Source organism: Phycicoccus sp. Soil748 (genome assembly GCF_001428025.1).
Taxonomy (GTDB): Bacteria; Actinomycetota; Actinomycetes; order Actinomycetales; family Dermatophilaceae; genus Pedococcus.
Map to the genome: position 1 here is coordinate 413,416 of NZ_LMSC01000007.1, position 55,835 is coordinate 469,250.

The following is a 55,835-nucleotide window of genomic DNA, read 5'->3' on the forward strand; positions in this document are numbered from 1 at the left end:
GGCAGGGGTCGCCCGCAACGCCGCGGAGATGAGCCACGCCGCGGCCGCCACGCGGCACGGGGCCGTCGCGGTCGCGAGCAAGCAGGCCCTCACCAGTGCCGGGCCCTGCGAGGAGGGGGACGTCCTCGGCGCCGTCGGGGGAGACGTGGTCGTCGTGGGCACCGACCTCGCCGAGGTGGCCCTCGAGGTGGTCGCGCGCCTGCTGTCCAGCGGTGGCGAGCTCGTCACCGTCATCGGCGGCGGGCAGGCGCCCGACGGGCTCGTCGCCGACCTCGGCCAGCGGGTCGAGCGCCACCACCGCGACGTGACCGTCACCCTCATCGACGGCGGCCAGCCGCACTATCCCCTCCTGCTGGGAGTCGAGTAGGCGTGGTCGACGAGGGCACCAAGCTCGACAAGCTCCTGGGGGCGCGCACCGCCGGCACCCTGGCCAAGCACCGCGACCTGCACACCGTGGGCGACCTGCTGGAGTTCTGGCCGCGGCGCTACCTCGAGCACACCTCCGACCTGTCCGACCTGCACGTCGGCAAGTACGTCGTCGCCGTGGCGGAGGTGAAGACAGCCGTCACCCGGCGCATGCAGAAGCGTCGCGGGGAGATGCTCAACGTCACCATCACCGACGGTCGCAACGACGTGGACCTCGCGTTCTTCAAGGCGTGGGGGCACAAGGACGCGCTCGTCCCCGGCGTGCGCGCGGTCTTCGCCGGTGAGGTCGGGATGTACCGCGGCCGCTGGCAGCTGACCCACCCCGCCTACCAGGTCGTCGAGGGCGGCCTCGGCGCTGCGGCGACCGAGCGCGGGCCGATCCCCGTCTACCTCCAGGTGAAGGGGCTGCAGAACTGGTCCGTCGCCGAGTGCGTCCGCATCGTCCTCGACCAGCTCGAGGACGTGCCCGAGCCGGTCCCCGCCACCCTGCGCTCACGACACGGGCTGCCGGGGCGGCTCCAGGCGCTGCGCGGGATCCACGTCCCTGCGGCATACCCCGAGGTGCAGCGGGCCAGGCACCGCCTGCGCTACGAGGAGGCCCTGGTCTTCCAGGTGCTGCTGGCCCGGCAGCGTGCCCGGCGCGCGGCCGACCGCACGACCGGTCGCACGCCGCGGGAGGGTGGGCTGCTCGCGGCGTTCGACGCCCGGCTGCCGTTCGAGCTCACGGCCGGGCAGCGCGAGGTCGGCGAGACGCTCGCCCGGGAGATGGCCCAGGACGTGCCCATGAACCGCCTGCTGCAGGGCGAGGTCGGCTCGGGCAAGACGGTCATCGCGCTGCGGGCCATGCTGGCCGCCGTCGACTCGGGTGGGCAGGCGGCGCTGCTCGCGCCCACCGAGGTCCTCGCGGCCCAGCACCACCGCTCGATCACCACGATGCTCGGCGACCTCGCGGAGAGCGGGATGCTCGGCGGCAGCGCCATCGGCACCCGCGTGGCCCTGCTCACCGGCAGCCAGTCCACCGCGGCCCGCCGCGAGAACCTCCTCGCTGCCGCGAGCGGCGACGCGGGAATCGTGATCGGCACCCATGCCCTCATCCAGGACAAGGTGCAGTTCCAGGACCTCGCCCTGGTCGTCGTCGACGAGCAGCACCGGTTCGGCGTCGAGCAGCGGGATGCGTTGCGCGAGAAGGGATCCCAGCCTCCGCACGTGCTGGTCATGACGGCCACGCCGATCCCGCGCACCGTCACCATGACCGTGTTCGGCGACATGGAGACGTCGACCCTCTCCGAGCTGCCACGGGGCCGCTCGCCGATCACCACCCACGTCGTGCCGGCCGAGCGCGCCGCCTGGGTGCAGCGCACCTGGGAGCGCGTCGCGGAGGAGGTGCGCGCCGGCCGCCAGGCGTACGTCGTGTGCCCCCGGATCGGCGACGACGGCACGGGCTCTGCGGGCAGCGCCGTGTCGGCCGACGACGAGGAGGTCGCCGCCGTGGTGGCCCCCTCCGACGACGACGAGACAGCCCCGGCCGCCGCGCCCAAGGAGCTCGCGAGCGTGTATGCCGTGGAGGCCGTGCTGCGCGACAACCCGGCCCTCGCCGGCCTCACCATCGCCGTCCTGCACGGCCGGATGGCCCCGGAGGACAAGGACGCCGTGATGCTGGCGTTCACCCGCGGCGAGGTCGACGTCCTGGTGTCGACCACGGTCATCGAGGTCGGGGTCGACGTGCCCAACGCCACCGTCATGGTGGTGGTCGACGCCGACCGCTTCGGGGTCTCCCAGCTGCACCAGCTCCGTGGCCGTGTCGGGCGTGGGGAGCACGCAGGGCTCTGCCTGCTCATGACGTCGTCCGACGCCGAGTCGTCGGTGGAGCGGCTCGAGGCGGTCGCCGGCACGAGTGACGGGTTCGAGCTCGCGCGGCTCGACCTCGAGCTGCGGGGGACCGGTGACGTGCTCAGCGGCAGGCAGAGCGGTGGCGGCCGGTCGGGTCGCGCGATGGGCCGGGGCAGCTTCCGGTTCCTGTCGCTCGTGCGCGACGAGGAGGTCATCCTGCAGGCGCGTGACGACGCGGCCGCCCTGGTGGCCGCAGACCCCGAGCTCACCGAGCACCCGGTGCTCGCGGCCGCGGTGGACGAGCGCGTGGACGAGGAGCAGGCCGCCTTCCTCGAGCGCGGCTGACACCGTCACGGCGCCGAGGTTGCCGACCGGCCTGCGCGGGCCGGAAAACGTGGCGACCGGCCGCCGCCGCGGTCCTAGGGTGGGCCGCATGCTGCTCGCCCATGACGACCAGGGGACGGGTCCCGCCGTCCTGCTGCTGCACTCCGGTGTCACCGACCGCCGCATGTGGGACGCGCTCGTGCCCGCCCTGAGCCACAGCTTCCGGGTGGTGCGGCCCGACTTCCGCGGCTACGGCGACTCGCCGCTGCCGTCGGGGGAGTACGCCGACGCCGACGACCTCGACGAGCTACTGGACCACCTCGGCATCGCCGACGCGGCCGTGGTCGGGTCGTCGTTCGGCGGCCGGGTGGCTCTCGAGCTCGCCACGCTCCACCCCGGTCGGGTGTCGTCGCTGGTCCTGCTGTGCTCCGCGCTGCGCGGAGTCGAGCCCACCCCGGACGCTGCGGCGTACGGCGAGGAGGAGGACCGCCTGCTCGAGGGCGGCGACGTCGACGGGGCGGTCGCGCTCAACGTCCGCACCTGGCTGGGCCCGGACGCCGACGACGCGACCCGCGACCGGGTGGCGCAGATGCAGCGGCACGCGTTCGAGGTGCAGCTCGAGGCCGACGCGCGTGAGCCGGGCCCGCAGCCGCGGCGGGTCGAGGTCGACCTGTCGGGCATCGCGGTGCCGACCCTGGTGGTCTCGGGGGCCAAGGACCTCGAGCTCTTCCGTCAGACCGCCGCCGTGATCGCGCAGGAGGTCGCGGGGGCCGAGGCGGTCGAGCTCGGCTGGGCCGGCCACCTCCCGTCGTTGGAGCGGCCGGACGCCGTGCTCGCGCTGCTGCTCGACGTCCTGCGCGACGACCCCGCCGTGCACCAGCCCTGACCCCACTCGCACGGGTGCCGGCCGCGCCCGGGACGCGCACCGTCCAGCCCCTCCGCGCTGCTACGTTGCCGCGGTGACGCGGATCATCAGTGGACGAGCCGGCGGGCTGCGGCTGGCGACACCGCCGGGTGCGGGCACGCGCCCGACCAGCGACCGCGTCCGCGAGGCCCTGTTCTCGCGGCTCGAGCACCTCGAGGTGCTTGCCGGCGTCCGGGTGCTCGACCTCTACGCCGGTTCCGGCGCCCTGGGGCTCGAGGCGCTCAGCCGTGGCGCCACAGACGTCCTGCTCGTCGAGGCCGACCAGGCAGCGGCGAAGGTGACCGAGGCGAACGTCCGCGCCCTCGACCTGCCCGGGGCCGTCGTCCGCCGTGCTCCGGTCGCCAAGGTGCTCGCCACGGCCCCGGCGGCGCCGTACGGGCTGGTGTTCAGCGACCCTCCCTACGCGCTGTCGGAGGACGACCTCGCCGGTGACCTCGCACTGCTCGCCGAGCACCGTTGGCTGACCCCGGACGCGCTCGTGGTCGTGGAGCGGTCGTCGCGCTCGCCGGAGCCGCGCTGGCCGGCGGCGTGGGAGTGCGAGGGGGAGCGGCGTTACGGCGAGACGCGCATCTGGTTCGCTGGGCCGCAGGTCCCGGAGGAGACGGCCTGACGGGCCGACGGCCTTGACCGTCGCCGCAGGAGTCGCTCTGGACGTGCGAGGGCCCGGACCACCGTGGTGGTCCGGGCCCTCGCCGTGCGGTGCCCGCGGGCAGACCCTCGTCCGGGTCTCCACACGGGCCGCGGTCGTCAGGTCGTCGGCGCCGCCGACGGGATGATGCTGAACTGCACCGCCCCTGCCTGGTCCACGCTGGCGTCGAGCACCTGGTCGCTGAGGGCGACGGCGGCGGTCTCGTCGAGGAAGACCTTCGCGCCGTCGTGCTCGACGACGGCGTCTCCCGGCTGGGCCTCCCCGGCCGTGGCGACGGTGAGGGCACCCGCGGACGGGTCCTCCTGGCTGAAGCGCAGACCGGCGTCGTCACCGGGCTCGGTCTGGTCGACCAGGGTCTTGACGATCGTGCTGGCGTTCTCGGTGAGGGTGAGCATTGCTCTCTCTTCCCTAGAGGTCAGGACCCCTCCACCGTCACGCAGCCTGCCGGGACGACGCAAACCGGGCGTCCGGTGGGTGGGACCTGGTCGCGCGCCGCCCCCGGAAGTGTGCAGACACCGCAGGTGAGAGAGGGTGTCGCCATGACGGACTACGAGATCCCCCGCCCCACCTCCGGTGACGTCGTCGAGCTCATCCTCGAGGACCACCGCCTGTTCGAGTCCCTCCTGCGCGACCTGCGCGACGCCACCGCCGACCGCGAGGCCGCCCGCGCAGCGCTGTCCGCCGTGCTCATCGCCCACGGCGAGGCCGAGGAGTCGAAGGTCTACCCGAACCTCGAGCGCAAGGACGCCATCACCGAGCACGAGGCCGAGCACGGCGAGGAGGAGCACGCCGAGGGCAACGAGGCCCTGCTCGCGCTGCTGGAGTGCAAGGGGACCGACACCCAGAAGTTCGACGACGCCGTCGAGGACCTGGCGACGGCGCTCAACCACCACATCGGCGAGGAGGAGCAGACCATCCTCAACCCCGCCCGCACCGACGTCTCGGACGAGGTCCGCGCCGACCTCGGCGAGAAGTGGGCGACCGAGCGCAACCGTCTCCTCGACGCGGATGCCGGCTCGATCGACAACGTCCGCTCCATCGTCGCCAAGGCCCACAAGGAGGGCCTGCTGCCGGCTGACGACGACGAGTGACCCCGGCCTGACCTCGCCGTGAGGTCGCGCGCGAGGTCAGGCCTGAGGTGAGGGAGCCGGGGCTGCGCCGCTGCTAGCGTGCCGCTGTGACCAGACGGTGTGTGTGCCCCGGCTCCTACGACCCGGTGACGCTCGGTCACGTCGACGCCATCCGGCGCGCGGCCTCGCTCTTCGACGAGGTGGTCGTGGCCGTCCTGCACAACCCGGCCAAGCAGGGGGTCTTCACCCCTGACGAGCGCCGGGCGCTCATCGAGGACGCGCTCGGTGACCTGCCCGGGGTGAGCGTCGAGGTGTTCGGCGGCCGGCTGCTCGTCGACGTCTGCCGGGAGGTCGGGGCCGACGTGGTCGTCAAGGGCCTGCGCAGCGACACCGACTTCGCCTACGAGCTCCCCATGGCCCTGATGAACCGGCACCTCACCGGTGTCGAGACGGTGTTCCTGCCTGGTGAGCCCAGCCTCGCCCACGTGTCGAGCTCGCTGGTCAAGGAGGTGGCCCGGTACGGCGGTGACGTCAGCGGCCTGGTCACCGACCGGGTGCGCGACGAGCTGGCCGCCCGCCTCACCCCGCGCTGACCGGCACCGACGCCGTACCCCGCGCATTTGGGGAGTGCGCCGCGCTCCGGTAACCTCGTGCGTCGGTCTACGTCCTCGCCCGAGGTACGGACCGAACCACTCGACTGCGCTGGAGCCATGGAACACCTCAACCCCCGATCGCCGCTGGTCTTCGACACCACGGACCTCGGTCGGCGACCCGGTTCCATGGTGCGGGTCCAGCGCACGGTCGAGGCACCTGCCGACTTCGGCACGGAGGTCATCGCGGTGCCGCAGGGCGCCCCGATGGAGATCGAGCTGCGGCTCGAGTCCGTGGTCGAGGGCGTGCTGGTCACCGGTTCGGTCCACGCCACGGCAACCGGCGCCTGCGTGCGGTGCCTGGACCCGGTCACCCACGAGGTGGACGGGCACTTCCAGGAGCTGTTCGCCTACGCCGACCGTGCCGCCCACCACCGCGAGGTGGGGGCGGACGACGACGAGACCGAGGAGCACACCCTCGAGGGCGACCTGTTCGACCTCGAGCCCGTGCTCCTGGACACGGTGGTGCCAGCACTGCCGTTCCAGCCGGTGTGCCGGGAGGACTGTCCGGGTCTGTGCTCCGAGTGCGGAGCGCGCCTGGCCGACGATCCCGACCACCAGCACGACGTGATCGACCCCCGGTGGTCCGCGCTCTCCGCGCTGTCCGCCGACGCCAGCACCACCACCCCGAGCACCATCGAAGAGAAGAGGAACTGACGTGGCTGTCCCGAAGCGGAAGACGTCGCGCTCCAACACCCGTTCGCGTCGCGCGAACTGGAAGACGACGGCGACCACGCTCACCACGTGCCCCCAGTGCAAGGCCCCGACGCAGCCGCACCTCGCGTGCCCGTCGTGCGGCACCTACAAGGGCCGTCACTACACGACCGCCGAGCGCACCGAGCACCAGGGCTGACCGGTCTGACCACCGCGTGAGCTCCACTCCGACTCCTACCGGGGGCAGCGCGACGCAGCGGCCCGTCGACGAGTTCCTGCAGCACCTCACCGAGGTGGTGCAGGCGCCGATCGACGAGCCGCTGCTCCAGCGTGCCCTGACCCACCGCTCGTACGCGTACGAGAACGGTGGGCTGCCCAACAACGAGCGCCTCGAGTTCCTCGGCGACTCGGTGCTGGGCCTCGTCGTCACCGACACCCTCTACGCCACGCACCCCGACCTGCCCGAGGGCCAGCTGGCCAAGCTGCGGGCTGCGGTCGTCAACATGCGCGCGCTCGCCGAGGTGGCCCGCACCATCGGGCTGGGCGACCAGGTCATGCTCGGCCGGGGCGAGGAGAGCACCGGCGGCCGCGACAAGGCCTCGATCCTCGCCGACACGATGGAGGCGGTCATCGGCACCGTCTACCTCTCGGCCGGCATGGAGGCCGCGGCGACGTTCGTGCACCACCTGCTCGACCCGCTGATGGCCCAGAGCGCCACCCTCGGCGCCGGCCTGGACTGGAAGACGAGCCTGCAGGAGCTGTCCGCGGCCACGTCCTCCGGCGTCCCCGAGTACCAGGTGGACGAGGAGGGCCCGGACCACGAGAAGACGTTCCACGCGCGAGCGGTCGTGGGCGACGAGGTCCTCGGCACCGGCACCGGCCGCTCCAAGAAGGAAGCAGAGCAGAAGGCCGCCGAGCTGGCCTGGCGCGCCCTCACGGCCCGCGCCGCCAGGCTCACCCCGCAGGAGGACGGGGCCGGTACGGCGAGTGCCTGAGCTGCCTGAGGTCGAGGTCGTCCGCCGCGGCCTCGCCGACCACGTCGTCGGGCGCACCATCGAGCGCGCCGAGTTCTTCGGCACCCGGGTCGCGCGACGCCACCTGCCCGGGCCGCAGGACCTCGCCGACCGCCTCGCCGGCAACCACGTCGAGGACGCCCGTCGCCGCGGCAAGTACCTCTGGCTGGTCCTGTCGGCGGCCGACGGCTCCCGCCAGGGGCTCGTGACCCACCTCGGCATGAGCGGGCAGCTCCTCGTCGAGCAGGCGGACGCCCCGCGGGAGAAGCACCTGCACGCGGTGGTGGACTTCGCCGACGACGGGCCGCAGCTGAGGTTCGTCGACCAGCGCACGTTCGGCGGCATGGCCCTGGCCGAGCTGACGCCCGACGACGTCCCCGAGCCGGTGGCCCACATCGCCCCGGACCCGCTCGAGGGCGGCTACGACCAGGCTGCCGTCGTCCGCCGGATGAAGGCCAAGGACGTCGCCGTCAAGCGGGCTCTGCTCGACCAGACGCTGGTCTCGGGCGTCGGCAACATCTACGCCGACGAGGCCCTGTGGCGGGCACAGGTCCACGGCGGCCGGTTGTGCTCCGCCCTGACCCGGCCGACGCTGGCCCGGGTGCTGGACCACGCCCGGGAGGTGATGCTCGAGGCACTGGGGCAGGGCGGCACGAGCTTCGACGCCCTCTACGTCAACGTCAATGGCGCCTCCGGCTACTTCGACCGCTCGCTGCACGCCTACGGGCAGGAGGGGCGTCCCTGCGACCGGTGCGGCACCCCCATCCGCCGCGAGGCGTTCATGAACCGGTCGTCGTACTCGTGCCCGCGCTGCCAGCCCCGCCCGCGGGCCCGTCGCGGCTGACAGCGGCCCCTCCGCGGTTGTACAACAGGAGGGAGAGGGTGGTGCAGATGGATCGAGAAGGACCAGCCAGGGCGGTCGTGTGGGTGCACGGCCGGGTCCAGGGCGTCGGTTTCCGCTGGTGGGTGCGCGCCCGGGCCCTTGAGCGCGGCCTCGTCGGCCACGCCCGCAACGCCACCGACGGCCGCGTGGAGATCGTGGCCCAGGGCGACCCCGACCAGCTGCGCGATTTCGTGGAGCTGCTGGAGGAGAAGCCGAGCCAGCACCTGCGGCCCGGCGACGTCGAGGTCTGCGTCACGGCCTGGGGTGCGCCGCGTGACGGCGTGACGGGGTTCGTGGAGAAGTAGGCGCCGGACCACAGCAGTGACGAGGTGCGTCCATTGACCCGGCGTGGGCTGGATGTCACCCTGAGAGACGGCCCCCTACCGGCATCTCGACGACATCTCACGACCGAGAGTCGTCCCCGAGGAGACATCATGGCCAAGGCCCTCGTCGGCTACCGCGTCGCCTACGACCAGCGACTCATGCACGAAGCCCTGGAGCTGCGCCGCCGCGTCGCCGACCTGGAGCACCTGGTCGACCGCCTCCAACGGGACAACGACCAGCTGCGCGAGGACCTCAGGGAGGACCTGCCCGAGGAGCTCGCGGAGGATCTGAGACGGCCGGACGTCGTCGGCGCGGGCGCGCCTACGATTGCCGGGTGACCCAGCCCGCACAGCCCTTCGCCCAGGAGCCCGGTCCGACCCCACTCACCCGTCCCACCCCGTCGGCCACCCCGTCCGACACCGCGACGGCCGACCTGCAGCGCCTGCGCGCGAGCATCGACAACATCGACGCCGCCCTCATCCACCTGCTCGCCGAGCGCTTCAAGTGCACCCAGCGGGTGGGGGAGCTCAAGGCGCGGGAGGGTATGCCGCCTGCGGACCCGGCGCGCGAGGAGGTCCAGGTCGCGAGGCTGCGTGAGCTCGCCGACGCCGCGGGGCTCGACCCGACGTTCGCGGAGAAGTTCCTCAACTTCGTCATCGCGGAGGTCATCCACCACCACGAGGCCATCGCCCGCGACTGAGGCGGAGCCGACGCGGGGCTCGTCGGTGCTCCTCGATGGCGTTCACCGGCACTGCCGTCACACCAGCCACACCTGTCCCTGATCGCCGGGCCGACCCGGCGTGGCGGCCCGCGCGCACCCCGGGGCGCCACGGGCGCGCCGGTACAGTGAGCGCGATCCGGACCACCCGACGAGAGACGACCTCCAAGGCATGTACGTCAAGAGCCTGACCCTGAAGGGCTTCAAGTCCTTCGCCTCGGCGACCACGATGCGCCTCGAGCCCGGCATCACCTGCATCGTCGGCCCCAACGGCTCCGGCAAGTCCAACGTCGTCGACGCGCTCGCCTGGGTCATGGGGGAGCAGGGCGCCAAGAGCCTGCGCGGCGGCAAGATGGAGGACGTCATCTTCGCCGGCACCGCCGGCCGCGCGCCGCTCGGTCGCGCCGAGGTGGCCCTGACCATCGACAACTCCGACGGTGCGCTGCCGATCGACTACACCGAGGTCACGATCGCGCGGACGATGTTCCGCAACGGTGGCTCCGAGTACGCCATCAACGGCACCTCCTGCCGCCTGCTCGACGTGCAGGAACTGCTCTCGGACTCCGGCATCGGCCGCGAGATGCACGTCATCGTCGGACAGGGCCAGCTCGACGCCGTGCTGCGCGCGACGCCCGAGGAGCGCCGGGGCTTCATCGAGGAGGCCGCCGGGGTCCTCAAGCACCGCAAGCGCAAGGAGAAGGCGCTGCGCAAGCTGGAGTCGATGGAGGCCAACCTCACCCGGGTCAACGACCTCACCGGCGAGATCCGCCGCCAGCTCGGCCCGCTCGGCCGCCAGGCCGAGGCAGCCCGCAGGGCCGCCGTCATCCAGGCCGACGCCCGCGACGCGCGCCTGCGCCTGCTCGCCGACGACCTCGTCCAGCTCACCTCCACCCTCGAGCAGGAGGTCGCCGACGAGTCGGCCCTCATCGCGAAGCGCACCGAGGTCGAGGAGGGGCTGACCACGCTGCGCAGCCGCCTCGCCACCCTCGAGCAGCAGGCGCAGGACGCCGCGCCCGAGCTCACCCGCGCGCAGGAGCGCTGGTTCAGCCTCCAGCAGCTGCGCGACAAGCTGTCCTCCACCGAGTCGCTCGCCGCCGAGCGCGTCCGGCTGCTGAGCCAGGACAGCCAGGACGAGCAGACCACCGGCCGCGACCCCGAGGAGCTCAAGGCGCAGGCCGCCGAGGCTCGACGCCAGGAGGAGTCGCTGCTCGCCGAGGTGCGCGAGGCCTCCGCCCGGCTGGAGGCCGCCGTCGCCGCCCGCACCGAGGCTGAGCAGGCGTATGCCGCGGAGCAGCAGCGCCTCCAGCGCCTCGTGCGCGCCGCGGCCGACCGCCGCGAGGGGCTGGCGAAGCTCGCCGGCCAGGTCGGTGCCCGCCGCAGCCGCATCGAGGCCGGCGAGGCCGAGATCGGCCGCCTGCGGGGCATCGTCGCCCAGTCGCTCGAGCGCGCCGCCGCGGCGGAGCAGGAGTTCACCAGGCTCGAGGCGTCCGTGGCCGTCGACGAGGAGGGCGAGGAGGGCCTCGACAGCGCCTACGAGAAGGCCGCGGCCGTCCTCGAGCAGGCCGAGGCCGAGGTCGAGAAGCACCGCGAGGCCGAGCGATCCGCCGAGCGCGACCGCACCGCCTCCGCCGCCCGGCTCGAGGCGCTCGAGCTCAGCCTGTCTCGCAAGGACGGAGCGGCGACGCTCCTCGCGGCCGCCGACACGCGGCACGGCATCGTCGGCTCGGTCGCCTCGCTGCTGCAGGTCCAGGGCGGTCACGAGGCCGCCATCGCCGCGGCCCTGGGCTGGGCCGGGGACGCGCTCGCGGTGGAGTCCGTCGACCACGCCGCCAGCGCCCTGGTGACGCTGCGCGAGGACGACGCCGGCCGAGCCGCGTTCCTCGTGGGCCAGACCGCGAGCTCGAGCGACCCCGCCGGCTGGCCGCAGCTCGAGGGCTCGGCGGTCTGGGCGCGCGAGGTCGTGCAGGCTCCGGCCACGGTGCGGCCTGCGGTCGAGCAGCTGCTCGACCGCGTCGCCCTGGTGTCCGACCCGGCGCTCGCCGCAGCCCTCGTCGCCCGCGGCGAGGGCATCACCGCCGTCACGGCCGACGGAGACGTCTTCGCCCCCGGGTTCGTGCGCGGTGGCAGCAGCCACGCCCCCAGCCTCATCGAGATCCAGTCCGCGGTCGACGAGACCCGCGACCGCGTCGCCGACGCCACCCGCCGGGGCGAGCAGGCGCGGTTCGCGCTCACCAGCGCGCAGGAGCGCCACCGGGCTGCGACCGAGGAGGTCGAGGCCGCGCTCGAGGCGCTGCACGACTCCGACGCGAAGATGGCAGCGGTCGCCGAGCGGCTCGGGCACCTCGGTGCCACGGTCCGGGCGGCCAAGGCCGAGTCCGAGCGCACGGAGCGCAGCATCGCCGACGCCACGACGGCGCTGGAGGCCGACCGGGCCGAGCTGGCCGCGCTGACCGAGCGCCTCGACGAGGCGAGCGCCGAGCCCACCGAGGCCCAGGACCCGAGCACCGACGAGCGCGACCGCCTCGAGGCCGAGGCCAGCCGCGGCCGGGCGACCGAGACCGAGCTGCGGCTCACGCTGCGTACGAAGGAGGAGCGCGCCCGCGCCCTCAAGGGCCGCGCCGACTCCCTCGAGGGTGCCGCGCGCAACGAGCTGGCCGCACGGCAGCGGCTCGCCGCACGCCAGGAGCGCCGCAAGCGCGAGGCCGCGGTGGCCGAGGCGGTCCGTCGAGGGGCTGCCTACGCGGTCTCGCTCGTGGCGGGGACGCTCGACACCGCCGCCAAGCAGCGGGCGGCGGCGGAGACCGCGCGGACCGAGCGCGACCAGGCGCTGGCGCAGGTCCGGCGCGAGGTCAGCACCCTGCAGGACGAGCTGCGCGAGCTCACCGACACCGTCCACCGCGACGAGGTCGCCCGCACCCAGCAGCGGCTGCGCATCGAGGCCATGCAGGCCAAGGCCGTCGAGGAGCTGGGTATGGACCCGGCCGTCCTCATGGAGGACTACGGCCCGCACCAGCTCGTGCCCCACATCGCAGGCCCGGACGAGGACCCGGACGCCCAGCCGGAGCCGGCGCCGTTTGTGCGCGACGTGCAGGAGAAGCGGCTGCGCAAGGCCGAGCGCGCGCTGAACGCCCTCGGCCGGGTCAACCCGCTGGCGCTGGAGGAGTTCGCGGCGCTGGAGGAGCGGCACAAGTTCCTCACCGAGCAGCTCGAGGACCTCAAGAAGTCCAAGCGCGACCTGCTCGACATCGTCCGCGAGGTCGACGAGCGGGTCGAGCGCGTCTTCACCGAGGCCTACCACGACACGGCGGCCCAGTTCGAGCAGGTCTTCGGCCGGCTCTTCCCCGGTGGCGAGGGGCGGCTCACCCTCACCGACCCGGCCAACATGCTCACCACCGGCATCGAGGTCGAGGCCCGCCCGCCCGGCAAGAAGATCAAGCGGCTCTCGCTCCTGTCCGGCGGCGAGCGGTCGCTGGTGGCCGTGGCGCTGCTGGTCTCGATCTTCAAGGCGCGCCCCAGCCCCTTCTACATCATGGACGAGGTCGAGGCGGCGCTCGACGACGCCAACCTCGGCCGCCTCATCACCCTGTTCGAGGAGCTGCGCGACTCCAGCCAGCTCATCGTCATCACGCACCAGAAGCGCACCATGGAGGTGGCCGACGCGCTGTACGGCGTCTCCATGCGCGGCGACGGCGTCACCACCGTGGTCTCCCAGCGCATTCGCGACGTCGCTGCGCAGAGCGCCTGAGCCCGGCGCACCGGGACGTCCGACCCGGCGCAGCGGGTGTCCACGAGCGGGGTGTCGATTTGGCCAGCCGTGCTCGGCAGGGCACCCTAGACCCATGGTTGCGCTGATCATCGGAATGGTGCTGTGCGTCGGGCTGGCGGTCGCCGTCGTCGCCGTCGTCGCCGTCCCGGCACGTCGGGAGGGCCGCGTGCTGCTCAGCCCCCAGGGCGAGGAGATCGTGGCGTCGGTCAAGGAGAAGACCGAGGCCACCCTCGAGGCCACCGTGGAGAAGACGAACGACGTCATCAGCGCCACCCGCGACAAGGTGGGCGAGACCGTGCAGCGCGACAGTGCGGAGGACGCAGGCCGGCACCGCGCCGGCTGACCCCACGCACGTCAGGGGGCGTTCACTGAACCCCCAACTGAACGCCCCGTGACAAGTGTCATGGGGCGTCCTCATCTGTTCAGCCGATGCTGGGCCGGGCCCGACCGGGCCCGCCCCCGTGTCGGAGGAGACAAACACGATGAGATCCCCCACTGCCCGCACCCGCCGGCTCGTCGCCGGAGGCGTGGGGCTCGCCCTGGTCGTCGGCGGTTCCGCCGGCTTCCTCGGACGCCACGAGCTCAACGAGGCCTGGCTGAAGTACCAGTGGCGCGACCGGCACTACAACGGCGCGGTCATGGAGAAGGCCCTCATGATCGCCGGCGGCAACCCTGGCGAGGCGCAGAAGGAGTCGAAGGAGGCCCTGACCATCGCCGACCAGTTCGCGCAGGCACGGACTGCTCCCGGCATCGTGGCCCCCGGCGCCTACGGCAACGCCTACACCCAGATCCAGGCACTGCCCGCCACCGGAGGCACCTGGCACGAGGTCACCAAGGTGCCCTACAACGCCGACGACCCGCGCTACCGCGACTACTACTCCAACTCCTCCGGCGGCGCCGGCTACGTCACGGGCCGCGTCACTGGCCTGGCGGCCGACACGGCCAACCACGTGTACGCCGCGGGTGCCGACGGCGGCGTGTGGCGCTCCTCCACCGGCGGCGGCGCGTGGACGCCGATCGCCGACGCCCTGCCCTCCCTGAGCGGCGGCGACCTGCAGCTCGCCGGCTCCGACGGGTCGCTGTGGTTCTCCACCGGCGAGGCGAACACCGGCGGCACGTCGTACGTCGGTGCCGGCGTCTACCGCCTCGCCAACCCCGCGACGGGCAGCTTCGCGCCCACCGACCGGGTCGGCGGCAAGGAGCTCGAGTCGACCACCATCGGCCGGCTGCGCTGGGGCGGGGGCTCGACGGTGTTCGCGGCCACCAACCGCGGCATCTGGTACCACGCCGCAGGTGCGGCGAAGGGTGACTGGACGTTCGGCTTCGCGCCGAACATGTCGTGGATGCCGGAGATCAAGGACGACGCGGGCAAGGTCCTCGTACCCGCGGGATCGAACCGGAGCGGCAACACCTCCTCCGGTGCCACCGACGCGGCGTACAAGAACATCGTCAACGACGTCGCGGTGGACCCGAAGAACCCCAAGCACGTCGTCGCGGCCATCGGGTGGCGCTCGGGTGACACCTACAACGGCTTCTACGAGACGAACGACTTCACCCAGGGCCCCTCGAGCTGGCACAAGCTGTCGGTGACCCTCGGCGGCATCACCAACGGCAGCGACGTGGGCTACACGACGTTCGCGTTCAGCAAGACCGGTGACCGCCTCTACGCGATGGTGCAGCAGCCGAGCAAGATCAGCTCTGCGTCCTCGCTGGCCGGCATCTTCGTCTCCAAGACGGGCTCTCCCACCGGCCCGTGGAACAAGATCGCCGACTCGGCCCAGCTGCACAACAGCGGCTCGGCCCTGGACCGCAAGGGGTACGCCGTCGGCGTGCAGGCCTGGTACAACCAGTTCCTGCAGGTCGACCCGGCGAACTCCGACCACGTGTGGGCGGGGCTGGAGGAGGTCTTCGAGACCAAGGACGCCGGTTCGCACTGGGCGGCCGTCTCCCCGTACTGGAACTTCTACTTCCCGTGCTGGAACATCGACAGCGCCAAGAACACCTGCCCCTTGGCCGGGCACCCCGACCAGCACTCGGTGACCGTCGGCACGTCGGGCGGTGAGCCCGTGGTCCTGTTCGGCAACGACGGTGGCGTGTACCGCCGGCCGGTCAACGGCGCGGTCAACGCCAACGGCAACGCCACCGACCTCGAGTCGGTCTCGCGCGACGGCACCCTCGGCGCGCTGCAGTACTACTCCTCGTCGGTCGGCACGGACCCGTCCGGCACCGGCGTGGTCGTCTCCGGGGGCCTGCAGGACAACGGCGTCTCCAACCTGCGCAAGGTCGCCCCGAACGGGACCAACGGCGACACCGAGATGGGATCCAACTTCGGTGGTGACGGTGGTGACGGTGCGGCGGACCCGCGCAACGGCTGCAACCAGCTGCAGGAGTACACCAACCTGTCGGTCTACGTGACCAACAACTGCGCGACGAACCCCGGCGCCACCAGCACGGCGACGGCGACCTCGTGGTCGCTCGACCCGGGTGACCCCAACGCACGCTTCATCGCCCCCATGGGTCTGGACGGCGGCAACCCGGACGACGCCATCTTCGGCGGCCAGTACGTCTACACCGCCTCCAAGGTCTGGGCGGCCCGTGACTCCAGCGCCCTGAAGAAGGTCTTCGACCTCGGGGCGGGGCACTCGGCGACGGCGGTGTCGATGCAGGACGGCACGGCCTACGTCTCGTGGTGCGGCCCGTGCAACAACAGCGGGTTCACCCGGGGCATCGCCACCAACGCCGGCGGCACGTGGCACCAGCTGACCCTGGACTCCGCGTTCCCCAACCGGTTCGTGCAGGGCCTGGCCATCGACCCGACGTCCAAGGGCCAGCACGCGTACGCGGCGATCAACGGCTTCTCGCGCAGGTTCACCGAGGGCCCGGGTGCCGGCGTCGGTCACCTCTACGAGACGACCGACGGTGGCGCGCACTGGACCGACACCAGCGGCAACCTGCCCGACGTGCCGGCGAGCAGCGTCAAGCGGCTCTCCAACGGTGCGCTCGTGCTGGGCACCGACCTCGGCGCCTTCTACCGGGCAGCAGGGTCCACCTCGTGGCAGCGGCTCGGCTCGGGCCTGCCGCTCACGGTGGTGATGGACCTCGAGGTCGCGCCGGACGGCAACCTCTACGCCGCGACCCACGGCCGTGGCATGTGGAGCATCCCGCTCCCGTAGGCATCCACGCTGCAGGGCCACGGTGCCCCGTCGACCACGGTCGGCGGGGCACCGTCGTGTCCGGCGACCCCGGGGCGGGCGCCGTCGTGTCCGGCGCGGATCGGCGCAGGTGAGAGGATGGCGCGCGTGATTGATCAGCTCTGGGAATGGATCGCCATCGCCGTCGGGCTCCTCGTGGTGTTCGGCGCACTCGTCGTCGGCCTCCTGCGCGGGCGCGGGGGGAGGACCCGTCAGGCGCCGCCGTCGGGTCGCACGGGCGGCACCGACGTGCTGCCCGGGGTCGGCGACGACGCCACCCCACCGAGGGACGCGCCCAAGCGCTCGGTCGAGGACGTCGGCAGCGTCGACACCCTGCCCGCGCCCGGCCAGCCGGAGACCCTGCCTGAGCCCGAGCCCACCCCGACGCTCGAGCGGCCGGCCTCGGCCCAGGGCCGTCTGACCCGACTGCGCGCCCGGCTGTCCCGCTCCAACTCGGCCCTCGGCAAGGGCCTGCTCGCGCTGCTGTCCCGCGGGCACCTCGACGAGGCGGCGTGGGAGGAGGTCGAGGACACCCTCATCGGGTCCGACCTCGGCGTCGAGGCCACGACCGAGCTCGTCGACCGCCTGCGCACCCAGGTCGCGGTCGAGGGCACCACCGACGAGGCGACGGTCCGCGGGTGGCTGCGGGAGGACCTGCTGCGCCTGGTCGACCCGTCGATGGACCGCGCCGTGGCGAGCAGCCGCGTCGAGGGCCGACCCGCCGTCGTGCTCGTCGTCGGCGTCAACGGCACCGGCAAGACCACGACCGTGGGCAAGCTCGCGCGGGTCCTCGTCGCCGAGGACAAGGACGTCGTGCTCGGCGCCGCCGACACGTTCCGCGCCGCGGCCGCCGACCAGCTCGAGACCTGGGGCGCCCGTGTCGGCGTGCCCACCGTGCGGTCCGACCGTGACGGCGCCGACCCGGCGGCGGTCGCGTTCGACGCGGTCAAGGCCGGCGCCGAGATGGAGGCCGACGTCGTCATCGTCGACACCGCGGGCCGGCTGCACAACAAGGTCGGCCTCATGGACGAGCTCGGCAAGGTCAAGCGCGTCATCGAGAAGCAGAGCCCCATCGACGAGGTGCTGCTGGTCCTCGACGCCACCACGGGCCAGAACGGCCTGCGCCAGGCCGAGGTGTTCGCCCAGGTCGTCGACGTCACGGGCATCGTGCTCACCAAGCTCGACGGCACCGCCAAGGGCGGCATCGTCGTCTCCGTGCAGCGCAAGCTCGGCGTGCCGGTCAAGCTCGTCGGCCTGGGGGAGGGCCCGGACGACCTGGCCCCCTTCGACCCCGAGGCGTTCGTCGACGCGCTGCTCGACTGAGGGTGCCCTCGGCCACGGCACGCCCTGCGCTCGCCGCAGCCCTGCTCACCACGGGGCTGCTCGGCGTCGGGTGGGGTGCGGCGGCGTCACCAGCCGGTGCGGCCGGTGGCGACTTCCAGCTGCTCGACGCCCGGGTCGCCGAGTCGTCCGGCCTGGCGCTGAGCCGGCGCCACCCGCACACCGTCTGGACCACCAACGACTCGGGCGACAGCGCACGGCTCTTCGCCGTCGACACCCGCACCGGGCGGACCACGGGCGTGCACCAGTACGGCGCCCCGGTGCGTGACGTCGAGGCGCTCGCCATCACGCCGCAGGGACGGGTCCTGGTGGGCGACCTCGGCGACAACACGACCAGCCGCAGCGTGGTGCGGGTCTTCTGGTTCGACGAGCCCGACCTCGGTGACACCGCGGGTGGCTGGGCGTCCTGGGAGCTCGAGTACCCCGACGGCCCGCACGACGCTGAGTCGCTGGCCGTCGACCCGCGCAGCGGGCGCGTCTACGTCGTGACCAAGGGCGCGAGCGGCGCCGTCTACGCCCTGCCCCGCGTCCCGAGCCGGCGCGGGGTCAACCGGCTCGTCCGTGTCGCCACGGCCCCCGCGGTCGCGACCGACGCGGTGTACCTGGCCGACGGGTCCGCCCTCCTGGTGCGCACCTACACCCAGGTCGTCCGGCTCGACGCCACCACCTTCGACGAGGTCGGCTCGGCCTTCCTGCCCCTGCAGCGGCAGGGCGAGACGATCGCCCTGGCGCCGGGTGGCAGCCGGCTGCTGGTCGGCAGCGAGGGGGTGCGCTCGTCGGTCCGCGTCGTCGACGTCCCGTCGGCCCTCGCCGCGCCGACCACGCGGGCGACCGCACCCGCCACGGGCACGGTGACGTCGCCCCCTGCCGCCACGTCCACAGCGCCACCCACGGCTGCGTCGGCAACCACCGCGCCGAGCACCTCGGCACGCCCTGGTTCGCCGCCGGTCAGCGCGCGGCAGGTCGTCTGGGGCGCCTCCGCGTCGGTGGGGCTGGTGGCCTTCGCCCTTCTCAGCACCTGGCTCGCCCGGCGGGCAGCGGGCGGGCACCGCTGACGCGGATCGACCGGCTCAGCGTCGGGGACCGACCCGCTCAGCGCCGACGGCCGGCCAGGGTCTGCGGCGGCCCGAACCGGCTCACGGCCTCGCGGTGCCACCAGGCGCCGGTCCCGCGTCGCTCGGCGCGGCTCGTGAACCGGTACTGGTAGAGCATCGCCCGGACGACCACGGGTGGCTGGTCCGGGAAGGGGTTGTGCCGCAGCAGCCGCAGGGTCGACCGGTCTCCCTCGAGCAGACGCTGCAGCAGCCGCGGGAACCACGGCTCGGCATACCGGGGCGAGATGGCGGCGAACCACAGCAGCCAGTCGAGCCGCAGGTGGTACGGCGCCCACTGCGGCGGCATCCGCCCGACCGCGCCCGGCTTGCCCTTGAACTCGTACTCCAGCCACGGCGACCCGGGCTCGCCCGCGGCGCCCTCCACCACGACCTCGTACCGGGTCCGGGTCACGCTGCCGAACGCGCCGTAGGTGTTGACGAGGTGGAGGACGTCGAACGAGGCGTTCATCGCCTGCTGCGAGGAGATGAGGTTGAGCACCGGCCGCCGGCTGAGCACCACCACCAGCAGCACCACCGCCAGGCAGGCGACCTCCCACCACAGCGGCGTGGCCGTCACGCCGGTGTCGGGGTGGAGCGGGAGCACGCGCGTCCAGAACGCGTCGGGCACGACGGCCACCCCGAGGACGATGGCGCTCCAGTTGAGCCAGGCGAAGTTGCCGCTGAGCACGAGCCACAGCTGGGTCACCACCATGACGACGGCGCAGCCGCCGGCGACCGGTTGCGGCAGGAACAGCCCGAACGGCAGGACGAGCTGGGTGACGTGGTTGGCCGCCACCTCGACCCGGTGCAGCGGCCTCGGCAGGTGGTGGAACCACCACGACAGCGGCCCCGGCATGGGCTGGGTCTCGTGGTGGAAGTAGAGGCAGGTCAGGTCGCGCCAGCACGGGTCGCCCCGCCACTTGATCAGGCCCGCGCCGAACTCGAGCCGGAAGAGCACCCACCGCAGGGCCAGCAGGACTGGCAGCGGTGGGGCCGTCGCAGCGTTGCCGAGGAAGACAGCGAGGAACCCCATCTCGAGCAGCAGCGACTCCCAGCCGAACCCGTACCAGCGCTGCCCCACGTTGACGATCGACAGGTACAGGCCCCACAGGACCAGCCACACCGCCATCGAGAGGGGCAGCGGCAGCCGCTCCGTGACGCCCCCGACCGTCAGCCCGGCCAGCCCGACCCCGGCCCACGCCACGGTGGCGAACAGCCCGTCGGTGTAGCGCCAGTGGAACAGGCTGGGGGAGCGGCGGAACGGCACGCGGGCGACGAACTCCGGCACCGGCAGGAGTCCGCGGCTGCCGAGCAGAGCCCGGAACTGCAGTGCCGCGGCGAGGAACGCCACGAGGTAGAGGCCACCCAGCCCCCGCTGGAACAGCAGGCGCGAGACCCGGTAGCCCTCGGCGGCGAACCAGTCCATGACGTCCCCCGGGTCACCCGCCGCGCGCGCGGGTCGGCCACCCTGACCTGCGGTTCCCGGCCATGGCCCCATCATGGCCTACCCTGACCGCGTGGCCGCCGGCGAGAACGAGCGGGTCGGGGCGCAGGAGGAGGTCCTGCACGGCGGCAACACCGGCCACGTGGTCCGTGTGGCCGACACCGTGCGGCGACGGGCGGGCCACTGGACCCCGGCTGTGCACGCCCTCCTCGAGCACCTCGCCGAGGCGGGCTTCGACGCCGTACCGAGGCCGCTGGGCACCGACGAGCAGGGCCGCGAGGTGCTCACCTACGTCGAGGGGGTCGCGGGCGCACTGGGACCGCAGCGGCTCCCGGCAGCGTTCCAGACCCTCGACGCGTGCCGCGCCATCGGCGCCTGGCTCCGGGGGTTCCACGACGCGCAGGAGGGGTTCCTCCCCGATCCCGCCCTGCCGTGGCGGGTCTCGCCCGGGCGTCCCCTCCGGCCGGGGGAGGTCGTCGTCCACCACGACGTGGGCACCTACAACACGGTGCTGCGCCCGGACGGGTCGTTCGCGGTGATCGACTTCGACTTCGCCTCGCCGGGCGACCCGCTCGAGGACCTCGCCTACATCCTGTGGTCGTGGACGCCGCTGTGGCACGACCCCCGCGCCGTCCGCCGCGAGATGGGCGAGGTCACGATGGCCGACCGGCTCCACAAGTTCGCCGCCCTCGTCGACGGGTACGGCGCCGACGCCGGCCAGCGCGCCCGCGTCATCGACGCCGTGCCCGAGTGCATGGAGGGCCATGCCCGGACCGTCGAGGAGCTGGCTGCCGAGGGCGACCCGGCCTTCGTGCGCATGCACGCGGAGGGGCACGCGGACCGGCCGCGGCGTGACGCCGCCTGGTTCGTCCGTCGACGCGACCTGTTCGCTGCGGCCGCGGCGCCCGACGCCACCCGCTGAGCACCTGCTGGGCCACGCGCCGAGCCACCCGCTGGACCACGCGCCGAGCCACCCGCTGGGCCACCCGTTCGGCCGGCCGCCATGGCCTACCCTGTGGGCGTGGAGACCGGGGCGGGGCAGCTGGGCGCCGCGGCGAAGGCCTGGCGTGTCGCCGTGGTCCTGGGGCTCACGGTCCTGTTCTGCGCGGGCTCCCTCGTCGGCCAGGACGACTGGTGGCCGTTCAGCCCGTGGCGGATGTTCTCGACCTCGCAGGCCTCGACGGGCTCGGTGATCTCCACCGGCATCGAGGTGCAGACCGCCGGCGACCCAGGCCGCTGGGTCCCCGCGCCGCTCACGCCCGAGAACACCGGCCTCAACCGCGCCGAGATCGAGGGCCGCATACCGCAGATCGCCGCCGACCCCGAGCGGCTCGGCACGCTCGCGCGCAGCCACGCGCGCCTACGCCCCGAGGCCCCCGCCTGGACCGCCTTGCGGGTCGTCCGGCGCCAGATCGTCGTCGTGGACCGCAGGCCCACGGGCGAGGTCCGCACCCAGGTCCTCGCCGAGTGGGGGGCGCGGTGAACCGGCTGGCGGCCTGGCTGTTCGCCCCGATGCCGCTGGCCCGGGTGGCCGTGCTCCGCCTGCTCGTCTTCGCCTTCGTGGTCGTTGACGTGCTGCTCCTGCACACGTCCGGCTGGTACCACGGCTATGCGGACCCCGTCTGGTACGAGCCGCTGGTCATGGGCCGCGTCCTGCACCTGCCCGCCGCGACGGTGCTGCTCGTCGAGACCCTGAAGTGGGGGTGCGTCGCGGCCGCGGTGGCCGCGATGACCGGCCGCGCGCCGCGGCTGCTCGGCTGGGCCGTGGCCGTGGGGTGGACCTGGTACCAGTACGTCGCCTTCAGCTACGGCAAGGTCGACCACGACCGGGCCGACTTCGTCGTCGCCCTGGTCCTGCTGCCGACCGTCGGACTGGCCCACCTGTCCGACCAGCGACGCAGCGAGGCAGCCGGGTTCGCGCTGCGCGCGGTCCAGCTGGCCGCGGTCGCCACCTACTTCCTGTCGGCGTGGGCCAAGGTCCGGTTCGGCGGCTGGGAGTGGGTCAACTCGGCCACCATGGTCCGCGCGGTCGTCCGCCGGGGCACCCCGTGGGCGCAGTGGCTGCTGGAGGTGCCGTGGACCCTGCACTGGTTCCAGTGGGTGCTGTTCACCGCCGAGCTCACCTCCCCGGTGATCTTCCTGCTGTCCGAGCGGTGGAGGCGACGGGTCGTGGCCGGCTGGTTCGTCTTCCACGCCATGACGTACGCAGCCATCACCATCGCCTTCTGGCCGCACCTGGTGATGATGCTCGCCTTCCTGCCGCTCGAGCAGTACGCCGCCCGGTTGCGTGCACGCCGAGAGCCTCTGGGTAGCCCTCGACCCCGGGTCTTTGAGCGGTTGACCCGGTCCTGACCGGGTCAACCGCTCAAAGACCTGCCGGACCGCAGCGCACGTGAGCCGGAGGCGGCGGTGCGGGGTGCTGGCTAGCATCGCGGGATGAGCCGTGCCGACCACGTCGCCGCCTTCCTCGCCGCCGTCGACCTCACCTGGGAGCTCGCCACCACGCCGCAGGTGCGTGACGCCTGGGCGCAGGAGAGCAGCTGCGCCGGGATGACCGTGGGTGGGCTGACCCACCACCTGCTCAACCAGGCGGGCCACACCGCCAAGGGCCTGGCCGCAGATCCGCGGACCGATGAGCCGATCCCGCTGCTGGCCCACTACGAGAGCGCGGCGTGGGTGCGCGCCGACCCGGACGACGAGGTCAACGTCGGCATCCGGGAAGCCGACAACGAGCAGGCCCTGGCGGGCCCGGACGCGGTGCTGGCGGCCGCCCGAAAGGGCATCGACGCACTCCCGGACCTGCTGACCCGCCCCCGCGACCCCGACACCATCTACATCCCGTGGCAGGGCTGGGCCCTCACGACCGACGACTTCCTGACCACGCGGATGATGGAGATGGTCGTGCACGGCGACGACCTGGCGAGCAGCGTGGGGCTGGACACGCCGACCTACCCCGAGGGCGTCATCGCCCCGGTGCTCGGGCTGCTCACCGGGGTCGCGGTGCGTCGGCACGGCCAGGCTGCGGTGGTCCGGGCGCTCAGCCGTCCCCAGCGGGCGCCTGCGGTCGTCTCCGCCTTCTGAGGTGGTGGTCCCACCATCCGGGACGCAGACGCCCCCTTTACCTGATGCTTACGGTCCCGCTGATCCGCTAACACGCCCGTAACACGCGCCGCGCACTCCGGAAACGCGCCGTCGGCACAGTTCTGGCATGGAGATCAACACCGGCGACACCGCTTGGGTCCTGGCCAGTGCCGCGTTGGTGCTGTTCATGACCCCCGGTCTGGCCCTTTTCTACGGCGGCATGGTCAGGAGCAAGAGCGTCCTGAACATGATGATGATGAGCTTCATCGCACTCGGCACCATCTCGGTGTCCTGGGTGCTGTGGGGCTACAGCGAGGCGTTCGGCGAGTCGTGGAACGGCCTCATCGGCAACCCCTTCCAGCACTTCGGCCTCGACGGCCTGCTGGGGGAGCGCGTCTTCGGCACCATCCCGGCAGCGGCATTCGTCGCCTTCCAGTCGGTCTTCGCGATCATCGCGGTGGCGCTGGTGAGCGGCGCGATCGCGGACCGGGCGAAGTTCACCGCGTGGACCGTGTTCACCGTGGTGTGGGCGACCATCGTCTACTTCCCGGTCGCGCACTGGGTGTTCGCGTTCGACGGCTTCGCGGCGGACAAGGGTGGCTGGATCGCCAACCAGCTCAAGGCGATCGACTTCGCCGGCGGCACCGCCATCCACATCAACGCGGGTGCAGCAGGCCTGGCCCTCGCCTTCGTCCTCGGCAAGCGCGTCGGGTTCGGCAAGGACCCGATGCGGCCCCACAACCTCACCCTGGTGATGATCGGCGCGGGCATCCTGTGGTTCGGCTGGTTCGGCTTCAACGCCGGCTCGGCGCTGGGCGCCAACGGCACCGCGGCCGTCGCCTGGGTCAACACCCTCGCGGCCACCGGTGCGGCGATGCTCGGCTGGCTCGTGGTGGAGAAGTCGCGTGACGGCCACCCGACCTCGCTCGGTGCTGCCTCCGGCGTCGTCGCCGGCCTGGTCGCCATCACCCCGGCCTGCTCGGCCCTGACCCCGGTCGGCTCGGTCGTCCTCGGCGTCGTCGCCGGTGCGGCGTGTGCGTACGCCGTGGGCCTGAAGTTCCGGTTCGGGTTCGACGACAGCCTCGACGTCGTGGGCGTCCACCTCGTCGGTGGCCTCATCGGCACCATCGGCGTCGGCTTCCTGGGCAGCGCGAGCGCCCCGGCCGGTGTCGACGGCCTCTTCTACGGCGGCGGCGTCGACCAGCTGTGGCGCCAGGTCGTGGGTGCACTGGCCGTGCTCGTCTTCTCGTTCGTGGTGACCTACGTCATCGGCACGGTGATCCAGCGGACGATCGGGTTCCGCCTGGAGACCGAGGCCGAGGTCGCCGGCATCGACCTCGAGGAGCACGCTGAGACCAGCTACGACATCAACGGCCTCGCGAGCGGGCGGTTCGGCACCGGATCCGGTGCGGCCGTCCCGACCGCGGCGACCAAGACCCACGAGGGAGCGTCCGCATGAAGCTCGTGACCGCCATCATCAAGCCCCACCAGCTCGACGAGGTCAAGGAGGCCCTGGAGGCCTACGGCATCTCCGGCATGACCGTGAGCGAGGCGTCCGGCTACGGCCGGCAGCGCGGCCACAGCGAGGTCTACCGCGGCGCCGAGTACACCGTCGACTTCGTGCCGAAGGTACGGGTCGAGGTCCTCGTCGACGACATCGACGCAGGCTCGGTGGCCGACGTCATCCTCAAGTCGGCCCAGACGGGCCGGATCGGCGACGGCAAGATCTGGACCGTCCCGGTCGAGGACGTCGTCCGTGTCCGCACCGGCGAGCGCGGCGTCGACGCGCTCTGACCGACCACACCCACCCACCCATCGGGCCGGCGCCCGGGACCACGTCCCGGACGCCGGCCCTCCTGCCGCCGACGCGCTAACACGGACGTAACACGCGTGCGCACTGCGCGAAACGCCATACGGGCACAGTGAACCCATGACAGTCGAGCAGACCGACCTGGCGGCCCGTCGCCTCGACCTGGCGGGGGCGCGCGGATTCGACGCACCGGGGGCCGGGCAGGCGCGCCGCGCCGCGATCGCGGCCCTGACGCGCGACTGGCTGGGGCAGGCGTGGGAGCACGCGCTCGACGGCCGCAGCAGCGAGGGCATCGCGCTCGCCGCCGTCGGCAGCCTCGCGCGGGGCGACGCGGGACCCCTCAGCGACGTCGACCTGGTCCTGCTGCACTTCGGGCGCTCCCTGAGTGGGGAGGACCTGCGCGGGCTCGCCGACCGGATCTGGTACCCGGTGTGGGACGCGGGCATCCGCCTCGACCACGCGGTCCGGACCGTCAACCAGTGCCGCACCGTCGCCTCGGGCGACCTCGCTGCCGCGGTCGGCCTGCTCGACCTGACGTGCGTGGCCGGGGACCCCGAGGTCGTCACCGCTGCACGCTCCACCGTGGCCCACGACTGGCGGGCCAACGCGCGCAAGCGGCTGCCGCAGCTCGTCGAGGGCCTGCGGGCCCGGCACGCCCGCCACGGTGACCTCGCCCAGAGCCTCGAGGCCGACCTCAAGGAGGCGCACGGGGGGCTGCGCGACATGACGGTGCTGAACGCTCTCGTGGCGGCGTGGCTCACCGACCGGCCCCACGGTGGCGTCGACGAGGCCCACCGCACCCTGCTCGACGTGCGCGACGCCGTGCACGTCGTCACCGGCAAGGGCCGCGACCGCCTCACCCGCGAGGACCACGACGCGGTCGCGGCCCTGCTGGGCCACCAAGACGCCGACGAGCTCCTCACCGGGGTCGCGACCGCCGGCCGCACCATCGCCTACGCCCTCGACGGCACGGTACGGCGCGCGGGCCAGTCCCAGCGTGCCCGCACCCTGCGGGTGGGTCCGCGCCGACCGCAGCTGAACCCACTGGGGTTCGGCATGTTCGAGCACGACGGGGAGGTGGTCCTCGGGCCGCGCAGCACGCTGTCGAGCGACCCCCTGCTGCCACTGCGGGCCGCTGTCGTCGCCGCGCGCCACAACCTGCCGATCGCACCCACGACGCTGGCCAACCTCGCCGGCCAGCCGCCGTCGCTGCAGGAGCCGTGGCCGGAGATCGCCCGCGACCTGTTCGCCGACCTGCTGGCCACCGGTCCGGGGCTCATCGGGGTGTGGGAGGGCCTGGACCAGGCCGGCATCGTCGACCGCTGGCTGCCGGAGTGGGCCGCGGTGCGCTCGCGGCCCCAGCGCAGCCCGGTGCACCGGCACACCGTCGACCGCCACCTCGTCGAGACCGTGGTCATCGCCGGGGGACTGGTCCGCGGCGTCAGCCGGGCCGACCTGCTGCTGCTCGCGGCCCTGCTGCACGACATCGGGAAGGTGGCCGGTGCCCACGACCACAGTGCGACAGGGGCGCCGCTGGCCACGGCCATCGCCACCCGGCTCGGCTACCCGGCGGCCGACGTGGAGGTCGTGACGACCCTGGTGCGCGAGCACCTCACCCTCATCGACCTCGCCACCCGGCGCGACCACCAGGACCCCGGCACCGTCACGGCCGCCCGGGCGTGCGTCGGCGGGTCGCGCGAGGTGTTCGACCTGCTCGTGGCCCTCACCGAGGCCGACGCCTCCGCCGCGGGCCCGCAGGCCTGGACCGACTGGCGCGCCACCCTGCTGCGCCAGCTCGCCGACGCCGCCCGCACCGGGTGGGAGGAGGGCAGCGTGCCGCCACCGGCCGAGCCCACCGCGGTCGACCCGGCCGACCTGGAGTCCGTCGCCGCGGGGGAGCCGCGCGTGGTGGTGCGCCCGCAGGGCGGGTCCTACCGGATCGACGTCTTCGACCGCGACCGGCTGGGACTGTTCGCCGACACGGCCGGCCTGCTCGCGGCGTACGGGCTGGTCGTGCGGACCGCCATCCTGCGCACCGTCGACGGCGTCGCGGCCAACGAGTGGCACGTGGAGAGCCCGAGCACCGAGGCCCCGGACGAGGAGCGCATCGTGCGCGGGCTGGAGCGCCTCGCGCAGGGTGACCGGGGCCCGCTGGGCCTGCTCGACCGCCGGCGGCAGTTCGCCTCGCGACCGAGCGGGCAGGCCGGCACCGGGTCCCCCGGGCAGGCAAGGGCGCTGGTGGTGCCGCACGCCTCGCAGGAGGCGACAGTGATCGAGGTGCGCGCCCAGGACCGCCCGGGGCTGCTCCACGAGCTCGGTATGGGGTTCGCGAAGGCGGGCCTGTCGGTGCGCTCTGCACACATCGCGACGTATGCAGGGCAGACCCTCGACACGTTCTACGTCACCGAGTTCGGCGGCCGGCTGCTGTCGCCGGCCAAGGTGGCGCAGACCGTGGCCATGGTCATCGACACCTGCGACGGCGCGGCGGGCCCGTGAACGCCCCCCCCNTCTCTCCGACCGCCTGACCGCCACCTTCAAGAACCTCCGGGGCAAGGGGCGGCTGTCCGAGTCCGATGTCAACGCCACCGTGCGCGACATCCGCCTCGCCCTGCTCGACGCCGACGTCTCCCTGCCCGTGGTGAAGCATTTCACCTCGGCGGTGCGCGAGCGCGCGCTCGGTGCCGAGGTCTCGGGAGCCCTGAACCCGGGTCAGCAGGTCGTGAAGATCGTCAACGAGGAGCTCGTCGGCATCCTCGGCGGCGCGACGCGCACCATCCAGTTCGCCAAGAACCCGCCGACCGTGATCATGCTCGCCGGCCTCCAGGGCGCCGGCAAGACCACCCTGGCCGGCAAGCTCGCCCGCTGGCTCAAGGAGCAGGGCCACACCCCGATCCTCGTCGCCGCCGACCTGCAGCGCCCCAACGCAGTCACCCAGCTCGAGGTCGTCGGGGAGCGGGCCGGTGTCCCGGTCTACGCGCCGGAGCGCGGCAACATCGGCGGGCACGACGCCGTGGGCCCGACGGGGGAGGGGACCCACTCGTTCGGTGACCCGGTCGGGGTGTCCCGGGCCGGTATCGAGCACGCCCGCCGCAACCAGCACGACGTGGTCATCGTCGACACCGCCGGTCGCCTCGCGGTCGACGCCGACCTCATGCAGCAGGCCGCCGACATTCGCACCGCCATCTCGCCCGACGAGGTCCTGTTCGTCATCGACGCGATGATCGGCCAGGCGGCCGTCGAGACGGCCCAGGCCTTCCAGGAGGGCGTCGACTTCACCGGTGTCGTCCTGTCCAAGCTCGACGGCGACGCCCGCGGTGGCGCGGCCCTGTCGGTGGCCTCGGTCACCGGGCGGCCGATCATGTTCGCCAGCACCGGCGAGGGCGTGAAGGACTTCGAGGTCTTCCACCCCGACCGGATGGCCTCGCGCATCCTCGACATGGGTGACGTGCTGACCCTCATCGAGCAGGCGGAGAAGGCGTTCGACGCCCGCCAGGCCGAGGAGATGCAGCGCAAGTTCCTCGCCGAGGAGGACTTCACCTTCGACGACTTCCTCGACCAGATGTCGGCCCTGAAGAAGATGGGCGGCCTGAAGTCGATGCTCGGCATGATGCCGGGCATGGGCCAGATGAAGGCCCAGCTCGACAACCTCGACCCCCGCGAGTTCGACCGCATCGAGGCCATGGTGCGCTCGATGACGCCGTTCGAGCGCACGCACTCCAAGCAGATCAACGGCTCGCGCCGCCTGCGTATCGCCAAGGGTGCGGGCGTGCAGGTCTCCGAGGTCAACGGCCTGCTCGAGCGGTTCACCGAGGCGCAGAAGATGATGAAGCAGCTCGCGCGTGGCGGCGGCATCCCCGGGATGCCGGGCATGCCGGGCCTGGGTGGTGGCAAGCGCGGGAAGCAGCAGCCGCAGCGCAAGAAGTCCAAGTCCGGCAACCCTGCCAAGCGGGCGGCCGAGGAGCGGGCTGCGGCCGAGAAGGCCCAGGCCGCCAAGACCGGCGGCGGCGGTTCCGCCTTCGGGTCGGGCTCCGCCACCGCGCCGGACCTCGACCCTGCCAAGCTGCCGGCAGGCTTCGAGAAGTTCCTCGGCCGGTGACGGCCGGCGCCGTGCCGCCCGCCCCGCTCGACACCCCGTCGACACCCCTCAACACCCTCTCGGTCGGCACCGGCGGCCCGCGGGTCGCCTTCCTGCACGGGCTCTTCGGCCAGGGCCGCAACTGGACGCAGATCGCCAAGGCGCTCGCGGGGCCTGACGGGACGGGGGCGCGCTCGACCCTGGTCGACCTGCCGGACCACGGACGGTCGCCGTGGAGCACCGAGTTCTCCTTCACCGCCTACGCCGACGCCGTCGCGGCCACCCTGCGCGCCGTCGACCCCGAGGCGCGCTGGATGGTCGTCGGCCACTCCCTGGGCGGCAAGACGGCCATGCTGCTGGCGCTGCAGCACCCCGAGCTCGTGGCCAGGCTCGTCGTCGTCGACATCGCGCCGAAGTCCTACGGCAGCCTCGACCGCTTCAGCGGCTACATCGCCGAGATGGAGCGGCTCCCGCTGGGGTCGCTGGCCACCCGGGCCGACGCGGAGGCCCGTTTCGACGAGCCGAACCCCGGGGTCAAGGCGTTCCTCCTGCAGAACCTGCGCCGCGACGGCGACGCGTGGCGCTGGCAGGCCAACCTCGACCTGTTCTCCGCCGACGCGGCCAAGGGCACCGGCTCGCGCATCGCGGACTGGCCGTCCACGGCCGGTGAGCTCGCGCCGTACGAGGGGCCGGTCCTGTGGGTCGCGGGGTCGGAGTCGGCCTACGTCGCCGACGAGGACCTCCCGGCGATGCAGGCGCTGTTCCCCAAGGTTCGCTCGCTCACCGTCAAGGGTGCCTCGCACTGGGTGCACACCGACGCCCCGGACGTCGTCGTGGAGGCCCTTCGTCGTTTCGTGCGACCGCTCGCCGACCAGTCCTGAGGGGTGGGGGAAGCCTCCCGCGCCCGCCGCTGCCGGCCTCGCTAGGGTCGGCGCATGGCAACGGTGCTGCACCTGCAGGGTGAGATCCTCGTCGGCCCGCAGGACGTGCGGCCGGAGGCCTGGGTCGTCGGCGGGCAGCTGACGTTCGAACGGCCGAGCGCCCCGGGCGCGGACGTGCAGACGCTGCGCGGCTGGGTGCTGCCCGGACTGGTGGACGCCCACTGCCACGTGGGCCTCGACGCCCACGGCGCGGTCGACGACGCGACCTCGGAGAAGCAGGCCCTCGCCGACCGTGACGCCGGCACCCTGCTCATCCGCGACGCCGGCTCGCCCGCGGACACGCGGTGGGTCGACGAGCGCGACGACCTGCCCAAGATCATCCGCGCAGGGAGGCACATCGCCCGCACCCGCCGCTACATCCGCAACTTCGCCCACGAGGTCGAGCCGGACCAGCTCGTCGAGCGCGTGCGCCTCGAGGCCCGGGCCGGCGACGGGTGGGTCAAGCTCGTCGGCGACTGGATCGACCGCGACACCGGTGACCTCGCGACCTGCTGGCCCGTCGACGTCCTCACGGACGCCATCGCCGCGGCCCACGAGGAGGGTGCGCGCGTCACGGCCCACTGCTTCGGCGAGGCCTCGCTCTACGACTTCGCCGCCGCGGGGACCGACTGCATCGAGCACGCCACAGGGCTGGAGCCCGAGACCATCGCCCAGTTCGCCGAGCAGCAGATCGCCATCGTCCCGACCCTGGTCAACATCGCGACGTTCCCGGCGATCGCCGAGCCGGCGCGGGAGAAGTTCCCCGACTACCACCGGCGGATGATCGCACTGCACGACCGGCGCTACGCCACGGTCGCCGCAGCCCGGGAGGCGGGCATCCCCATCTACCTCGGCACCGACGCCGGTGGCTCGCTGCGCCACGGCCTCGTCGCCGACGAGGCACACGAGCTGACCAAGGCCGGCATGAGCGCGAGCGAAGCCCTGTGGGCGGCCACCTGGGGGGCTCGCGAGTGGCTCGGCCGACCCGGGCTGGAGGAGGGGGCGGACGCCGACCTCGTGGTGTACGCCGCCGACCCCCGCGAGGAGATCCGAGCCCTGGCCGCTCCCGAGCACGTCGTGCTCCGCGGCGCCGAGGTCTGACGCGCAGTACCACCCCGCACGCGGGGGCTGTGCCTGTGATCCACCAGGTGGCGTAGTCACGCCACCATCCGAGATGGCCCGCTCGGGCGGTTGACCCTCCCTGCCACGCTCCCGGAAACTCCTACTTAACTCATAGGACTAAGGGGTTCTGGCCAAGGCCGGGAGAGGGAGAGACAGATGAGACGAAGGAATGCCGTTGCGGTGACGGGGGCGCTGTCCGCCGGGGTGCTGGCGCTGAGCGCCTGCGCCGGGGGATCGAGCGACACGGTGGGCGCCGCCGCCGACGCCGGTGGGGCGGCCAAGACCACGCTGCAGCTCTACGCCTACTCGGCCCCGAAGGTGGGCTACGACAAGGTCATCCCTGCCTTCACCAGGACCGCCGCGGGCAAGGGGGTGCAGTTCGAGCAGTCCTACGGCCCTTCGGGGGACCAGTCACGCAAGGTCGAGGCGGGTGCGCCGGCCGACTTCGTGAACTTCTCCGTCGAGCCGGACATCACCCGCCTGGTGGACGCCGGCCTGGTCGCGAAGGACTGGAACGCCAACCAGTACAAGGGGATCCCGTTCGGCTCGGTCGTCACCATCGTCGTCCGCAAGGGCAACCCCAAGGGCATCAGGGACTGGGACGACCTGCTCGAGCCGGGCGTCGAGGTGGTCACGCCCAACCCGTTCAGCTCCGGCAGCGCCAAGTGGAACCTCCTCGCCCCGTACTCCGCGAAGAGCAACGGCGGCAAGGACCAGGCCGCGGGCCTCGCATACATCGACAAGCTCGTCACCGGTCACGTCAAGGTCCAGCCCAAGTCCGCACGAGAGGCGACCGAGACGTTCCTGCAGGGGACCGGTGACGTCCTGCTCAGCTACGAGAACGAGGCGCTGTTCGCGGAACGCAGCGGCGACCCCGTGCAGCACGTGACGCCGCCGACGACGTTCAAGATCGAGAACCCCGTCGCGGTGCTGTCCAAGAGCAAGAACCTCGCCAAGGCCAAGGCCTTCGACGACTACCTGTTCACGCCGGAGGCACAGAAGCTGTTCGCCGAGGCCGGGTTCCGTCCCGTGGACCAGACCGTGGCCACGGAGTTCGCCACCGACTTCCCGGCGCCGCAGAAGCTCTGGACGATCGACGACCTCGGGGGGTGGAAGACCGTCGACGGGACGCTGTTCAAGAAGGAGACGGGCTCGATCGCCCTCATCTACGACAAGGCGACGCAGTAGCCATGACCGCCACCCTGTTCCGCAGGGCCGACGTCCCGGCCCTCCCCACGCCGACCGACCCCTCGGCGCCCCCCACCGCGGGGGCGCCCAGGGCGCGTCCCGGTCTCGGCCGGCCGCTCGGCGTCGGGCTCGTCGGCCTCTGGCTCAGCCTCATCGTCCTGCTGCCGCTGGCCGCCCTGACGGTGACCTCGTTCGACGAGGGCTGGTCGGGCTTCTGGGACGCCGTCACGGCCCCGGTCGCGCTCGCCTCGCTGCGCGTCACGGTGGGGGTGTCGGTCGTCGTGGCCCTGGTCAACGCGGTCTTGGGCACCCTCATCGCCTGGGTGCTGGTGCGTGACGACTTCCGCGGCAAGCGGTTCGTCGACGCCCTGATCGACCTGCCGTTCGCGCTGCCGACCATCGTCGCCAGCATCGTGCTGCTCTCGCTCTACGGCCCCAGCAGCCCCCTCGGGATCCACCTCAACGCCACCAGGCCCGGCCTGCTCGTCGCCCTCGCCTTCGTCACCCTGCCGTTCGTGGTGCGCTCGGTGCAGCCGGTCCTCATCGAGGCCGACCGCGAGGTCGAGGAGGCGGCTGCCTCGCTCGGCGCCTCCGGCTGGACCACCTTCCGCCGCATCGTGCTGCCGACCCTCGCGCCGGCCGTCATCAGCGGAACCGGCCTGTCCTTCGCCCGCGCGATCGGCGAGTACGGCTCCGTGGTCCTCATCGGCGGCAACATCCCGCGCCAGACGCAGGTGGCCTCGCAGTACATCCAGCAGCAGATCGAGATCGACCGCCCGGTCAACGCGGCGGCGGTGTCCGTGGCGCTGCTGGCGATCGCCTTCGCCACCCTTTTCGTCCTGCGCCTGGCGGCCAGCCGCAGCCAGCGCCGTGAGGAGGCCTCGGCATGAGGACCTCGACCGGCACCCGGCTGACGCTGCGCACCGTCGCGCTGGGCTACCTGTTCGCCCTCCTCGCCGTCCCGATCGGGCTCATCCTGTGGCGGACCTTCGGGGACGGCGTGGGCGCCTTCATCGACTCCATCCGCACCCCTGCGGCCATCTCGGCGCTCAACCTTTCGCTGCTCATCGTCGCGATCGTCGTGCCGCTCAACGTCGTGTTCGGTGTCGCCACCGCCCTCGCCCTCGTGCGCGGGAGCTTCCCGGGACGCGGGCTGCTGCAGGCCGTCGTCGACCTGCCCTTCGCCGTCTCGCCCATCGTCGTCGGCGTCTCGCTGATCCTGCTGTGGGGCACGAGCGGGTGGTTCGGGGGCGTCGAGAACAACTTCGGCATCCGCGTCATCTTCGGCCTGCCCGGCATGGTGCTCGCGACCATCTTCGTGACCCTGCCCTTCGTCGTCCGAGAGGTGGAGCCGGTGCTGCACGAGATCGGCACCGACCAGGAGCAGGCAGCTGCCACCCTCGGGGCCTCCTCGGCGCAGACGCTGTGGCGCATCACCCTCCCCGCGATCCGCTGGGGGCTCACGTACGGCGTGGTGCTCACCATCGCCCGCGCCCTCGGCGAGTTCGGGGCGGTGATCATGGTGAGCTCGGGCTTCCCCGGGGTGTCGCAGACGCTGACCCTGCTCGTCCACTCCCGCTACATCGACGACCACAACACCTACGGCGCGTACGCCGCCGCCACCCTGCTCATGGGTCTGGCCGTGCTCACGCTGCTGCTGATGACCGTTCTGGACCGCAAGAGGAGCACGACATGATCACCGTGACCGGCGCCCGCAAGAGCTACGGCGACTTCGCCGCGCTCGACGACGTCAGCCTGGACATCCCGGCGGGCACGCTCACTGCGCTGCTCGGCCCGAGCGGCTCGGGCAAGTCGACCCTGCTTCGCTCGATCGCCGGGCTCGAGCGGCTCGATGCCGGCACCGTCGTCATCGGCGGCCGCGACCTGACCCACGTCGCCCCGCAGAAGCGCGGGATCGGGTTCGTGTTCCAGCACTACGCGGCGTTCAAGCACATGACGGTGCGGGACAACGTCGCGTTCGGGCTCAGCATCCGCAAGCGGCAGAAGGCCGAGATCGCCAGGAAGGTCGACGACCTCCTCGAGATCGTCGGGCTCGACGGCTTCCAGCACCGCTACCCCGCCCAGCTCTCCGGTGGCCAGCGCCAGCGCATGGCCCTCGCCCGGGCGCTCGCCGTCGACCCCGAGGTGCTGCTGCTCGACGAGCCCTTCGGCGCCCTCGACGCCAAGGTGCGCGCCGACCTGCGCCAGTGGCTGCGGCGGCTGCACGACGAGGTCCACGTGACGACCGTCCTGGTGACCCACGACCAGGAGGAGGCGCTCGACGTCGCCGACCGCATCGCGGTGCTCAACAAGGGACGCATCGAGCAGGTGGGTGACCCGGTGTCGCTCTACGAGCGCCCGGCCAACGACTTCGTCATGTCGTTCCTCGGCTCGGTCGCCACGCTCAACGGCGTCCTGGTGCGCCCCCACGACATCGAGCTCGAGCGCGAGGCCCCGGTGGAGCTCGTCGCCCCGGGACACTCGGTGCCCGCACGGGTCCGGGCGCGGGTGGAGCGGATCGTCCGCCTCGGCTTCGAGGTGCGGGTCGACCTGGGGACCGACGCGGGGGAGCGGTTCGCGGTGCAGATGACGCGCTCGCAGGCCGCCGACCTCGACCTGCGGGTCGGGGAGACGGTGTTCGCCCGCGCCGCCAGGGGACAGGACCCCGAGCTCGTGGGGGCCGGCGCCGCGATCTGAGGCCATGAGGGCTCGCCACCCGGGGCGTGGTTTCCGATCTCCCCCGGGCATGGGGGAGGATGCCGCCCGTGGACATCTCGGCACGCACGGAGTACGCGGTCCGGGCCATGCTCATCCTCGCCGAGGCGTCGGCCACCGCGAGCGGCCCGGTCAGCGTGGAGAGCCTGGCGCTGCGCCAGTCGCTGCCCCGCAAGTTCCTCGAGACCATCGCCGCCGACCTCAAGAACGCGGGCCTGCTGCGCAGCACGCGAGGCGCCCGCGGCGGCTACGCGCTGACCCGCGAGCCGCGCGACATCAGCCTCGGCGACGTCTTCCGCGCGGTCGACGGCCCGCTCGCGGAGGTGCGCGGCCTGCGCCCCCACGAGACCCAGTACGAAGGCGTGGCCGAGCACCTGCCCACCGTGTGGGTCGCCGTCCGCGCCAGCCTGCGCTCGGTGCTCGACGAGACCTCCCTCGCGGACGTCCTGTCCGGCGACCTCCCCGAGCGCGTCGCCGCCCTGGCCGCGGACCCCGACGCGTGGCGGAATCGATGACCGGCACCGCGGGCGAGTCCTCGGTGCCGGAGCCGCAGCCCACGGACGCGCCCCTGGACCGGATCGACCCCGACGACCTGGCCACCGCCCTGCGGGTGCTCGAGCAGCTGCCCGACCTCGACGCCGGCCACCCCGACATCGAGGCGGTCAAGCGGGCGACGGGCCGGATGTACAAGCGCGTCCGCAAGTCGCGCCGTCGCGCTGCCCTCCAGCCCCAGGTCGAGCACGACGAGGCGGTCATCGCCCTCACCGCGACGGGCTCGCCCATGCGCATCGACGACGAGACCAAGGGCATCCCGTTGGTGTCCAGCGTCCGTGGCGCGCACGCGGGGGAGCTCATCAAGCCGCGCGGCTGCTACATCTGCAAGGCCGAGTACACCCTCGTCGACGCGTTCTACCACTGGCTGTGCCCCGACTGCGCCGAGCTGAGCCACGCCAAGCGCGACCAGCGCACCGACCTCACCGGTCGTCGCGCCCTGCTCACCGGTGGCCGCGCCAAGATCGGGATGTACATCGCCCTGCGCCTCCTGCGCGACGGCGCGCACCTCACCATCACCACACGTTTCCCGCGCGACGCCGCGAGACGCTTTGCGGCACAGGAGGACTCGGCCGACTGGATCCACCGGCTCAAGGTCGTCGGCATCGACCTGCGCGACCCCACCCAGGTCGTCGCGCTCGCCGACGAGGTCGCCGCAGCCGGTCCGCTCGACATCCTCATCAACAACGCGGCGCAGACGGTGCGGCGCTCGCCCGGGTCCTACGGCCACCTCGTCGACGGCGAGAACGCCCCGCTGCCGCAGGGGGTCGACCTGCCCGAGCTCGTGACCTTCGACCGGATCAGCGAGGCGCACCCGGCCAACCTCATCGGCACCCTGCGCGAGCACCAGGTGGCCCACCACGAGGGCGAGTCGGCCGAGCACGCCGAGCAGGTGCTGGCCGAGCGCACCGCTGCCTCGATGACGGCGATGGCGCTCTCCGCCGGCCACGCCAGCCTCGACGCCCACCTCGCCGGCACGGCGCTCGACGCGGGCGGCCTCCTGCCCGACACCCAGGTCAACAACTCCTGGACCCAGAAGGTCGAGGAGGTCGACCCGCTCGAGCTGCTCGAGGTGCAGCTCTGCAACGCCACGGCACCGTTCATCCTCGTGTCCCGGCTGCGGCCGGCGATGCGGGCCGCGGTCGCCGCGGGGGCGCGGCGCGCCTACGTCGTCAACGTCTCCGCGATGGAGGGCCAGTTCTCGCGCCGCTACAAGGGCGCCGGCCACCCGCACACCAACATGGCCAAGGCCGCCCTCAACATGCTCACGCGCACCAGTGCAGGGGAGATGTTCGAGACCGACCGCATCCTCATGACCGCCGTCGACACCGGCTGGATCACCGACGAGCGCCCCCACCACGAGAAGCTGCGGATCGCCGCCGAGGGCTGGCACGCCCCGCTCGACCTCGTCGACGGCGCCGCGCGCGTCTACGACCCGATCGTGCGTGGCGAGGCCGGCGAGGACGTGTACGGCTGCTTCGTGAAGGACTACGCCCCCAGCCCCTGGTGAGCGGGCCCAGCCGGGAGCAGGGTCTTCGCGTGGTCGGGGGCACCCCCGGCCATCTGGCAGAATGGGCGGCTGTACCCGTCCAGGCACGGGCCCCTCGTACGGCGCGGAGCACGTCTCCCCGCCCGCACCGGGCCTCCTGGCTCTGGAACGCCTACACCGGGTTCCGGCACCCCGCGCGAACCGTGCGCGGTCTCGCCGTGCCCACAACACGAACAAGGAGACACCACCACCGTGGCCGTCAAGATCCGTCTGAAGCGCATGGGCAAGATCCGTGCACCGTTCTACCGCGTCGTCGTCATGGACTCGCGCGCCAAGCGCGATGGCCGGGCCATCGAGGAGATCGGCAAGTACCACCCCACCGAGGAGCCCTCGCTCATCGACATCGACTCCGACCGCGCGCAGTACTGGCTGGGCCAGGGCGCACAGCCCACCGAGGCCGTCGCCGCGCTGCTCAAGGTCACCGGTGACTGGCAGAAGTACAAGGGCGAGCCCGGCGCCGAGGGCACCCTGAAGGTGAAGGCCCCGAAGACGTCCAAGAAGGACCTCTACGAGGCTGCCATCGCCGCCGCCGGCAAGTCCGACGCCGGCACCGACTCGGCCACCACGCCGAAGAAGAAGGCTGCCAAGAAGGCCGAGGAGACCCCCGCCGAGGAGCCGAAGGCCGAGGCCAAGGCTGACGAGGCTGCGACCACGGAGGCCCCGGCCGCCGAGGCCGCGGACCAGGCCTGACCGTGCTGGAGGAGGCGCTCGAGCACCTCGTCAAGGGCATCGTCGACCACAAGGACGAGGTTGCCGTTCGACGCAAGGAGCTCCGCCGCGGTGAGGTGCTCGAGGTCCGGGTCCACCCCGACGACCTCGGGCGCGTGATCGGCCGCTCCGGCCGCACCGCCAGCGCCCTGCGCACCGTCATGGGCGCGCTGGCCGGTGGCCACACCGTCCGGGTCGACATCGTCGACACCGACAAGGTCCGCTGACCGGCGCCACCTGACAACCGGTCGTACCGAGGGCCGCTGGGACCACCGTCCCGGCGGCCCTCGGCATGCCCCCACCCACCCTGAGAGGATCGTGGCCATGCCTGCCACCGACCAGCTGCTCGTCGCCCGCATCGGCAAGCCGCACGGCCTGCGCGGTGAGGTCACCGTGCAGACCCACACCGACGACCCCGAGCGCCGCTTCGTCCCCGGCGTGGTCTTCACGACCGAGGCGCCGGCCGGGTCCGGGGTGCCGCGCGCGCTGACCCTGGCGACCGCCCGCCTGCACCGGGAGATCTGGCTGCTCGGCTTCGAGGAGGTCCCGGACCGCACCGGGGCGGAGGGCCTGCGGGGCACGCGGCTGTTCGTGACCCTCGGTGACGTCATCGACGACGCTGACGACGACGAGGACGGCTGGTACGAGGACGAGCTGGTCGGGCTGGCCGTGGTCGACACCACCGGTGCCGTCGTGGGTGAGGTGGCCGGCCTCGAGACCGGCCCTGCCCAGGACCTGCTGGTCGTCACGCTCGCGACCGGTGGGCGCGCGCTCGTCCCGTTCGTCGAGGCGATCGTCCCCGAGGTCGACCTCGAGGCCGGCCGCGTCGTGATCGACCCGCCACCGGGCCTGCTCGAGCTCGCCGGCGAGTGACCCCCTGACCATGCGCCTCGACGTCGTCTCGATCTTCCCCGACTACCTCGCGCCGCTCGACCTGTCGCTCATCGGCAAGGCGCGCCGCGACGGCCTGCTCGACGTGCGGGTCCACGACCTGCGCGACTTCGCCCACGACCGGCACCGGAGCGTGGACGACACCCCGTACGGCGGCGGTGCGGGCATGGTCATGAAGCCGCAGCCGTGGGCCGAGGCGCTCGCGGCAGTCGCCGGCTCCGGCGTCGAGGGAGCACGGCCCAGGCTCGTCGTCCCCGGCCCGGGCGGTGCACCGTTCACCCAGACGATGGCGCGCGAGCTCGCGGCGGAGCCGTGGCTCGCCTTCGCCTGCGGCCGCTACGAGGGCATCGACGAGCGGGTCTACGAGTTCGCCGCGCAGGACCTCGGCCTCGAGGTGTCCGTCGTGTCGCTCGGCGACTACGTCCTCAACGGGGGAGAGGTGGCGGTCCTGGCGATCGTCGAGGCCGTCGCGCGCCTGCTGCCCGGCGTCATCGGCAACGCCGAGTCCCTCGTCGAGGAGTCGCACGAGGACGGGCTGCTGGAGTACCCCGTCTACACCAAGCCCGCCTCCTGGGAGTCCGCCCCCGGCGTCACCCGCGACGTCCCGCCGGTGCTGCTGTCCGGCGACCACGGCGCCATCGCGCGCTGGCGTCACCAGCAGCGGCTCGAGCGGACCGCCGCCCGCCGCCCCGACCTGCTGCACGCGTCCCAGGCAGTGGCGGGCACGAGCGACGACGTCCTGACCGGCTTCGACGTGGCCACCGCCACGGCAGCCGACGCCCCCGAGCTGCTCACCCTCGCGCGGGCCTGCTGGGTCACCGAGGGACGCGACAACGCCTCGTTCGACATCCCGCCGCTGGTGGAGTCGCTGGACGACGTGGTCGAGGGCCTCGGGCAGTGGCAGACGTGGACCGTGCGCGCGGCCGGACGGCTCGTGGGCTCGGTGCGCGGCCGCCGGGACCCGGAGGACCCCGCCACGTGGCAGGTGGGCCGCCTCATGGTCGCCCCCGACCTCCAGGGTCGTGGCCTGGGCCGCGCCCTGCTCGCCCACGCCGAGGCCGCGGCACCCGCGGACGTCACCACGTACTGGATCAACACCGGGCGGGGCAGCGAGCGCAACCAGCGGACCTACCGAAGGGCCGGGTACCGCGCCGTGCCCGGCGAGGGCTCGCACCCCGGCACCGTCGACCTCACCAAACGGCGGCGCGCCGCCTCGTCCTGACGGCTAGTCGACCAGGGCGGTCCGCAGGTCCGGGGTGACCAGGCGGCGGGCGGCGATCAGCCGCTCCGCCACACCGACGGTCACGGTCTGCGCGGCCATGATCCCGAACAGGACCAGTACCTGCGCGGTCGCGGCCTGCACGGGCGAACCGCCGCCGAGCATGACGCCGATGAACGCGCCCGGAAGCGTCACGACACCGGTGGTCTTCACCTGGTCGAGCCCGGGCAGCAGGGCCTCGGGGGCGCGGCGGTGGATGATCTCGGTGATCGCCTGGTCGGGCAGCAGGCCCAGGGACAGCAGCGCCTCGTACTGCGCGTGCTCCTCCCGCAGTGCCGCGAAGGCACGCCTGCCCACGAGCGTGTGGGCGGTCATCGCGTTGCCGACGATGATCCCGGCGACGGGGATGAGCGCGATGCCCTTCAACGGGATGGTGCCGGTGCCCAGCACCACCACGAGCACCGGCAGGATCCCGGCCGCCATGGACGCGGCCGCCGGCGCCCACGCCGCAGGGGCCTCGACGCGGCGGGTCGTGGTGGCCACCCCCATCGAGAACATGGCCAGGACGAGCAGCACCGAGAGCCAGAGGTTCTCGATCACGGCCGTGATGAGCAGGGCGGCGACACCGAGCTGGGCGACGGCCCGGACCGCCGCGACGAGGGAGGGCCGCTCGAGGCCGTAGCCGCTGACCCGGTGCGCGGCCAGGGCTACGGCGAGGAGCACGACGAGGGCCACTCCGACGGGCCAGCCCGGGTTGATGGTCACGCGCCCACGCTAGTGGGGCGCGATTTCGGGGCGGGGCCCCCGTCGTGGCAGAATGACTCCTTGCGTCTGCTCGACACACGCCCCTGCCACAGGGGGAGTGCAACGGCCCCGGTTCTCCGGGTGCCGGGCCCACCAGCCACGCACGCGGCGCAGGCAGCACGCACCACCACACCACGCACGACTACACCCTGGGCGACCTGTGGCGCCGAGAAGAAAGCGAATCCGCCATGCAGCGTTTCGACGAGATCGACAAGGCGTCCCTGCGCGACGACGTCCCCGCCTTCCGCGCCGGTGACACCATCAACGTCCACGTCAAGGTCGTCGAGGGCACCCGCTCCCGCGTCCAGGTCTTCAAGGGCGTCGTGATCCGCCGCCACGGTGGTGGGGTCGGCGAGACCTTCACCGTCCGCAAGGTCTCCTTCGGTGTCGGCGTGGAGCGCACGTTCCCGCTGCACACCCCGATCATCGAGAAGATCGAGGTCGTCACCCGCGGTGACGTCCGTCGCGCCAAGCTCTACTACCTGCGCGACCTGCGCGGCAAGGCCGCCAAGATCAAGGAGAAGCGCGAGACGACCCCCGCCAAGTAGGGCGACGTCATCTCGGCCCTCGGGTGCCCCGGCACGTCCGACCCAGACTCGAGGGCTAGGCTCCGGAAGCGATGAACCCCGGACCCGGAACACCCCAGCAGGACCCGGCCGCCGCGTCAGCTCGCGCTGACGCGGCGGCGGTGTCCGTGCCCGTCGACCCCGCCTCGCAGCGGGCGGTCGACGCGAGCGCCGACGACCGGCGGCAGGGCCCCTCGTGGCTCGTGCTCGCCGTCATCGCCGTGGTGGTCATGCTCCTGGTCCGGGGTTTCCTCGTGCAGTCGTTCTACGTGCCGTCCGGGTCGATGGAGCCCACGATCGAGCCCGGCGACCGCATCCTGGTCAACAAGCTGGTCTCCGGCGGCGACCTGTCCCGGGGCGACGTGGTCGTGTTCGACGGGACGACCACCTTCGCGGCCGCCGACCGCAGCCCGCACCAGGCCGACGGCCTCATCGGGCGCACCCTCGCGGGCGCCGCGTCGGCCGTGGGCATCGACCTCGGGGAGCAGGACTTCGTCAAGCGCGTGGTCGGCCTCCCCGGTGACCACGTCGTCTGCTGCGACACCGACGGTCGCCTCACGGTCAACGGCAAGGCCGTCCAGGAGGACTACCTGCACCCCGGCGACAAGCCCAGCGACCTCACCTTCGACGTGACCGTCCCGGCCGGGCGGCTCTGGGTCATGGGCGACCACCGCAGCGACAGCGCCGACTCCCGGGCCCACCTCGGCGACCCCGGCGGCGGCATGGTCCGCGAGAAGGACGTCGTGGGCCGAGCCGGCGTGACGTTCTGGCCCCTGGGTCGGTTGGGTGGCTTCCCGAGCCCCGCCGCGCTCGCCGACATCCCCCGGGCGGGGCAGCGGTGACCCGCGCTCCCGGCGGGGAGGACCGCGGCTGGCTCGGCTTCGACCGCGAGCAGGCGTCCGCCCCGGCCGACCCCCAGGGCAACGGGGCGCAGGGCAACGGTGCGCAGGAGGTTCCCGGGAGCCCGTGGCTGCGCCACGACCTGGCTGCGGACGAAGGCGCCGACGCCGACCCTGCCGCTGCCCCTGGTTCCGCGCCCTCCGACGCGCGCGACCCCGCCTGGCTCGAGCCGGAGCTCGAGGTCCCCACCGCCGACCACGACCCGCAGGAGGACCAGGTGCCCGCGCACCGTACGGGTCGCGCCGACGACACCCACGCGGCCGACCACACCCACGACGCCGTCACCACGAAGGACGCCGCGGACGAGCGCCACGACACCGGTGTGCCCCCGACCCTGGGCGCCGGCGCGGCCGCAGGCGCGGCCTCGACCGTGGGCGCGGGGTCCGGCGATGACGACGCCACCCGACCGCGTACGGGGTCCGACGAGGACGGTGCCGACGACGCACCGCAGGACGCGAGCCCGCTGGCGGTGGTCGGGGCGGCCGTCAAGGAGTTCGCCATCGTCGTGGGCATGGCGCTGGTGCTCTCGTTCATCGTCAAGACCTGGCTGCTGCAGGCCTTCTACATCCCCTCCGGGTCGATGGAGGACACCCTCGTCCTCAACGACCGGGTCATCGTCAGCAAGCTCACGCCCGGGCCGATCGACCTCAAGCGCGGCGACATCGTCGTGTTCGCCGACCCCGGCAACTGGCTCGAGGAGACGCCGGCCGTGCCGCACGGCAAGGTCGTCACCGCCATCCGCGAGACCATGACGTTCGTCGGCCTGCTGCCGGACAACTCCGAGAACCACCTCATCAAGCGCGTCATCGGCCTGCCCGGCGACCACGTCGTCTGCTGCGACGAGGGTGGTCGGATCACCATCAACGGCACCGCCATCAAGGAGCCCTACCTCAAGCCCGGCGACGCGGCGAGCGAGCAGGACTTCGACATCACCGTGCCCCGCGGGCGCGTCTGGGTGATGGGCGACCACCGCTCCAACTCCGCCGACTCCCGAGCCCACGACGGCCCCGAGGACAACGGCAGCCAGGGCTCTGTGGACGAGCGGCTCATCGTCGGTCGCGCCGTCGCCCTCGTCTGGCCGCTGGACCACATGACGTGGCTGTCCAACCCGCGCGAGGTCTTCGCCAAGGTCCCCGCACCGAGCTCAGACAGCCCTGCCGTCGGGCAGCAGACGCCGTCCGGCCCCGGCACCCCCGGCAGCGGTGGCACCGAGGTGCCCGGCAACGACACCGGCAGCGAGTCCGGCACCGAGTCCGGCACCGACGGGAACTCCGCGACCGGCAGCGGGACGACGGACGGCGGGGGCTGAGCAGTGGCCACCACTGCCACCACGGCCGCCCGCACCGGCTCGCGCAAGCCGAGCCTCCGGGTCGAGCGCGCCCTGCAGCGCGACGGGCACCGCGTGCTCGCCGGGATGGACGAGGTGGGCCGCGGCGCCCTCGCCGGTCCCGTCAGCGTCGGGGTCGTGATGATAGACGAGACCTGCCGCAGCGCCCCGACCGGCGTCAAGGACTCCAAGCTGCTGACCCCCGCTGCCCGGGTCGCCATGGTGCCGAAGATCCAGCGCTGGTGCCTGGCCCACGCCGTCGGCCACGCCTCACCGGCGGAGATCGACGAGATCGGCATCATCGCTGCGCTGCGGCTGGCCGGGTGCCGGGCGCTGGCCGCCGTGGGGGTCGTTCCCGACATGGTGATCCTCGACGGCAACCACGACTGGCTGACCGCGCCCGACGAGGTGGGGCTGTTCGCGTTCACGGGGGAGGAGCCGCCGGCCACGCCGCCGGTGACGACGATGACCAAGGCCGACCTCAAGTGCTCCTCCGTCGCGGCTGCCTCGGTGCTGGCCAAGGTCGAGCGCGACGCCATGATGACGGCATACGCGCCGCAGCACCCGGTCTACGGCTGGGAGGTCAACAAGGGGTACGCAGCACCTGAGCACATGACGGCCCTCGAGCTGCACGGCGCCACGGAGCTGCACCGCCGGTCGTGGCGGCTGCCCGGGCTCCCGGGGCAGGATGAGAGGGTCGACGAGAAGGCCCACGAGGTCGGGGACGGTGTCGACCAGCCCACGACCGCCGCGAACGAACCGGAGATGAGCAGGCCATGAGTTCCGAGGACCTCGAGAAGTACGAGAGCGAGATGGAGCTCGCGCTCTACCGCGAGTACCGCGACGTGGTCGGGCTGTTCTCCCACGTGGTCGAGACCGAGCGCCGTTTCTACCTGTGCAACTCCGTCGACGTGAAGGTGCGCAGCGACGGGGGAGAGGTCTACTTCGACGTCACCATGCAGGACGCCTGGGTCTGGGACATCTACCGCCCGGCGCGGTTCGCCAAGCAGGTGCGCGTGGTGACGTTCAAGGACGTCAACGTCGAGGAGCTCGCGAAGTCCGAGCTCGAGCTGCCGAAGGACTCCGGCTTCTAGGACGCCGCCCCCCACCCGCAGTCCACAGGCCGGGCGCGCGGGCGGGACCGTCCACAGGCCCAGGCCTGGTGGTGGTCCCGAGCTGCTCGTCCCCGCTTGTCTGGGGGCATGCAACCAGCGACTGGGCGACCGGCTCCGGACCGACGGCGAGAGCTCGGCGCGTACGGCGAGCAGCTCGCCGCGCGCTACCTGCAGGACCAGGGGATGGTGGTCGTCGACCGCAACTGGCGCTGCGCCCGCGGCGAGATCGACCTCGTCGCCCGCGACGGCGACTGCCTGGTGTTCTGCGAGGTCAAGACGCGGCGCACCTCCCGCTTCGGCTCGGCCGTCGAGGCGGTCGACGGGCGCAAGGCGGTCCGGCTGCGCACGTTGGCAGCTGCGTGGCTGCAGGCCCACGACGACCGGGCCCCGCGGGTGCGGATCGACGTCATCGGGATCCTGAGGCCTCACCGGGGCCCGGCCCGCCTCAGCCACCTGGTGGGGGTCGGCGCATGAGCTTCGGTCGCACGCGGTCGGTGACCCTGGAGGGCCTCGACGGCGCCGTCGTGGAGGTGGAGGCCCACCTCTCCGGTGGGCTGCCCGCGTTCATGCTCGGCGGGCTGCCCGACACGGCCTGCGCCCAGTCGCCCAACCGGGTGAAGGCGGCCACGGCCAGCATCGGGCGCTCGCTGGCCCAGGACCGGCTCACCGTCAACCTCTCGCCGGCCTCGATCCCCAAGAACGGCAGCGGGTTCGACCTGCCGATCGCGGTGGCCGTCCTGGCCGCCATCGACCTCGTGCCCGCAGCGAGGGTGGCCGACACCGTCCACCTCGGCGAGCTCGGGCTCAACGGCGAGGTACGGCGCGTGCGCGGCGTCCTGCCCGCGGTCCTGTGCGCCGCCCGGGCCGGCTGCACCGACGTGGTCGTGCCCGAGGACAACGCCGCCGAGGCCGCCCTGGTCCCGGGGATCCGGGTCCACGCCGTGCGCCACCTCAACGACCTCGTCGCCGCCTACCGCCTCGGTGGCGACCGCCTCGACCTCGGGGTGCCGGAGTCGGCGACGCGTCCGACGGCCCTGTCCAGCCCCACCCATGACCTCGCCGACGTGGTGGGGCAACCCGAGGCCCGGACCGCCCTCGAGCTGGCCGCCGCCGGTGGCCACCACCTCTTCCTGCTAGGCCCACCAGGCTCGGGGAAGACGATGCTGGCCGAGCGGCTCGTCTCCGTGCTGCCCCGCCTGACCCGCGAGCAGTCCATCGACGTCCTGGCGGTGAAGTCCCTGCTGGGCGTGACCGCTGCCGAGCTCGACGTCGAGGGGGTTCCACCGTTCGTCGCGCCGCACCACAGCGCGACCCAGGCGGCGATCATCGGCGGCGGCAGCAGCGCGGTCCGACCGGGGGCGATCTCGCAGGCGCACCACGGCGTGCTGTTCCTCGACGAGGCGCCTGAGTTCAAGACCGGCGCCCTGCAGGCGCTGCGGCAGCCGCTGGAGTCCGGCGAGGTGGTCGTGGCCAGGGCGCGGACCGCCGTGCGGTTCCCGGCCCGTTTCCAGCTCGTGATGGCCGCCAACCCGTGTCCCTGCGGGCTCGGGTTCGGCAAGGGGGTCGGCTGCGCGTGCAGCCCGATGGCCAAGCGCAACTACGTCGGGCGCCTGTCGGGTCCGCTGCTGGACCGGGTCGACCTGCAGGTCCACGTCCCGGCGGTGAGCCTGTCGTCGCTGGGCGGTGAGCTCGGGGAGTCCAGCGAGTGCGTGGCTGCCCGCGTCGCCGAGGCGCGGGCGGTCCAGGCCGAGCGGTGGAGCGGGTTGCCGTGGCAGCTCAACAGCCACGTGCCGGGTGCCTTCCTGCGCAGGGGAACGCGTCGGCTCGGGAGGGCGGTGACGACCGACATCGACCGGGCCCTCGACCGCGGCCAGCTGACGCTGCGCGGCTACGACCGCGTGCTGCGCCTGGGCTGGACCGTGGCCGACCTCGCCGGCAGGACCGGGCCGTCCCGCGACGACCTCGGCACGGCCCTGACCCTGCGCAACCAGGGCCCGGTGGCCGCATGACCGCCCTACCACGCCTGCGGGTGCCCGAGGGTGACCGCGCCGCACGGGTGGCCTGGGCGCGGCTGGTCGAGCCCGGTGACCCCGCCGCGGCCAAGCTCGTCGGCGCGGTCGGTGCCGAACAGGCGCTGCACGGGCTCGACCCCGCCAGCGCCCTGGCGCAGCGGCTGCTGCCACGGCTGGAGACCCTCGACGTGGTGCGCGACCTCGAGATCGCCCGGGCGCTCGGGGCCCGCTTGGTCGTCCCGGGTGACGAGGAGTGGCCTGCCGGGCTCGACGGCCTGGCCGCGCCACCGTTCTGCCTCTGGGTGAAGGGCCCGCTCGAGCTGGGGGAGGCCTGCGCGCGCAGCGTGGCGGTGGTGGGGGCGAGGGCCGCGACCGGCTACGGCGTCCACCAGGCGCGGGAGCTCGCTGCCGGCCTCGCCGAACGCCGGTTCACCGTCGTCTCCGGCGCGGCGTACGGCATCGACGGGGCTGCGCACGAGGGCGCCCTCGCGGTCGACGGCGCCACCGTGGCCGTGGTCGCCGGTGGCCTGGACCGTCCTTACCCCGCGGGACACGCGGGGTTGCTTGGCCGCATCACCGCGGTGGGCGCCGTGGTGAGCGAGGTCCCGCCCGGCTCGTCGCCCACCCGGTGGCGCTTCCTCAGCCGCAACCGGCTCATCGCGACGATGACCCAGGGGACCGTGGTCGTCGAGGCCGGCCTGCGGTCGGGCTCGCGCAACACGGCCACGACGGCGCGCGACCACCACCGCGTGGTCTGCGCCGTGCCCGGACCGGTGAGCTCGGCCGCGTCGGCAGGCTGCCACGTGCTCATCCGTGACGGCGCCATCCTGGTCACCGACGCGGCGGAGGTCGCACAGGAGGTCGGGCCCATCGGCGAGCTGGCACCCCACAAGGAAGGCCCGTACACACCGGAGGACGACCTCGAGCCCGTGCACAGGGCAGTCCTGGGTGTCCTGCGGGTCCACGCCTCCACCACGGCGGAGGACGTCGCCCGGCAGTGCGGCACCAGCACCGCGGAGGCGGTCAGCGCGCTGGGCATCCTGGTCGCCAACGACCTCGCGGCTCGCGACCAGGACGGCTACCGCCGAGCGCGCAGGCCATCGCCGACATAGACGCCACGGTCGGGGTCCGCGGGGTGGCGGCTTGTGCCCGGGCGGCCGGTGGGCGACGGTGACCCGTGTGGAGACGAGCGAGAAGGGCTGGGGCGAGGTCCTGGCTGCCTTCGAGCGGTACCTGCACAGTGAGCGCGGTCGGTCGGAGCACACGACCCGCGCGTACCTCGGCGACGTGCGGAGCCTCGTGTCGTTCCTGGACGAGACCGGGGTCGGCGGGCTCCGCGACGTCCGGCTCCAGGACCTGAGGGCCTGGCTCGCGCAGCAGGCCCAGTCCGGTGCCGCGCGGTCCACGATCGCCAGGAGGTCGGCCGCGGTACGCACGTTCCTGGGCTGGGCCACGCAGACCGGGCGCCTCGACAGCGACCCCTCCCTGCGGCTCGTGGCGCCGAAGCGCGGCCGTCACCTGCCCGAGGTGCTGCGCCAGGCCGATGCCACGGCCCTGCTCGACGTCGCCGCGGTCGCCAGCGACGACCAGGACCCGATCCACCTGCGCGACCGGGCGGCGCTGGAGCTGCTCTACGCCAGCGGCATCCGCGTCGGTGAGCTCGCAGCGCTCGACATCGACGACGTCGACCTCGACCGGTGCGTCGTCCGGGTCATGGGCAAGGGCAGCAAGGAGCGCACCGTGCCCTTCGGAACGCCCGCGCATGAGGCCGTCATCGCCTGGGTGGAGCTCGGACGGCCCCAGGTCGCAGGTCCCGCCAGCGGTCCGGCCCTGCTGCTGGGGCGCCGGGGACGCCGAGCCGACCCGCGCCAGATCCGGTCGGCCCTGCACGACCTGCTCAGCCACGTGCCCGACGCCCCAGACATCGGGCCGCACGGCTTGCGCCACAGCGCCGCGACGCACCTGCTCGAAGGGGGTGCCGACCTCCGCCTCGTCCAGGAGCTGCTCGGCCACGCCTCGCTGGCGACGACGCAGATCTACACCCACGTGTCCGTCGACCGCCTCAAGCAGTCCTACCGTCAGGCCCACCCGCGCGCCTGACGGCGTGCCGCTCACCGTGATGGGCCGGCCTGGTGGAGAATGGGGCACCCGCGAGGACCCGTCCCGCACCGCAGCGGCACCACACGAGAGGTTCGGAGCCAGCACGTGAGCGCCCCGCGCACGACCGCCAAGCGGTTCGCACACCCCCGCACGAGCCGGCAGGTGCGCCTGCGGCGCACCCTCGCGGTGACGCTGGCCCTCGTCCTGCTCGCTGCGCTCGGGGTCCGCCACCTCCTGCAGGACGACACCCCCGCGCCGGTCAAGGCTGTGCCGGCGGGCGGCTCCACGACGACCACGGCGCCCACCGCTTCCCGGACGACGGCCACGCCCAACCCGGAGGACGGCTCGTCCGCCACGGAGACCCCTGCGGTCGACGAGGCCTCGGTACCTGAGCACGGCAACGGCAAGATCTCGGTCGTCGCGGTGCCCGATGCCAAGGAGGCCACCTCGGGTCGGGCCGTCCGCTACACCGTCGAGGTCGAGGGGGGCCTCGGTGTCGACACCACCCAGGTCGCCGGCACGGTGCAAGCCGTGCTCCTGGACTCCCGCGGCTGGCAGGGCGTCGACGGCATCCACTTCGTCAACGTGAGCCCGGCCGAGGCCGCCAAGGGCGCCCCGGTCGACATCCGGGTCACCCTCGCCAGCCCCAGCCTCACGGACAAGCTGTGCGCGCCCATGCAGACCCTCTCGCAGGTGTCCTGCTGGAACGGCGAACGCTCCGTCCTCAACCTGCGCCGCTGGATGCTCGGCGACGACAGCTACGGCACCGACGTCGCGCGCTACCGGATGTACCAGGTCAACCACGAGGTCGGCCACGGCCTGGGCCACCAGCACCGCCAGTGCCCGCAGAAGGGCAAGCGCGCACCCGTCATGGTGCAGCAGACCCTGAGCCTCGGCGGCTGCAGCCCCTGGCCCTTCCCCAGCGGAGCCTGACTCCGGCGGAGCCTGACTCCGGCGGAGCCTGACCCCACCGGAGCCGCCCCACCCGAGCCCGTCAGCGCAGGGGCAGCAGTCGCACCCTCGCGCCGCCGAGGAGCGTGAGCGGGTCGAGGTAGTCGGCGTCGCGGATCGCGCCGAGGTGCAGGCAGGCCAGCGCCCCGCAGTGCGAACCCACCTCGGAGAGCGACCCCAGGGGACTGCCCCTGACGACGAGGTCCCCGCGTCGCACCCCGGCGTCCACAGGCTCGTACGTCGACCGCAGACCCGAGGTGTGGACCACGGTCACGGTGCCCCGCCCGGCGATGACCCCGACGTGGCTGACCACGCCGTCGTCCACCGCGAGCACCGGCTGACCTGGCTGCCCGGCGAGGTCGACCCCGCGGTGGCCGACGCCGTAGCGGCTGGCGGGGCGCAGGAACGGCCGCACGACCTCCGGGCGTGGCGTCAGCGGCCACGACCACCGGCCGCGCAGCACCGTGCCGCCGGCACCGGGAGACGGGACGGCCACGGGAACCTGCCTCGACGGTGCCGACGCCCGCGCAGGCGTCGATGTCGCGGGGCTCGTTCGCGGCGGCACGGCTCCGGCCGTCAGGACCCGGGCGAGCGCGACACCACGGGACGACGCCGTCCTGCTGGACGGGGGCGCCGGCATCCAGGTGGCAGGGGGTGCTGGTGCCGTGGGCGCCGACACCGACGCGCCGGCGAGGGCGGCCGCGGAGGCAACGAGCAGCGTCGACACGAGGAGTGATCTCACCTGTCGACCGTGCCCGGCGGCGGGACACCCGGCCAGCACTGCGCAGCCGGGCTGTGGACGCACCACCGCCGGGACGCCTCCTGTGGAGGCGCTCCCACCAGGGAGCGGAAGAACGCAGCCGTCTATGGCCGCAGGGCGGCCAGCCGCTCGACCGCCTCGTGCAGCACCTCGTCGCGCTTGCAGAACGCGAACCGCACGAGCGTCCTGGCCGCCTCGACGTCGTCGTGGAACACCGACACCGGCACGCCGACCACCCCGGCGCGGAGGGGCAGCTCACGGCAGAACTCCAGGGCGTCGGTGGCCCCGAGGGCGGCGGCATCGGCGATCACGAAGTAGGTGCCGTCCGGCACCGACACCTCCAGCCCGGCACCGCGCAGCCCCGACACGAGCAGGTCGCGCTTGGCCTGCAGCGACGAGGCAAGACCGGCATACACGTCGTCGCCGAGCCCGAGCGCCACCGCCACGGCCGGCTGGAACGGGCCCGAGCCGACGAAGGTGAGGAACTGCTTGACGGTGCGCACGGCCGCAACGACCTCCGCGGGTCCGGCCACCCAGCCGACCTTCCAGCCCGTGGCGGAGAACGTCTTGCCGGCCGAGGAGATCGTCAGCGTCCGCTCACGCATCGCCGGCAGGGTCGCGACCGGGACGTGCACCGCGTCCCCGAAGACCAGGTGCTCGTAGACCTCGTCGGTGACGACCCACGCGTCGAACTCCTTGGCGAGGGAGCAGATCAGCTCGAGCTCCGCGCGTGTGAAGACCTTGCCCGTCGGGTTGTGCGGGGTGTTGAGCAGCACCAGCCGGGTCCGCGGCGAGAACGCAGCACGCAGCGACGCCTCGTCGACGGCGAAGTCGGGAAACCTCAGCACCGACGTGCGCCGCACCGCGCCGGCGAGGGCGATCGAGGCGGCGTACGAGTCGTAGTAGGGCTCGAAGGTGACCACCTCGTCGCCGACCTCGCACAGAGCGAGGATGGTCGCGGCGATCGCCTCGGTCGCGCCCACGGTGACCAGGACCTCCGAGCGGGGGTCGAGGTCGATGCCGTAGAACCGGGACTGGTGGGCGGCCACCGCCTCGAGCAGCTCGGGCACCCCGGGGCCCGGTGGGTACTGGTTGCGACCGCCGTCGATCGCCGCCTTGGCGGCGTCGAGCATCTCCTGCGGACCGTCGGTGTCGGGGAAGCCCTGCCCGAGGTTGACCGCGCCGTGCTGGGTGGCGAGTCCGGTCATCTCGGCGAAGATCGTGGTGCCGAAGCCGTGCATGCGGGAGACGAGCGGGGTGGCCATGCGCCGACGGTATGCGGTCCACGCCGGTTTCGACCCCGAACCGGGGCGCGCCGTCCTAGGGTGACCGCCATGTCGTCAGGGCCGTCCGAGGGGGGAGCGCCGGCTGCTGCTCCGCACGACGCGCCGGTCCCGCCCTCGACCCTGGCGGAGACGTTGCAGCGCAGCTACACCCGGATCGTGCTTTCGCTGGTCGTCGGTGCCGGCGCCGCCATGGCTGTCTTCCCACTGGGCCTGGCTGCGGGGGCGGACCCGCTGGCGGCCTTCGTCGTGGGCCTGCTCGTCTTCGGCGCCTCGGTGCTGGTCGCCACGGCGTGGGTGGGGACGGCGCTCTGGCGCGGGCAGCGCCGGTCCGGCCCGGTCTTCGTCGTCGCCGTGGCGCTCGTCGTCCTGGTGGTCTCCACGTTCGAGACGACGGGGCTCATCTGGGTCATCGGGCTCCTCGTGCCGCTCCTCGCCGCGCTGGTCGGACGGTGGTCGCTCGTCTCCGGGCGCAGGGCGCTCCCGGCCGTCACCGCGATCGGCGTCCTCGCGGCCATGCTCTCGCTCGATGTGTGGCTGGGGGAGCGGGTGGAGGTGGAGCACGTCCTCCGGGACGTGCGAACGGCTGGGGTCACGGTCTGGGTGCCGACGGGCGACGACCCGAGCTGCGAGCCGCGCTACGTCACCAGCACCGGGCCGGGCGTCCTGCGCTACTCGTGGTGGTGCGACGGGATCCGCGGCGGGTACGTCGACATGTCGCTCACCAACGACCCGTCGAAGCCGGACTCGCCGGTGCCGTCGGTCCGCCGACAGCCGGAGGGCAGCTCGAGCTTCTCGATGGTGGCGACCACGGTCCGTTCCGGCGTCGTGCTCGAGGTCCGTCACGTGGGCATCGGGCGGGAGGACCGCGCCGAGGGGCTCGCCGGGTCCATGGCGGAGGTGTCGCCCACGTGGCTGGCCAGCCGCGGCCTGCCCCTGCACCTTCTCGCGCTGCGTACCGGGCTCTGGGGTCCGCCGCACCGCGGCGCGCGTAGCCTGCCGCCATGGCCACCGAGCGACGTGCCTCAGCGATCGCCGGGAACGGGGTGTTCACGGACGCCGCCATCCGGCGTGGGGCGACCGTGGACGTCGACCCGGGCACCCTCAACCACTCGTGCGACCCCTCGCTCGCGTGGGCGCCTGACGACACGGGGGTCGTCGCGTTCCGCGACATCGGCGCGGGGGAGGAGCTGACGGTCGACTACGCGACGGGAAGCACCGACCCCGACCTGCTCGTGCGCTGCCACTGCGAGACCTACCGGTGCCGCCAGCTCGTGACCGGCGACGACTGGCGCATCCCGCAGCTCCAGCAGCGCTACGCCGGCCACCTGGCGCGGGAGGTCCAGCGCGCCGTGGACGGCGTCGACCCCGACGGCCCCGACTGACCCTCAGCGGTCCTCGACGCCCTTGGCCTCTGAGGAAGCCCCGGACGACTCCTCGGCCTCCTCGGGCGCCTCGGCCTCCTCGGACGCCTCGGCCTCCTCGGACGCCTCGGCCTCCTCGGGCGCCTCGGCGTGCGAGATCAGGTCGAGCTGGCGCCACACCGCGAGCAGCGTGACCCCGGCGCCCACGAACGCGAACCAGAACGGCGCCGCCGCCCCGAAGTGCCGGGCGATGAGGCCCCCGAGCAGCTGGCCGACCAGCAGTCCCACGATCAGCCCGAGCCAGTAGACGCTGCCGACGCGCCCCTGGTACTCGTTCGGCGTGGCCCGCTGGCGGACCGCCGACGACAGCGAGCCCCACACGAACGCATACCCCCCGAACACGACCATGATCGCCATGGCGACCCACGGCACGGTGGTCAGTGCCAGGGCGAGGTGGGTGAGCACCTCGAGGGTCAGGCAGGCCTTCATGAGCCGGTCCAGCGGCACCCGGGCCTCGAGGCGGTCGTACAGCAGCACGGAGGTGACGCCCCCGATGGCCGAGCAGGTGGTGAGCAGGCCGAACCCGATCGCCCCCACACCGAGCCGCTCCTGCGCCCAGTAGACGAGGACGCCCCAGGGCGCCCCCCAAGTGATGTTGAAGATGAAGATCACGAGGGTGAGGGTGCGGATGGGCGCGTTGCCGGCGATCCAGCGCAGCCCGTCGAGGATGTCGTGGCCGATGTGCTGCTCCGGGCGCGAGGAGGACTCCTCGCGGGGGAGCCGGACCCTGGCGAAGAGCACCGCCGCCAGCAGCAGGGCGGTGGCCTGCACCCCGAACGGCACCGCCGAGCCCAGGGCGAACAGGCTGGCGCCGACGGCCGGCCCGATGAACTGGTTCGCGACGAGGAAGCCGGACATCTGCCGGGCGTTGCCGATGCCGAGGTCGGCCTTGGGCACGATCATCGGCAGCACCGCGCGCCAGCCCGTGTCGGCGAACAGCTCCGCAACCCCCACCGCGAACAGCGTCACGAGCAGCAGCGCGATCGACACCGTGCCGGTGGCGATGGTGACGACGAGGACGGCCAGCACGGCCACCCGCACGAGGTTTGCCGTGAGCACGAGCCGCCGCCGGTCCACCCGGTCGGCGAGCGCGCCGGCATACAGGCCCAGCAGGAGGGTGGGCAGGTTCTGCACCATCGCCGCGGCGGCGATCAGGGCGGGGTCCCGCGTCAGCGAGGCGACGAGCAGCGGGCCCGCCGCGAGGGCGATCCCGTCGCCGAGCTGGCCCACCCACGACGAGGCGAGGTTCCAGCGGAACGGCACCCCCATCCGCGCAGGGGCCACCCACTCACCGAGGCGGGACAGGACGGGGGCCACAAGAGCGCGACCCTACCCCGGCCGGTATGGCGTGGTCGTCCCGGTTTCGGTGCGGCGCCCGCGCCTGCCCGGATTTCCCGATCACGCCGCCCTGCACGTACGATGGACGACGGTCATCGTGTGCTCGCACGCGGCGACCCAATTCGCGCGTCTTCCCACCTGTGACGAGGAACCTCCGAACAGGGGCGCACCACAGCAGTCCGGCCGCCAACGGCAGCCGGCGGGGTGCGTGCAGGCGCCAGGCAGGACCACGCCCCCATGGCGGGTCCGACGAAACTGACAACGACACATAGGAGACACGGCATGGCCGTCGTTACCATGCGCCAGCTCCTCGAGAGCGGCGTCCACTTCGGGCACCAGACCCGTCGCTGGAACCCCAAGATGAAGCGCTTCATCATGACCGAGCGCAACGGCATCTACATCATCGACCTGCAGCAGTCGCTGACCTACATCAACAACGCGTACGAGTTCGTCCGCGAGACCGTCGCCCACGGCGGCTCCATCCTCTTCGTCGGCACGAAGAAGCAGGCCCAGGAGCCCATCGCCGAGCAGGCGACCCGCGTCGGCATGCCGTACGTCAACCACCGCTGGCTCGGTGGCATGCTCACCAACTTCAACACGATCTCCAAGCGCCTCACGCGCCTCAAGGAGCTCGAGGAGCTCGACTACGACAACGTCGCGGGCTCGGGCTACACCAAGAAGGAGCTCCTGATCTTCAAGCGGGAGCGCGACAAGCTCGAGAAGACCCTCGGCGGCATCCGCAACATGGCCAAGGTCCCCTCGGCCGTGTGGATCGTCGACACCAAGAAGGAGCACCTCGCCGTCGACGAGGCGCGCAAGCTCGGCCTGCCGGTCATCGCGATCCTCGACACCAACTGCGACCCCGACGAGGTCGACTACAAGATCCCCGGCAACGACGACGCGATCCGCTCCGTCACGCTACTCACCCGCGTGATCGCGGACGCCGTGGCCGACGGCCTCATCTCCCGCTCCGCCGGCAAGAACGGCGAGCAGGCCGAGGGTGTCGTCGCCGGTGACGAGCCCCTCGCCGAGTGGGAGCGCGAGCTGCTCGGTGGCGACGCCGCCAAGACCGCGGAGACCGTGGCCCCCGAGGCCGGCGAGACCGCTGCTGCCGACGCCCCCG

Annotated in this window: 56 protein-coding genes and 1 pseudogene (2 of these 57 only partly in view); 51 read left to right on the top strand and 6 right to left on the bottom strand. The window is 73.0% G+C overall.

What is annotated here, in order from left to right:
- From ASG70_RS09690 to rsmD, 4 genes are all read left to right on the top strand, one after another.
- Positions 1-367, top strand: the 3' end of a protein-coding gene (locus ASG70_RS09690) for a DAK2 domain-containing protein (protein ID WP_056883613.1). Its footprint begins 1,322 nt before the window's first position; only the last 367 of its 1,689 coding nucleotides appear in the window; its start codon lies off the left edge, out of view; its stop codon occupies positions 365-367.
- A 2-nt stretch (positions 368-369) separates the two neighbouring features.
- Positions 370-2,601, top strand: a complete 2,232-nt coding sequence (locus tag ASG70_RS09695) for an ATP-dependent DNA helicase RecG (RefSeq protein ID WP_056883614.1) — start codon at positions 370-372, stop codon at positions 2,599-2,601.
- A gap of 88 nt (positions 2,602-2,689) precedes the next feature.
- Positions 2,690-3,466, top strand: coding sequence for an alpha/beta fold hydrolase (locus ASG70_RS09700; RefSeq protein WP_056883615.1), 777 nt, complete (start codon positions 2,690-2,692; stop codon positions 3,464-3,466).
- Between the two features lie 73 nt (positions 3,467-3,539).
- Entirely contained in the window at positions 3,540-4,115 is a 576-nt protein-coding gene (gene rsmD, locus ASG70_RS09705; protein WP_056883616.1) for a 16S rRNA (guanine(966)-N(2))-methyltransferase RsmD, read from the top strand.
- A 137-nt stretch (positions 4,116-4,252) separates the two neighbouring features.
- On the opposite strand, the gene ASG70_RS09710 is transcribed toward rsmD, so the two are convergent.
- Entirely contained in the window at positions 4,253-4,549 is a 297-nt protein-coding gene (locus ASG70_RS09710) for a hypothetical protein (RefSeq protein WP_056883617.1), read from the bottom strand.
- A gap of 144 nt (positions 4,550-4,693) precedes the next feature.
- On the opposite strand from ASG70_RS09710, the gene ASG70_RS09715 reads away from it, so the two are divergent.
- The 14 genes from ASG70_RS09715 (at position 4,694) to ASG70_RS09780 (ending at position 18,819) form a co-directional block, all read left to right on the top strand.
- A complete protein-coding gene (locus tag ASG70_RS09715) occupies positions 4,694-5,245 on the top strand; it encodes a hemerythrin domain-containing protein (RefSeq protein WP_056883618.1) in 552 nt (183 codons plus the stop codon).
- 86 nt (positions 5,246-5,331) lie between these two features.
- On the top strand, positions 5,332-5,817 hold the full coding sequence (gene coaD, locus ASG70_RS09720; protein WP_056883619.1) for a pantetheine-phosphate adenylyltransferase: 486 nt from the start codon (positions 5,332-5,334) through the stop codon (positions 5,815-5,817).
- Positions 5,818-5,934: 117 nt separating this feature from the next.
- Positions 5,935-6,531 (top strand): DUF177 domain-containing protein, encoded by a 597-nt coding sequence (locus ASG70_RS09725; protein WP_056883620.1) that lies wholly within the window; start codon positions 5,935-5,937, stop codon positions 6,529-6,531.
- Between the two features lies 1 nt (position 6,532).
- Positions 6,533-6,727, top strand: coding sequence for a 50S ribosomal protein L32 (rpmF, locus tag ASG70_RS09730; protein ID WP_056883621.1), 195 nt, complete (start codon positions 6,533-6,535; stop codon positions 6,725-6,727).
- Between the two features lie 76 nt (positions 6,728-6,803).
- Complete coding sequence (gene rnc / locus ASG70_RS09735) at positions 6,804-7,523, top strand: ribonuclease III (RefSeq protein ID WP_200949264.1); 720 nt, start codon at positions 6,804-6,806, stop codon at positions 7,521-7,523.
- Positions 7,516-8,385, top strand: coding sequence for a bifunctional DNA-formamidopyrimidine glycosylase/DNA-(apurinic or apyrimidinic site) lyase (mutM, locus tag ASG70_RS09740; RefSeq protein ID WP_056883623.1), 870 nt, complete (start codon positions 7,516-7,518; stop codon positions 8,383-8,385). Before rnc ends, mutM begins: the two co-directional genes overlap by 8 nt.
- A 47-nt stretch (positions 8,386-8,432) precedes the next feature.
- A complete protein-coding gene (locus tag ASG70_RS09745; RefSeq protein WP_056884116.1) occupies positions 8,433-8,729 on the top strand; it encodes an acylphosphatase in 297 nt (98 codons plus the stop codon).
- 129 nt (positions 8,730-8,858) lie between these two features.
- Positions 8,859-9,086 (top strand): hypothetical protein, encoded by a 228-nt coding sequence (locus ASG70_RS09750; protein WP_056883624.1) that lies wholly within the window; start codon positions 8,859-8,861, stop codon positions 9,084-9,086.
- Entirely contained in the window at positions 9,083-9,448 is a 366-nt protein-coding gene (locus ASG70_RS09755) for a chorismate mutase (RefSeq protein WP_082590426.1), read from the top strand. Before ASG70_RS09750 ends, ASG70_RS09755 begins: the two co-directional genes overlap by 4 nt.
- A 190-nt stretch (positions 9,449-9,638) precedes the next feature.
- Positions 9,639-13,211 carry a chromosome segregation protein SMC gene (gene smc / locus ASG70_RS09760; protein WP_056883625.1) on the top strand — a complete coding sequence of 1,191 codons (3,573 nt, stop codon included), beginning with the start codon at positions 9,639-9,641 and terminating at the stop codon, positions 13,209-13,211.
- Positions 13,212-13,305: 94 nt separating this feature from the next.
- Entirely contained in the window at positions 13,306-13,575 is a 270-nt protein-coding gene (locus ASG70_RS09765) for a hypothetical protein (protein WP_056883626.1), read from the top strand.
- A 139-nt stretch (positions 13,576-13,714) separates the two neighbouring features.
- Positions 13,715-16,405, top strand: a complete 2,691-nt coding sequence (locus ASG70_RS09770) for a hypothetical protein (protein WP_082590428.1) — start codon at positions 13,715-13,717, stop codon at positions 16,403-16,405.
- A 117-nt stretch (positions 16,406-16,522) separates the two neighbouring features.
- The gene (ftsY, locus tag ASG70_RS09775) at positions 16,523-17,746 is read left to right on the top strand and encodes a signal recognition particle-docking protein FtsY (protein ID WP_056883628.1); all 1,224 of its coding nucleotides are present in this window, start codon (positions 16,523-16,525) and stop codon (positions 17,744-17,746) included.
- 2 nt (positions 17,747-17,748) lie between these two features.
- Positions 17,749-18,819, top strand: coding sequence for a hypothetical protein (locus ASG70_RS09780; RefSeq protein WP_056883629.1), 1,071 nt, complete (start codon positions 17,749-17,751; stop codon positions 18,817-18,819).
- A 37-nt stretch (positions 18,820-18,856) separates the two neighbouring features.
- Here the strand turns inward: ASG70_RS09780 and ASG70_RS09785 are convergent, their stop codons facing one another.
- Positions 18,857-20,284 carry a lipase maturation factor family protein gene (locus ASG70_RS09785; RefSeq protein ID WP_056883630.1) on the bottom strand — a complete coding sequence of 476 codons (1,428 nt, stop codon included), beginning with the start codon at positions 20,282-20,284 and terminating at the stop codon, positions 18,857-18,859.
- Between the two features lie 91 nt (positions 20,285-20,375).
- Between ASG70_RS09785 and ASG70_RS09790 the strand changes: the two genes are divergently transcribed.
- From ASG70_RS09790 to trmD, 20 genes and pseudogenes are all read left to right on the top strand, one after another.
- Positions 20,376-21,224, top strand: coding sequence for an aminoglycoside phosphotransferase family protein (locus tag ASG70_RS09790; RefSeq protein WP_162253900.1), 849 nt, complete (start codon positions 20,376-20,378; stop codon positions 21,222-21,224).
- A gap of 99 nt (positions 21,225-21,323) precedes the next feature.
- Positions 21,324-21,785, top strand: a complete 462-nt coding sequence (locus tag ASG70_RS09795) for a hypothetical protein (protein WP_156399917.1) — start codon at positions 21,324-21,326, stop codon at positions 21,783-21,785.
- On the top strand, positions 21,782-22,654 hold the full coding sequence (locus tag ASG70_RS09800) for an MFS transporter permease (RefSeq protein ID WP_156399918.1): 873 nt from the start codon (positions 21,782-21,784) through the stop codon (positions 22,652-22,654). The genes ASG70_RS09795 and ASG70_RS09800 overlap by 4 nt, the downstream gene beginning before the upstream one ends.
- Positions 22,655-22,738: 84 nt before the next feature.
- Positions 22,739-23,383, top strand: coding sequence for a maleylpyruvate isomerase N-terminal domain-containing protein (locus ASG70_RS09805; RefSeq protein ID WP_056883634.1), 645 nt, complete (start codon positions 22,739-22,741; stop codon positions 23,381-23,383).
- Positions 23,384-23,510: 127 nt separating this feature from the next.
- Complete coding sequence (locus ASG70_RS09810) at positions 23,511-24,842, top strand: ammonium transporter (RefSeq protein ID WP_200949235.1); 1,332 nt, start codon at positions 23,511-23,513, stop codon at positions 24,840-24,842.
- Positions 24,839-25,177, top strand: a complete 339-nt coding sequence (locus tag ASG70_RS09815) for a P-II family nitrogen regulator (protein ID WP_056883635.1) — start codon at positions 24,839-24,841, stop codon at positions 25,175-25,177. The genes ASG70_RS09810 and ASG70_RS09815 overlap by 4 nt, the downstream gene beginning before the upstream one ends.
- Before the next feature lie 136 nt (positions 25,178-25,313).
- Positions 25,314-27,689 (top strand): [protein-PII] uridylyltransferase, encoded by a 2,376-nt coding sequence (locus ASG70_RS09820; RefSeq protein ID WP_056883636.1) that lies wholly within the window; start codon positions 25,314-25,316, stop codon positions 27,687-27,689.
- Between the two features lie 12 nt (positions 27,690-27,701).
- Positions 27,702-29,289 (top strand): annotated as a pseudogene (ffh, locus tag ASG70_RS09825) (signal recognition particle protein); the annotation flags it as partial.
- The gene (locus ASG70_RS09830; RefSeq protein WP_235531428.1) at positions 29,286-30,149 is read left to right on the top strand and encodes an alpha/beta fold hydrolase; all 864 of its coding nucleotides are present in this window, start codon (positions 29,286-29,288) and stop codon (positions 30,147-30,149) included. The pseudogene ffh and the gene ASG70_RS09830, both read left to right, overlap by 4 nt.
- A 54-nt stretch (positions 30,150-30,203) precedes the next feature.
- Positions 30,204-31,289 carry an amidohydrolase family protein gene (locus ASG70_RS09835; protein ID WP_056883637.1) on the top strand — a complete coding sequence of 362 codons (1,086 nt, stop codon included), beginning with the start codon at positions 30,204-30,206 and terminating at the stop codon, positions 31,287-31,289.
- 177 nt (positions 31,290-31,466) lie between these two features.
- A complete protein-coding gene (locus tag ASG70_RS09840; RefSeq protein ID WP_056883638.1) occupies positions 31,467-32,498 on the top strand; it encodes a sulfate ABC transporter substrate-binding protein in 1,032 nt (343 codons plus the stop codon).
- A gap of 2 nt (positions 32,499-32,500) precedes the next feature.
- Entirely contained in the window at positions 32,501-33,388 is an 888-nt protein-coding gene (cysT, locus tag ASG70_RS09845; RefSeq protein WP_056883639.1) for a sulfate ABC transporter permease subunit CysT, read from the top strand.
- The gene (gene cysW, locus ASG70_RS09850; protein ID WP_056883640.1) at positions 33,385-34,194 is read left to right on the top strand and encodes a sulfate ABC transporter permease subunit CysW; all 810 of its coding nucleotides are present in this window, start codon (positions 33,385-33,387) and stop codon (positions 34,192-34,194) included. Before cysT ends, cysW begins: the two co-directional genes overlap by 4 nt.
- Entirely contained in the window at positions 34,191-35,195 is a 1,005-nt protein-coding gene (locus ASG70_RS09855) for a sulfate/molybdate ABC transporter ATP-binding protein (protein WP_056883641.1), read from the top strand. The genes cysW and ASG70_RS09855 overlap by 4 nt, the downstream gene beginning before the upstream one ends.
- A gap of 59 nt (positions 35,196-35,254) precedes the next feature.
- Positions 35,255-35,728, top strand: a complete 474-nt coding sequence (locus ASG70_RS09860; RefSeq protein WP_369818894.1) for an Rrf2 family transcriptional regulator — start codon at positions 35,255-35,257, stop codon at positions 35,726-35,728.
- Positions 35,725-37,275 (top strand): SDR family NAD(P)-dependent oxidoreductase, encoded by a 1,551-nt coding sequence (locus ASG70_RS09865; protein WP_082590432.1) that lies wholly within the window; start codon positions 35,725-35,727, stop codon positions 37,273-37,275. The genes ASG70_RS09860 and ASG70_RS09865 overlap by 4 nt, the downstream gene beginning before the upstream one ends.
- Positions 37,276-37,506: 231 nt before the next feature.
- The gene (gene rpsP, locus ASG70_RS09870) at positions 37,507-38,004 is read left to right on the top strand and encodes a 30S ribosomal protein S16 (RefSeq protein WP_056883643.1); all 498 of its coding nucleotides are present in this window, start codon (positions 37,507-37,509) and stop codon (positions 38,002-38,004) included.
- A gap of 2 nt (positions 38,005-38,006) precedes the next feature.
- Positions 38,007-38,249, top strand: a complete 243-nt coding sequence (locus tag ASG70_RS09875; protein WP_056883644.1) for an RNA-binding protein — start codon at positions 38,007-38,009, stop codon at positions 38,247-38,249.
- A gap of 97 nt (positions 38,250-38,346) precedes the next feature.
- Positions 38,347-38,895, top strand: a complete 549-nt coding sequence (rimM, locus tag ASG70_RS09880) for a ribosome maturation factor RimM (protein WP_056883645.1) — start codon at positions 38,347-38,349, stop codon at positions 38,893-38,895.
- Positions 38,896-38,905: 10 nt separating this feature from the next.
- Positions 38,906-40,135, top strand: coding sequence for a tRNA (guanosine(37)-N1)-methyltransferase TrmD (gene trmD / locus ASG70_RS09885; RefSeq protein ID WP_056883646.1), 1,230 nt, complete (start codon positions 38,906-38,908; stop codon positions 40,133-40,135).
- A gap of 3 nt (positions 40,136-40,138) precedes the next feature.
- Here trmD and ASG70_RS09890 read toward each other — a convergent pair whose 3' ends face one another.
- The gene (locus tag ASG70_RS09890; protein ID WP_056883647.1) at positions 40,139-40,897 is read right to left on the bottom strand and encodes an ABC transporter permease; all 759 of its coding nucleotides are present in this window, start codon (positions 40,895-40,897) and stop codon (positions 40,139-40,141) included.
- 227 nt (positions 40,898-41,124) lie between these two features.
- On the opposite strand from ASG70_RS09890, the gene rplS reads away from it, so the two are divergent.
- From rplS to ASG70_RS09940, 10 genes are all read left to right on the top strand, one after another.
- Positions 41,125-41,484, top strand: coding sequence for a 50S ribosomal protein L19 (gene rplS, locus ASG70_RS09895; protein WP_056883648.1), 360 nt, complete (start codon positions 41,125-41,127; stop codon positions 41,482-41,484).
- A 71-nt stretch (positions 41,485-41,555) separates the two neighbouring features.
- Entirely contained in the window at positions 41,556-42,344 is a 789-nt protein-coding gene (gene lepB / locus ASG70_RS09900; protein WP_082590433.1) for a signal peptidase I, read from the top strand.
- Positions 42,341-43,711, top strand: a complete 1,371-nt coding sequence (gene lepB, locus ASG70_RS19945; RefSeq protein WP_235531429.1) for a signal peptidase I — start codon at positions 42,341-42,343, stop codon at positions 43,709-43,711. The genes lepB (ASG70_RS09900) and lepB (ASG70_RS19945) overlap by 4 nt, the downstream gene beginning before the upstream one ends.
- A gap of 3 nt (positions 43,712-43,714) precedes the next feature.
- Positions 43,715-44,509 (top strand): ribonuclease HII, encoded by a 795-nt coding sequence (locus ASG70_RS09910; RefSeq protein ID WP_082590435.1) that lies wholly within the window; start codon positions 43,715-43,717, stop codon positions 44,507-44,509.
- Positions 44,506-44,823 carry a DUF2469 domain-containing protein gene (locus ASG70_RS09915; RefSeq protein WP_056883649.1) on the top strand — a complete coding sequence of 106 codons (318 nt, stop codon included), beginning with the start codon at positions 44,506-44,508 and terminating at the stop codon, positions 44,821-44,823. The genes ASG70_RS09910 and ASG70_RS09915 overlap by 4 nt, the downstream gene beginning before the upstream one ends.
- Positions 44,824-44,931: 108 nt before the next feature.
- Positions 44,932-45,318 (top strand): YraN family protein, encoded by a 387-nt coding sequence (locus tag ASG70_RS09920; protein ID WP_056883650.1) that lies wholly within the window; start codon positions 44,932-44,934, stop codon positions 45,316-45,318.
- Entirely contained in the window at positions 45,315-46,853 is a 1,539-nt protein-coding gene (locus ASG70_RS09925) for a YifB family Mg chelatase-like AAA ATPase (RefSeq protein WP_056883651.1), read from the top strand. Before ASG70_RS09920 ends, ASG70_RS09925 begins: the two co-directional genes overlap by 4 nt.
- Entirely contained in the window at positions 46,850-47,968 is a 1,119-nt protein-coding gene (gene dprA / locus ASG70_RS09930; protein ID WP_056883652.1) for a DNA-processing protein DprA, read from the top strand. The genes ASG70_RS09925 and dprA overlap by 4 nt, the downstream gene beginning before the upstream one ends.
- A 67-nt stretch (positions 47,969-48,035) precedes the next feature.
- Complete coding sequence (locus tag ASG70_RS09935) at positions 48,036-48,956, top strand: tyrosine recombinase XerC (protein WP_235531430.1); 921 nt, start codon at positions 48,036-48,038, stop codon at positions 48,954-48,956.
- 105 nt (positions 48,957-49,061) lie between these two features.
- Positions 49,062-49,889 (top strand): DUF3152 domain-containing protein, encoded by an 828-nt coding sequence (locus tag ASG70_RS09940; protein ID WP_056883654.1) that lies wholly within the window; start codon positions 49,062-49,064, stop codon positions 49,887-49,889.
- Between the two features lie 61 nt (positions 49,890-49,950).
- On the opposite strand, the gene ASG70_RS09945 is transcribed toward ASG70_RS09940, so the two are convergent.
- Entirely contained in the window at positions 49,951-50,649 is a 699-nt protein-coding gene (locus ASG70_RS09945; RefSeq protein ID WP_235531431.1) for a murein hydrolase activator EnvC, read from the bottom strand.
- A 122-nt stretch (positions 50,650-50,771) separates the two neighbouring features.
- Entirely contained in the window at positions 50,772-51,932 is a 1,161-nt protein-coding gene (locus tag ASG70_RS09950) for a pyridoxal phosphate-dependent aminotransferase (protein WP_056883656.1), read from the bottom strand.
- Positions 51,933-52,001: 69 nt separating this feature from the next.
- Here ASG70_RS09950 and ASG70_RS19660 point away from each other — a divergent pair, with 69 nt between their 5' ends.
- Together ASG70_RS19660 and ASG70_RS18945 are read left to right on the top strand one after the other, a co-directional pair.
- The gene (locus ASG70_RS19660) at positions 52,002-53,144 is read left to right on the top strand and encodes a hypothetical protein (protein WP_056883657.1); all 1,143 of its coding nucleotides are present in this window, start codon (positions 52,002-52,004) and stop codon (positions 53,142-53,144) included.
- The gene (locus ASG70_RS18945) at positions 53,033-53,335 is read left to right on the top strand and encodes an SET domain-containing protein-lysine N-methyltransferase (protein WP_200949236.1); all 303 of its coding nucleotides are present in this window, start codon (positions 53,033-53,035) and stop codon (positions 53,333-53,335) included. Before ASG70_RS19660 ends, ASG70_RS18945 begins: the two co-directional genes overlap by 112 nt.
- 3 nt (positions 53,336-53,338) lie before the next feature.
- Here the strand turns inward: ASG70_RS18945 and ASG70_RS09960 are convergent, their stop codons facing one another.
- The gene (locus ASG70_RS09960) at positions 53,339-54,691 is read right to left on the bottom strand and encodes an MFS transporter (RefSeq protein WP_156399922.1); all 1,353 of its coding nucleotides are present in this window, start codon (positions 54,689-54,691) and stop codon (positions 53,339-53,341) included.
- 303 nt (positions 54,692-54,994) lie between these two features.
- On the opposite strand from ASG70_RS09960, the gene rpsB reads away from it, so the two are divergent.
- Positions 54,995-55,835, top strand: the 5' portion of a protein-coding gene (gene rpsB, locus ASG70_RS09965) for a 30S ribosomal protein S2 (protein ID WP_056883658.1). It continues 92 nt past the right edge of the window; only the first 841 of its 933 coding nucleotides appear in the window; it begins with the start codon at positions 54,995-54,997; its stop codon lies off the right edge, out of view.

Excerpts from the sequence above, each read along its gene's own strand:
- ASG70_RS09835 (WP_056883637.1), top strand. The coding sequence starts at position 30,204 with ATGGCAACGGTGCTGCACCTGCAGGGTGAGATCCTCGTCGGCCCGCAG.
- ASG70_RS09805 (WP_056883634.1), top strand. The coding sequence starts at position 22,739 with ATGAGCCGTGCCGACCACGTCGCCGCCTTCCTCGCCGCCGTCGACCTC.
- rimM (WP_056883645.1), top strand. The coding sequence starts at position 38,347 with ATGCCTGCCACCGACCAGCTGCTCGTCGCCCGCATCGGCAAGCCGCAC.
- dprA (WP_056883652.1), top strand. The coding sequence starts at position 46,850 with ATGACCGCCCTACCACGCCTGCGGGTGCCCGAGGGTGACCGCGCCGCA.
- ASG70_RS19660 (WP_056883657.1), top strand. The coding sequence starts at position 52,002 with ATGTCGTCAGGGCCGTCCGAGGGGGGAGCGCCGGCTGCTGCTCCGCAC.
- ASG70_RS09715 (WP_056883618.1), top strand. The coding sequence starts at position 4,694 with ATGACGGACTACGAGATCCCCCGCCCCACCTCCGGTGACGTCGTCGAG.
- ftsY (WP_056883628.1), top strand. The coding sequence starts at position 16,523 with ATGGCGCGCGTGATTGATCAGCTCTGGGAATGGATCGCCATCGCCGTC.
- ASG70_RS09925 (WP_056883651.1), top strand. The coding sequence starts at position 45,315 with ATGAGCTTCGGTCGCACGCGGTCGGTGACCCTGGAGGGCCTCGACGGC.
- cysT (WP_056883639.1), top strand. The coding sequence starts at position 32,501 with ATGACCGCCACCCTGTTCCGCAGGGCCGACGTCCCGGCCCTCCCCACG.
- ASG70_RS09820 (WP_056883636.1), top strand. The coding sequence starts at position 25,314 with ATGACAGTCGAGCAGACCGACCTGGCGGCCCGTCGCCTCGACCTGGCG.
- ASG70_RS09860 (WP_369818894.1), top strand. The coding sequence starts at position 35,255 with ATGCCGCCCGTGGACATCTCGGCACGCACGGAGTACGCGGTCCGGGCC.
- ASG70_RS09725 (WP_056883620.1), top strand. The coding sequence starts at position 5,935 with ATGGAACACCTCAACCCCCGATCGCCGCTGGTCTTCGACACCACGGAC.
- ASG70_RS09710 (WP_056883617.1), bottom strand. The coding sequence starts at position 4,549 with ATGCTCACCCTCACCGAGAACGCCAGCACGATCGTCAAGACCCTGGTC.
- smc (WP_056883625.1), top strand. The coding sequence starts at position 9,639 with ATGTACGTCAAGAGCCTGACCCTGAAGGGCTTCAAGTCCTTCGCCTCG.
- ASG70_RS09865 (WP_082590432.1), top strand. The coding sequence starts at position 35,725 with ATGACCGGCACCGCGGGCGAGTCCTCGGTGCCGGAGCCGCAGCCCACG.
- ASG70_RS09810 (WP_200949235.1), top strand. The coding sequence starts at position 23,511 with ATGGAGATCAACACCGGCGACACCGCTTGGGTCCTGGCCAGTGCCGCG.
- ASG70_RS09840 (WP_056883638.1), top strand. The coding sequence starts at position 31,467 with ATGAGACGAAGGAATGCCGTTGCGGTGACGGGGGCGCTGTCCGCCGGG.
- ASG70_RS09815 (WP_056883635.1), top strand. The coding sequence starts at position 24,839 with ATGAAGCTCGTGACCGCCATCATCAAGCCCCACCAGCTCGACGAGGTC.
- trmD (WP_056883646.1), top strand. The coding sequence starts at position 38,906 with ATGCGCCTCGACGTCGTCTCGATCTTCCCCGACTACCTCGCGCCGCTC.
- ASG70_RS09700 (WP_056883615.1), top strand. The coding sequence starts at position 2,690 with ATGCTGCTCGCCCATGACGACCAGGGGACGGGTCCCGCCGTCCTGCTG.
- lepB (WP_082590433.1), top strand. The coding sequence starts at position 41,556 with ATGAACCCCGGACCCGGAACACCCCAGCAGGACCCGGCCGCCGCGTCA.
- ASG70_RS09785 (WP_056883630.1), bottom strand. The coding sequence starts at position 20,284 with ATGGACTGGTTCGCCGCCGAGGGCTACCGGGTCTCGCGCCTGCTGTTC.
- ASG70_RS09745 (WP_056884116.1), top strand. The coding sequence starts at position 8,433 with ATGGATCGAGAAGGACCAGCCAGGGCGGTCGTGTGGGTGCACGGCCGG.
- cysW (WP_056883640.1), top strand. The coding sequence starts at position 33,385 with ATGAGGACCTCGACCGGCACCCGGCTGACGCTGCGCACCGTCGCGCTG.
- ASG70_RS09770 (WP_082590428.1), top strand. The coding sequence starts at position 13,715 with ATGAGATCCCCCACTGCCCGCACCCGCCGGCTCGTCGCCGGAGGCGTG.
- ASG70_RS09915 (WP_056883649.1), top strand. The coding sequence starts at position 44,506 with ATGAGTTCCGAGGACCTCGAGAAGTACGAGAGCGAGATGGAGCTCGCG.
- rplS (WP_056883648.1), top strand. The coding sequence starts at position 41,125 with ATGCAGCGTTTCGACGAGATCGACAAGGCGTCCCTGCGCGACGACGTC.
- ASG70_RS09950 (WP_056883656.1), bottom strand. The coding sequence starts at position 51,932 with ATGGCCACCCCGCTCGTCTCCCGCATGCACGGCTTCGGCACCACGATC.
- ASG70_RS09855 (WP_056883641.1), top strand. The coding sequence starts at position 34,191 with ATGATCACCGTGACCGGCGCCCGCAAGAGCTACGGCGACTTCGCCGCG.
- ASG70_RS09750 (WP_056883624.1), top strand. The coding sequence starts at position 8,859 with ATGGCCAAGGCCCTCGTCGGCTACCGCGTCGCCTACGACCAGCGACTC.
- ASG70_RS09765 (WP_056883626.1), top strand. The coding sequence starts at position 13,306 with ATGGTTGCGCTGATCATCGGAATGGTGCTGTGCGTCGGGCTGGCGGTC.
- ASG70_RS09920 (WP_056883650.1), top strand. The coding sequence starts at position 44,932 with ATGCAACCAGCGACTGGGCGACCGGCTCCGGACCGACGGCGAGAGCTC.